A 57,671-nucleotide genomic window follows, 5' to 3' on the forward strand; every position below is an offset into this window, starting at 1 on the left:
CCGTCCCAGCCATATCAATATGAACCCAGCTCATCGATTCTGCTACAAAGCGCCGAATAAATAAGGCTGCTGTAATCGCACCTGCAAAGGGGGAAGTACTTACATTGCGGAGATCAGCGTAATTACTCTGGAGATCTGCTTCATATTCATCCATTAACGGCATGGGCCACAGTCGTTCTCCATTGCGCTCACCGATCTCCACTAGGCTCTGCGTTATATCAACATCACCCCATATGCCCGCGATGCCTAATCCGAGCGCCGCACCGACATTTCCAGTTAGGGTAGCAATATCAATAGCTTGCTTTGCTCCGATATTTGCGGCATGAATAAGCGCATCCGCTATGATAAGTCGACCCTCGCCATCCGTATTCGCAACCTGAACGGTTAGCCCGTTAGGGTAGCGGATAACAGAAGAAGGTAACATCGCCTTAGCATCTGGCACATTATCAACGACTGGAATAAGTGCGGTCACATTTACATTGGCATGCTTCCTTATCAAAATATCCATAGCCCCAATTACAGCAGCCGCACCACCCATATCCATGCGTGCATCGCTGATATCGCTAGCCGTCTTCACATTCATGCCACCTAAGTCAAAGGTTACACCTTTTCCTACCAGTGCTAACATCGGTAAGTCAGGGTTACTCTTGTAACGAATTTCAACAAGGGCTGGAGCGTGCTTACTTCCTGCTCCAACTGCGAGCAACCCATTCATCTGAAGTTCCACAAGCTCCTGTCCTCGATAGATATGGACTTTCAAAGCAGCATCATCACGGTCGAAAAATTCTGCCATCCATTCCGCAAAACGGTCAGGATTCAGTGTACCAGGTACCTCATTCACAAGATCACGAGCAACTACGGCACCTTCTGCGCGTATCTGTGCAGAAACCCGTACAGCTTCCATTTCAATTGATGATAGGTCAGGCCAATCTATCGATTGAAGCTGTAAATCAACAGAGCCTTCCACCTTGGTAGTTCCCCGATAAGTTTGAAAACGGTATAAGCCGAGAATCCAACCTTCTATCCAAGCTTGTAATTCATCAGCAGCAGAAATATCCCTATTCCTATTTATTGCCTCGGATGCTAAGCGAACAAGTGAAGCACTACTTCGTCCTTCCTTCAGAATTGCACGAGCAGCAGATCCACCCGCTCGGCGAATCCTCTCAAGCGTAATATCCTTGCGCTTTCCCATTCCTACCGCTAACACATCAGACTCTTCCTCAGTGCGAGCATGTAACCAAGTCACACTGCTGCACTGTTTGTGGGGCGCTCCCAGCCTAAAAGGAAAAGACTCCTCTTCATAAGCTAAATAGACAATAGTATCCGCCACATTAGCGGAATCGAATAAGATATTCATCGCTGTCCCTTCTTTTCCGTAAAGTGATCTCACAATTTCAGTTACCGCTCTAATTTCAACATTTCTTCATCAAATAAATGACATGCAACCTCATGACCTGGTTCGACTTCTCGAAATATCGGTACATGCTGCTTACAGATTTCCATACAGGAAGGACATCTTGTGTGAAAACGGCATCCCGACGGTGGATCAACCGGACTTGGAAGATCTCCCTTCAGAATAATGCGCTCCTTCTTTAAGGTAGGATCGGGTACAGGTACAGAAGATAGCAGTGCTTGTGTGTATGGATGCATTGGACGATCATACAAGGTATCTTTATCCGCCGTCTCTACGAGGGAACCCAGATACATAACTCCGATTCGATCACTAATATGCTCAACAACACTTAGATCATGTGAAATGAATAAATACGTCAGGCCATACTCTTCCTGCAGATCCTGCAACAGATTTAGCACTTGTGACTGAATCGAAACATCCAGTGCTGACACAGGTTCATCTGCCACGATTAAGCTTGGTCGAACAGACAATGCCCGGGCGATTCCAATCCGTTGTCGCTGTCCACCGCTGAACTCAAAAGCGTAGCGCTCGGCGTGGATACTATTTAATCCCACGGTCTCTAGTAACTCGCATGCTAGTTTATCCCGTTCTTTGGACGAGAGCTTTGTATGAATAAGCAGAGGTTCAGCCACAAGATCCTTCACCTTCATTCGTGGATTAAGCGAAGCATAAGGGTCTTGGAACACCATTTGTATATCTTTACGAATAGGACGCATTTGATTGTCTGAGATATGGCTAATATTTTGACCCTTAAACCACACTTCACCGTCATTCGGCTCCAGCAAGCGAGTCACCAATCTTCCTGTAGTAGATTTACCACAGCCACTTTCACCTACAAGACTGAACGTTTCTCCTTTACGTATAGCGAATGAGATCCCATCAACTGCGTGCAAATATCTAGTAGTTCCGAAAAAGCCCTTCTTCACCGAAAAAAACTTCTTCAGACTTTTAACTTCAATGAGTGGAGTCTCCTTCACAAACCTTCCCCTCCTTCCGTGTTCTCCTGCTGTGTAAGCCAACAACGACTCTTTCGCTCTAGTCCCTCAATCGGAAGTAACTCTGGCTCCTGCGAGAGACAGCGCTCTGTGACATAATCGCAGCGAGGTGCAAACTTACAGCCCGTTGGCATTTGTGAAAGGTCAGGTACATTCCCTTTAATGGAATCCAAGCGACGTACGTTTTGACGCAGCTTTGGAACGGATTGTATTAAACCCTTCGTATACGGATGCTGCGGTCTTGCAAATAGTTCATGAACGGAAGCTTCCTCCACTACACGGCCAGCATACATTACAACTACACGATCACATAGTTCAGCTACAACCCCAAGGTCATGGGTAATGAGCAGCATCCCCATATCCTGTTCTTCTTTCAGGTGCTTCATTAGATCAAGGATTTGAGCTTGAATCGTCACATCAAGCGCCGTTGTTGGTTCATCTGCAATCAGCAGTTTCGGGTGGCAAGACATCGCCATCGCAATCATTACACGCTGCCTCATACCGCCAGAGAGCTGATGCGGATATTCATCCACCAAATCTTCCGCACGTGGTATACCAACTAACCGCAACATATGAATGGCATGTTCACGGGCCTTCTTCCGACCATAACCAAGATGCAACATGATCGGCTCCATCAATTGCAAGCCAATCTTCAGCACAGGATTAAGTGAAGTCATCGGCTCCTGGAAAATCATCGCCATTTCATTTCCCCGTATCTGGCGCATCTCTTTGTCCGTAACCTTTGTTAGATCCGTTCCCTCGAAACGAACAGAACCGCCAGAAATTCTGCCTGGCGTATCCTTAAGAAGCCGCATAATCGACAGTGAGGTAACACTTTTGCCACAGCCGGATTCTCCAACTAGACCCAGCACTTCACCTTTCTTAATCACAAAGTCAACACCTGCAACTGCCGTTATACTTCCATCGCCGCGTTTAAACTCCGTTTTCAGCCCTTGTACTTCCAGCAAATTTTGAGTCATGTCTTGTCCCTCCTTAGTTTTTCATTTTGGGATCAAGAGCATCGCGCAGTCCGTCCCCGACCAGGTTAAATGCAAGTACTGTCAAAAATATAGCTAAACCCGGAAAATAAACGATATGTGGAGCAATACTTAAATAATCGCGCCCCATGCTTAACATTGCCCCCCAATCGGGCTCCGTTGGCTTCGCACCCATTCCAAGAAAGCTTAATGACGCAGCGGCTAAGATTGCCCCGCCAATTTTCATGGATAGATTAACGATAATACTAGGGACCGTTTCAGGAAAAATATGTCGCCAAATGATTCGGCGATTCTTCGCACCCATTGAACGGGCTGCTTCAACAAACAACGTTTCCTTCGCAGACAATGTTACGCTCCGGATAATGCGGGCGAACGAGGGTGTACCGAAGACTGCAACTGCAATCACAACGTTGGATAAACCAGGCCCAAGTATAGCGACGATCCCAATGGCAAGCAGTAAATCAGGGAATGAGAACAATACGTCACTGCCACGCATAATAATCCGATCCAGCCAACCGCCATAATATCCACTGATAAGGCCAAGGATGGTTCCAAGTACACCTGCAATCAATACGGAACTCAGGCTGACCGCCAAAGTCAACCTTGTACCATCAATTAAGCGACTTAGAATATCACGGCCGTATTCATCCGTTCCCGCCCAATGCTTGGCAGACGGGCCCTGCATTAGCGCATCATAGTTCGGTTCATCTGGATTATAAGGGGTCAGAAATGGCCCGAAAATGGCAATTAAAAAAAGCAATATGATAAAAAATGCAGCCACAAGGGGCATCTTTTGTTTGCTGAACTTGCGAATAAAAACAGCCGCGCGGCCTTTTGTTTTCTCCGGGGCTATTACCTCTCCGGGTATAGGGGAATTAGTTCCCATTACCGCCGAATTGTCGCTCATGATATCCCTCCTAATCCTATATTCACCCTCCAGAAAACTATCGTAATTCTGTTTCTCAGTTACTCTAGCTTACTGAGAAAACCTGATTTTCGGATTAAGTACGCCATACAATAAATCTACAATTAAATTGATAAGGATAAATTGTGTTGAAAACAGCAGCAGCAAAGCTTGAATAACTGTATAATCCCGGAACAAAATGGAATCCACCAGCAGTCTTCCAAGACCAGGAATACTGAAAACTGTCTCAACCATTACCGATCCACCAAGCAAGAACCCAAATTGAAGTCCAGCTACAGTAACGACCTGAATAAGAGAATTACGCAACGCATGCCTGCTAATAACAACATACTCGCGTAAGCCTTTCGCACGTCCTGTTCGGATATAATCCTCCCGTAACGTTTCTAGCATCGATGACCGAGAGTAACGAGCCAGCATCGACATAATCCCCATTCCAAGTGTAATGGAAGGAAGAATATAAGACTTCCAGGAATCCACACCACCGGTCGGAAACCAGCCAAGCTCTACCGAGAAAATCTGAATGAGTACCAAACCTAACCAGAATCCAGGGATCGACATCCCCGAAATGGCTGTCAATGTGCCTAAGTGATCAGGCCATCTATTGCGATAAACCGCTGAAATAACACCAATTAGAAGACCAATGACAAGCGCCCAAGCCATACTGAGAAACGTTAACCACAAGGTAGGCATTACTCTACTTTCTAGCATATCGGTTACTGGAATCCCTGATCGAATCGAATTGCCCAGATTACCACTCAGTAGATCGCTCATGTAGTTTATGTATTGATTCCACAGCGGCAGATTGAGACCTAGTTGCTCTTGAATGCCATGAATCTCTTCAAGTGTGGCGTCTTTACCCGCAATAAGCCGGGCCGGATCGCCCGGAATTAAGTGAATAAACAGAAAGACTAATACCGATACAATGAATAGCAACGGAATAACCCCGAGGAGTCTTTGTAAAGCATATCTACCCAACTCATAAGCCCCCTTCAGTATCGACAAATGATTTAACTGAGGCCGCCTCCTACCATTCTTAAGAAGCGGCCTCGTTCAATTCTTGGGAAATTAAATCTTGCGTTTGACTTGAATTATTTCACTTCTGCATTTAGGACATTAATGGAACCATCCGGGAAGACTTTAACACCTTCCAGATTAGATCTTTTGCCTGAGATGATTTGGTCAACGCCCATGAATGCCCAAGGAGCATCTTCCCATACTGTTTTTTGAATATTTGCATAAATAGATTTAGCCGCTTCCGGATCAACAGATTTGTTTGCTTCCGCAATCCATTTATCTACATTTTCATTTTTATAATAAGCTGTATTCGAGCCAGCTGGTGGGAACATTTCACTACTGAACAAACCTCTAGTAGCACCATCTGCATCACCGGAGGATGGAGACCAGCTGACATACCACATTTGAATTTTTGCTTCTTCAGGTGTTTTAGCAGCATTAATTTGGTCAGACAATGTACCGCCTTCCATAGACTTCACTTCTACCTTGATGCCTACAAGTGCTAGCTGTTGTTGAATAAATTGCATACCCTTCATGGTTTCAGATTCGTTTTCTCCCCAAATTTCGGTTTCGAATCCGTCTGGATACCCCGCTTCAGCAAGCAGTTGCTTAGCTTTTTCAATGTCATAGTCATAACCTGTTTGTTGGGAGTAATATTGTGTTTTGGAAGACATCGTGGAATCAAGCTTAGCGCCAAGACCCGATTTCACAACCTTGATATATGCTTCTTTGTTGATAGCATAGTTAATGGCTTGACGTACCTTTACATCATCGAAAGGCTTTTTCATCGTATTTAACGTTACATAACGAACAATGGTAGAATCGATGGTATCTACAGTAATTCCTTCAAGACCTTCAACCTCGGATACTTGCTCGGTTGGCATTGGATAAATGAAATCAGCCTCACCAGTTTTTAGCATCGCAATCCGTGATCCATTCTCTGGTACAGGTCTAAAGGTGATACTGTCCACTTTCGGCAAGTCTTTTTGCCAGTAATCCGCATTCTTCTCAACAACTAGACGATCACCTTGCACCCACTCTTTGAACTTAAATGGGCCAGTACCTACAGGTTTTTTTGAAATATCGGCCCCATTCTCTGTTATAGCTTTAGGGCTAATGATAGGCGCCATTGCAACCTTGTTTAAAAATGCGTTGTATGGCTCGCTGAGTGTAATAACCACGGTTTTGGCATCAGGAGTCTCCACTTTGGCCACCTTGGCGAAGCTTTTGCGCAGTCTCAGATTATTCTTCTCATCCTGAATACGGGCAATATTCACCTTCACTGCTTCGGCATTAAAATCAGTGCCGTCTTGGAATTTAACGTTTTCTTGCAAAGTAAATGTATATACCAATCCGTCTTCACTAATAGTGTGGCTTGAAGCAAGAACAGGAACAACGTTCATATTCTCATCAAAACCCATTAGACCTTCGTACATCGTTCTGGCAGCGCTGATTGAATGTGTATCGCTTGCGTTATGAGGGTCCAGCGTAATAAAGTTAGAATTGATGGCAATTACAATGTCTTTATCATTTTTTGTAGTTGGGGTGCTAGTTTCAGTTCCACCAGCGGTATTGCCGCCTTGTCCCTCGTTGTTTGCTTTGTTGCCGCACCCTGCAGTCACTACTACTGTAATAAGCAGCAGCATGAACATTGACCATACTTTTCCTTTGACTTTCATGTTATACACTCCCCTTTAGAAACGATGTATTAGAAAAGCTCCCAGTCCAATTATTCATGAGACTTGAAGATTATTCCCGATCCTTATAATCAGACTTCCCATTGGAATACAGCACGGCGTTCGCCTACAACTGTGCCGCCATCATTAACAATAGTGTTCGGCACGAGTGCGTATAAACGATCAATCGTATCTTGATTGCTATAGCCTAAACGTTCCAGAATCGATGCGATGATACAAGGCCAGACTTGCTCAGAACCATCGGATACTTTTAGCGAGATACCGATTCGCTCCTTTCGGAGACCAATTCCATATACACCTTTAGCGCCGCCCTTTGCCGTAAGATTATCATCCTTTAGAAGCTCCGAGCAGACGAATTTCGTATCTGCAATCATCACTGGATTATCGTTCATAAGCTTTGCAGTCGCAGCAGCTGCGTTACGTATTTCCGTATTCTCAATCAAATCAGGACAGGCTAGCTTTAAATAGGAATAAGCGATTTTATGAAGAGGGAGTGCGAAGATAGGAAGACCACAGCCATCAATCCCTTGAGGAATGGATTCCTTCGATACTTCTGCGATATAAGCCATAATATCAATGATTTCCTGTTGCACGGGATGGTTAGGATTATAATAAGTATCTATATCCCAACCCATATATTTGCTAAGGCCCATTAACCCTGCATGTTTACCTGAGCAATTATGAAAGATTTTACGAGTCGGCTCATTCGCCCGATGGCGCTCTGCCTTGGCTTCCTCATTCAGCGGGTATGTAGAACAACAATGAAGTCCCTCTTCTTTTAAGCCCATTTTCTGAAAAAGAGATTCAAGTGCTTCAATATGAAAGGCCTCTCCCCGGTGCGAAGCAGTAAAGAGTGAGGCTTCCTTACTTGTCAAACCATAAACTTCATCGATCCGACGCTTCATAACCGGTAAAGCTTGGAATGGTTTAGCTGCTGAACGAAGATAGGTTATATGCTCCGGATTACCTGCTTTATACAAAATATTACCTTTCTCATCGACCACACTAACTGCACCGTAATGTACATTCTCTAGTAAGCCACCGCGATATTCTTCTACTAATGTTGTAAATCCCATCTGTACAGGCCTCCTTCGATGTATTTATTTTTAATCCAATGCGAAAAAACGATTTTGCGATAGTAGTCCAGATCCGATAATTACACCATTCTCGTTCAACATCGAACGATGAATGGTGAAAGACCCACGAAGGGGTTCCCATGTGAAGCGTGAAAGATATAGCTTCTCGACTGCTTCATAAACATCCGGAAATTTGTCAACGAGTTCTCCACTCAGGATCACACTATCGGGGTTATACATGCATACGACATTGTTGATGGTAATCGCCATATACATGAGTGCTCGCTCAATCAAATGAACCGCCCAATGCTCTCCTGCATCTTTTGCTTCAAACAACTCCTCGATTGAGCGAATCGGACGAATCCGATTGGCTTCTGACAACAATGAGCTGATATTAATATAGGTCTGTAAGCAACCCGCCTTACCGCACTCACACATCATTCCGTTAGGATCCACTGTCGTATGCCCTATTTCACCAGCACTGTTCATCACCCCGCGGTAGATCTCTCCCTCAAGGATCATCGCCGAGCCAACGCCTTGCCCGAAGCCCAATAGTGCGGTACGGACAGATCCAACAGCAGCACCTTTGAGATGTTCAGCAAGAGCTCTAACCTTCAGCTCATTATCCACAGCAATTTCAAAACCGGTTAGTTCCTTTAGGCGTTTAGCTAAGGGGACATTCTTCCATCCAAGCTGAACCGAGAAGACGACAATCCCTTCTTCGTTATTCACAATGCCAGGAAGTCCAACGCCAATACCGACGATTCGAGTTCTATCAATCACATGCTGCTGTGTCAGTTGTTCAATTGCTTCTTTGATTCGTTCCAGTGTCTTGTCTGGACTCTCGTCCGGAGTACGCGGATATTGCCTGCTGCAAAGAAGCTTACCTTGCAAATCTACGATACCTACAATCATAAGACTACGATCCAGTTCAACCCCAACCGACAACACAGAAGCGTCAACCATAGCAAGCAACGTTGATTTCCGACCTAATCCTGAAGATACCTGATCAGAATCCAGTAGATACCCTTGTTCAGTTAATTCCCCAACAATCCGACTTACAGTTGTAGGACTCATACCCGTTTGTTTGGCGATGGAAGCGCGAGAAATTGGTTGTTGATTTTTTATGATTTCGAAGACCGTCAAACGATTTTGCCGCTTCATAAAATCCTGATCGTGCTTTTTCACAGACATTCTCCTAATTATTTTCTTCAGTGCATTAATCAAACTAATAAAACTATAAAAATAAGAAAAAATTTGCCAATTAAGCTACGCTAATGTAATATTTGATTAAATTTCAGTTTAGTTTCTCCAGTGATGGGATTAATAATAAAGGCTCATTGATTGTATGTCAATATAAATGACATATTTTTTTATTCGAAATAAATGAAAGCGTTTAATATGTGATTTTTATAACAATCTCCTCAAATACATGACACAAACATAACACTAAAGACCAAAACTCTCTCATAATAGACGAGTGGAAACTATAAATAGGAAAAACTTAATTTAGAAGTGGTGGAAATATCTTAAAAACAAAAAGAGGTTTGGGATCGATGCAGAAGTTTTGTGAATCTGAATATTGGAAAAAGGGTAGAATTGTGCGCGGATTTAGTGAAATGGAGATTGCACCCGCATCAAAAGCAAGTTCTTCATATAGAAACCAACTTTTGATGCGAGTGTTAAAAAATTATTGAAACTCTACTGCCTTAACAGACGCGTCCTCTTGTATCAGTGACAACAATTTCACAGCATTAAACGATTCAGGAAATTTTACGATTATTTCTAAATTCAATTCGGAGGCAAGACTATTATTTTCAGCATGAAAGCTTAAAATGGTAATATTTTTTTCTTCAAGGAGCTGTTGAATTCTACTCACGGCTCCTTCTGAATTAGTCAGACAGATCACAATCTGTTGCGTTTTCGGTGAGGCCAGCCAACTGTATCGGCCATGCAAAATCTTTTGCCCGAGTAAGATAATAATTGTTGCTCCTCCACCCAGAATATATAGGCCCGATCCAATCGCCAGCCCTAGTCCCGCCGTTGCCCAGATCCCCGCTGCAGTTGTCAGGCCCTTCACAGTGTGTCTATGCATGAAAATCATTCCTGCACCAAGAAATCCCACTCCACTTACTACCTGGGCAGCTATACGTGCGGGATCGAGTTTAACATAGGACCAATCCGCTTGATCCTGAAATCCATATTTTGAAATGATCATCATAAGTGCAGCACCTAAAGCAACAATAAAATGCGTTCTAACTCCCGCTTCTTTCATCCGGCTTTTTCGTTCAAAGCCAACTAAAACACCACAAATTCCAGCTCCAACTACACGAAGTAAATATTCAAACTCCATACATAGTCCTTCTCTCCTTTTAATATTGCTATTTATTGTATCATAAACGGATTTCTATATTTTCCCCTCCTATATGATGGACATGATATTTAACATAGTTTGAGCATGCGCACAGTCACATCTGCAAAGATTTAACTGTGATACCTTTATAGCTGTTACTCCAGTAGACATTGTATAACGGTCTACAACTCGTGAAAGAGGTGCGTATATGAAACTGCCAACAATCCAATTTGGGCATATTAAATCCAAGGTTCCTGTAATTCAAGGGGGTATGGGCGTAGGCATATCCTTAAGTGGCTTAGCTGCTGCTGTAGCCAATGCAGGTGGGATCGGCACCATTTCTGGTACAGGAATCACCACTGATGAACTGAGAATGCATATTCGCAAAACAAGAGAGCTCTCAAAAGGGATTGGATATATCGGGGTGAACGTTCTATTCGCGATGAAGGATTTTGCCGAAAAAATGAAGGTCGCTTTGGAAGAAAAAGTGGACTTTATTATTTCTGGAGCCGGGATTTCCAGAGATATTTATGCTTGGGGTAAAGAGTATGGTACTCCTGTGGTGTCTATTGTTTCCTCCGCCAAATTAGCCAGAATATCCGAAAGACTTGGTGCCTCTGCAGTCGTAGTGGAAGGATTTGAAGCTGGGGGCCATTTGGGTACAGAGAGATCCATGTTCGAAATTCTTCCTGAGGTTGTAGAAGCCGTTTCGATTCCAGTAATTGCTGCTGGTGGAATTCTGACAGGAGAAGATATCGCAAAAGCCCTTCGGATTGGAGCTTCTGGTGTTCAGATGGGGACTCGTTTCGTGGCGAGCCATGAATGTGATGCTCCACTGGCCTTTAAGCAAAAATATGTAGATGCCCAGCAGGGTGATACTATTCTAATTAAGTCTACAGTGGGGCTAGATGGCAGAGCAATTCGTAATGAATTCACAGAACGCATTAGTGATGATGCCAAATTAAAAATAGCCAAATGCTCTAATTGTCTAAAGGTTTGTTCTCATCGCTTTTGTACCATGGAATCTCTGCTAACTTCCCTTAGGGGAGATGTTAAGAACGGGTTAGTGTTTGCCGGGTCCAGAGTTCATGAGATTAAAGAGATATTGTCCGTACAGCAGATAATCGACAATTTAATGCATGAGTATCAAGGAGCATTGAACCCCGCAACTTAAGATTATAATACGATGCTTATGCGATAATACAGATAAAATAAGAGCCCTTTGTTGTATGCAACAAAGAGCTCTTTTTAAAAGGCGTTAAATATAAGTTGATTCTACATCAACATCGCCTTACATCATTCCACGAGTATTAGAAATGCCCTCTTGTTGATGACAGCTCTTATACATTTGTTCTAGCTCGGAATCACCTAAGTTAGGATGTCTTTCTTTCATAAAAGGCAACATCTCTTTAAAAGTGCTTGGAGCAAACCCGGCAGCATAAGCTGCTGTTCCAATTCCAAATGACAAAATAACTACACAGATTACTGCAAATACTCCTCTTTTCAAAAAAACCATCTCCTACTTTATAATACGGAAAAAATCAATACGAAAAAAATTTGCTGAAACCAACATGCACATCAGACCCATTCCCATAACTAGAATGGCTATAATCCAATCCGCTTTTTTCATATTCATCCTCCCGTGCCATCGAACATCCTGAATCCAATGAATAGTGGGGTTCAATAATATTAATGATTATAGATAAATATTGTGTGGAAACTATGTGGGACATGCTTAAGAGTTTAATTTTTGTCAATTTCGTGAAATTAATCACTACATATTCATTTGTTCATACTGCGTTCTTATTTGCAAGATATGATTTCAATATAACAATAAACATAAAGGAGTCATGATCATGAAAAAATTGTATTACACTTCTTTTTTCTATGCCATTCTTGGTTTGATAGCGGGTGTTGCTTATCGTGAAATTACCAAAATGAATGATTTTGAAGGAAACACCATCTTAGTTGCACTTCATACTCATATCCTTGTACTGGGCTTCTTCTTCTTTATAATCGCATTGATCCTGGCCAAGTTATTTAATATCCATGAAGCTAAATCCTTTGGTGCATGGTACATTGTATATAACATTGGTCTCCTGATCACGATCGGTACTATGGCCACTCGCGGGATGCTGCAAATTAACGGGACTGATATCAGCTTCTTACCGCATATTGCAGGTCTCGGCCATGCCATAGTAGGTGCTGGTATCATATGGCTACTAATTCTGCTCGGTAAACGAATTAAATCATAGGGAAAGAGCTGCTGGATCTTATTCCAGCGGCTTTTTTGATTAGTCATATTTAAGTTCATACCAAATGAGACTATAAGTATATTTGTTTATACACTGGTAAATGATACAATATGGAAGTCGCGAGATATCTTAAATTTTAACTTTAAACTATGCTTTCGATGCCACCAAAACTTTTAAGGAGTGAAGTAATGTCTATCGATGTTTATCTGAATTTCAACGGGAATTGTCGTCAAGCTGCAGAATTTTACGCGGAGGTGTTTGGTGTTGAACGTCCACAAATCATGACTTTTGGCGAAACACCACCCGATCCCAATTTCACTCTTCCTGAAGAAGCCAAAGATTTAGTTATGCACACTCGCTTGAATATCGAAGGCAGTAATGTAATGTTCTCTGATGTTTTTCCAGGCATGCCTTTCGTGGAAGGAAACAACATAAGTCTTTCGGTAGTAAGTAAGGATTTGGATGGCATAAAAAAATATTTCCATAAGCTTAAAGAAGGCGGCAAAGTAGGCATGGAATTACAAGAAACCTTCTGGAGCTCGTGTTATGGCAGTCTAAAAGATAAATTCGGCATCGATTGGCAATTCAATTATGATGACGGACGAATGAATATGTAATAAAAATAACAACGAGTATGGAGTGGCTGCGAAACCTATTAATACAGGTGCGGCCTACCTCCAACTCGTTGTTTCTTGTTCAAGCGCTTAGTCCATAATCAAATCATATACACTAACCTTCCGAATCCGTCTTGCAACTAGCATGGATACCACATAAGCAACTACTAGAATGACCGCACACAGTAGAAGCACTTGAGGCAAACTAACCGCCAGCTGAACGTTATAGATGCCTAGACTTGAAAGCAATAATACAAACGCCGAATCCGAGAAAATATACCCCACTAAACTCCCCAGCACTACTCCAACTACAATCACCGGAAAAAGACTGAACGTAATCTGTGTCATTAGATTAAAGGTGGTATATCCGATACCTTTAAGAATGCCGAATTCCCGCTTACGTTTCATAATCAACGTCTTAATCACTAAATACAAAATTAGACTGACTACAAAAATCGTAACCACAGTAATCACCGCCGTCATAGAAGATACTGCTGAGGTAAAAGTATTAAGTGTACTATCCATCGCTTCTCGAACGTTAGTAATGCTCCATTGTCCGGGGAAACGCGCTTCCAGATCCTTCGCAAAAGCATTGGAATCTCCCCCGTCTTTCAGATACACATTGATGGACTGAGGGGTGTACTCCGGTTGCAGTCTTTTCATTCCATCACCAGTCATGCTCGCTACCATCCCAAGTTGATTAATCTGCTGGCTTAGACCAGTGACTAAATAATTCACCGTTACACCATTAAAAGTGACCGGAACCTCGTCCCCTACATTTATATTCTCCAATTTTGCAATAACACCGGAAATCGAAATTTCGTTATCATAAATGGGTTGCCTGCCTTTGTATGTTGTTTGCGTCTCCAGCTGGCTAAAATCGTCTGACACTCGAAGCATAAAGTTAGTATCTTTGATCGAAGCGGCCAGGCTATCCAATACAGTCAACTTTTTAACTATTGGCATAGCTTCTAATTCACTAAACATCCCCTGCTGCAGATCTTCGTTCTTTGGCAACAACATGAAATCGCTTCGTTCTATGCCTACCAACTTTATAACGGCGGAGGTATCTCCTTTAAAGTTGAAATTCAGTATAGAGCAAAAAATACTAGAAAAGGTTAATCCGGCAACAATCAATATGATCATCATATTCTGTTTCATCTGTCTTAATAAAGCTTTAAGGCTTAAGCTGAATTGCAGATTCATTCGGGATGTTTCGAGTGGAATAGGGTTCCGCTTGAAATTGTGAGCATGGATTCCGCTCTGCAAAGCAGCAATCGGAGTAATATTCCGAATTCGCCGGCTCGACAAATAAGTAACAATAGCAACCAGTCCAGAGACGACAACCAAACTAAGCGCTGCACTGCCCACTTCAAATGATACAGGCCACAGCAGTCCGATCGAAGACGAAATCATATTCCCTACCAAGGGCATAACTAACCCAGCTACCCCTCCTCCCGGTATAGCTGCGATGATGGAAACCGCGGTGAACTGAAGGAGAAGCGAGTTTTTGATCTGCCATGAGGTATAACCATTCGCCTTTAAAACACCGATGTTAGTCAAGTTATCTTCAATATGTCCTAATATTTGAAACCGGATTACAATAAGCGAAATCAGAACCATAATAAGTGCAAATACGATCAAAATAGCTGCTAAAAGATTAACAAAAACACGGTTCCCTTCGAGTCCGACTTCCGCCCGCATTACTTGAAATGGACTCTTAATTCCTGAGGCAAAAATCCGCTCACTTATCATTTGTTCCAGCTTTACATCCTTTGAAGGATCGGTCACATCTGCTGATAGAAAGCTATACTGAGCTTCAGTTCCAAGACGTTCCTCCAATTGCTTATAGCCTTCATCATTTAGAAATACTTTTAAAGCTCCATTCGTTAACGTCCCTAGTAGTGGCTCCTCAATAAATCCGCCGATGGTATAAGAGAATTGGTTATTATTGTATACAAAAGAAAAGTTATCACCTAGCTCATACCCCGATCCTACATGGAATAAATAAGGCAGATAGATCAAGTTCGGATCCCTAGATTCGAGCGGGGTAATAGTCTTGAATAGTCCCATTGTCCGCGGTGTATCCGCATTGAGAATTATAAAAGCTACAGTAGTATCCGTTTCTCCATACTTCATTTTTGCGTCTGCTAATAGAATCGCTGCTTCATTCTCCCAAGATTCGGTATATGGATAACTATCCACAAGCCCCTCGTACTCTTTTAGATGATCATCTTTTGCAAAATATGCACTTAATTCTGGAGTCTTTAATTCAGTCATTTTTTCTTGCTGAAAAGAATTAAGCTTCAAGCTGACCGTGAGACCAATGTTCAACAGCAGCGCAGCTATCATGATCAATACGAAGAGCGTAATCGTTGCACTTTTTCTTTTGCGAATATTGGACCAAGCAAGTTTCCCTATTAAGCTTCTCATCCCTACCACCCCAATTCGGTCAGAAAGGACTGTAATTGCTGTTGCCGTTCAGGTCCACTATTTTCGCTATAAGGGGAAAGGCGCAAATCTCCAATGACTACTCCATCCTGCAGATACAAGATCCGATTACCACGCAGCGCAGTTTTGAGATCATGTGTTACCATAATTATGCTTTGCCCCTGCTTATTCACCTCGGTTAGGACACGCAGTACCCCTATTCCAGCTGAGCTATTTAGCGCTCCAGTTGGCTCATCAGCAAATACCGCTTTTGGACTGTTGATCAGGGCCCGGATAATTCCGGCACGCTGAGCTTCACCTCCAGAGATTTGCGCCGGAAACTTCCCCCAGATGGAGTCATCCAAGCCTACATCTAAGAGCAGCTTTTTGGCTTTTTCCACAGCCCCGGCCCTATCCTTTTGTACAAGAAAAGCACTTGATAATACATTGTCGAGGACACTCATTGAATCGAGTAGATGGATCTGCTGAAACACAAATCCACAGTTCTTCCGCCGGAATATCGCCAGCTGATCATTACTCATCGCCGTAATATCTTGACCTTCAAACAAAACCTCTCCAAGCGTTGGCTTATCCATTCCCGAAATGGCATACAGCAGTGTTGATTTACCAGAACCAGAGCTGCCCATGATAATCGTGAAATCACCATGATATAAGGTCAGATCTAGATTTTTTAATACATGCTGCTGAGTTCCTCCATGGGAGAAGGTTTTTCCAAGCTTATGGGTCTGCATCAATACTTTATTATTCACTTCGTTCATGTTGAACACTCCATTTACGTTCATGCTCATTAATTGCGTTAACAGTAACCCTTGCTCTCGCACAATATAATGGCTGCAATCACTGGCTGATTCGTAATTGCAACCTAATCGTACGTTAAATGTTCTTAACATGTCTTTGTGCAATCCTTAGCGAATTCTTAATTCTTTCCTGCTAAAGGAATCAGCAGCTTTACAGTAAATCCATCCTCCCGATTGGAGCATACAATATCGCCCTGCATTTTTTGCATCATATAACGAGAAATGTACAGACCTAAGCCTGCACCGTTCTGGCTCACGGCTAAACTGCCCCGAAAAAATTTATTGAATATTAAAGGTAATTCCTCCTCAGGAACACCAGGACCGTAATCCAGAATATCAACCTCCAGATAATGATCCCTAATCTCGAATTTAATATCGATGTGTGTACCGGAGAAGGCATATTTATAGGAATTGTTCACTACATTATCGATGACCTGCTGCAGCCGTAATGGATCCGCCATAATGATGCAGTCTGGCACAGATGCAGCTGAAATTCGTTCGTAGAAGTTCACATTGTTTATAATTTGGGTGAGCAGATGACTATGCTCCTCCGTTAAGCTGACTTTTAGTTCATTCAGCTCCTCCAAGGTGGAATGGAACATGTCTGTGACCAAGCGATCAATCTGATCCGCTTTGGAATATAAGGTGTTTAGCTGTCTGCTTGTCTTCTCATCTCTTGCGCTTAATAACATCAGTTCCGTAATCGCCTTCATCGAAGCGACGGGGGTCTTAATATCATGACTAAGACTGGCAACCAGCTCCTTCTTACTCTTGTTCGCTAAATATTCACTATGCCTAGCCGCCGCAAGCTCTTCCCGCATCATATCGAAGCTTTCGGTAAAGGCACCAAATAGATGATTACGATCCATCGCAAGTGGCACTTCAAGATCACCTCTTGCGATATGGTTCGCAAATAGCTGCATTTTGCGAAATGGACGAAGAATGGATCTATTCAGGAACCAAATATAGAGGATGCCGAGAATTGTAAGCAAAAGCAGCATCGCAACAGAAACTTGTATAAATTGTTGTTTCATATGTATAAAAATCGTACGGTAATCATTATTAATAATTACTTTACCCACCAGCTGATCCTGAACAACAACGTCGACTAAGGTATCCCGATTATTGATAGCTTCGTTAATGCTAATGGAAATCGCATTTTCAGTCTGATATTTTAATTTACCAGACGTATCGATAATGGCGAAATCATAAGGACTTTCCTTGTACAGTTTCGGATCAATTTTATCCCAATGCTGCTCTGTAAGCTTAACGATGGTATTGATCGCCACTCGGTCTGTGGAGGTCTCCACCTTCAAATTGAATATCAGGAATAAGAGAGTTATACTTGCAGCGAGTATAGTGAGCATTAGGGCCAGTAGCAATTTTTTAGTCATCGCTATTTATCCTCAAAAGCATAACCGATACCCCATACGGTACGGATGTACTGTGGATCGTTAGGATTCTGCTCAATCTTCTCACGAAGATGACGGATATGTACATTTAAGGTGCCATCTCCCGCAAAAACATCCCCCCATACCTCTGTAAATAGCTCCTCTTTAGCGATTACCCGATTTTTATGCTGGATCAAAAACTTAAGCAATTTATATTCCATTGTTTTCAGCTTGAGGGGTACGCCGTTAAGACTTGCCCTTCTGAGTTCGGGATCAATCTGGATGGGGCCGGATTCAAGAAAAGAGGACTCGGCTACAACTTCGTTGTTGTACCGTTTAAGCACCGCTTTTACTTTTGCCAGCAACACTCTCAGGGTATACGGCTTATGAATATAATCATCTCCCCCGATATCAAGTGCAATCAATACATCATCCTCACTGGAGCGGGCACTAATAAACAGGATGGGAATCCCGGTCGTCTGACGCAGCTCTTTGCATAACTGAAAGCCGGATTCACCGCCTAAATTAATATCAAGGAGTAACATCGACACCTGATGCTCACACAAAAAGTTCCGGCAGGCATCGGCGCTCGTAACAAATGCGGTTTGAACATCAAACAAATTAAAATATTCGCAGGTGGTCTCCGCAAGCTCAATTTCATCATCAATAATCAAACAATCATATCTCATCGATTTCTCTCCGCTTCAACAGAATTTATTAATATGTTAGAATATGCCTTTAAGGAGGGGTTACCTGTGGATACACAATTCCAGCGTCTGGAGCACTATTTAGATAAATACGAACAAAGCTGGCCATTAAGTGGCACAGTCTTACTAGCTCAGCGTGGAGAAATCAAGTTACATAAAGCGTACGGATATGCCAATCTTGAACATCAGGTCGCGAATACTTTAGATACCAAATTCCGGATCTGGTCACTTACCAAATCATTCACTGGCATGGCTATCCTGATGCTAAAAGAACAAAAACGTATTAGACTGGAGGATCCAATCCTAAAATATCTCCCTCAGCAGCATCAACTAGAGGGGATTACCATCCTTCACCTGCTGGGACATACCTCTGGTATAGCCAACTACACTTCCATACCCGAATATAATCAAAAATTAAATAAGCTAAAGCTGACTCCACAAGAGATGTTACAGTTATTTGTGAGTCAACCCCCTGCATTTATGCCTGGCACTTCATTTGCCTATAACAACTCAGGTTATTATTTGCTGGGGATGATTATTGAGAAGATTACAGGGATGACATTTGAAGATTATATCACTACTTTTATATTACAGCCTCTGGGCATGGTAAATACAGGAGTTTATAACAATCAGCAAATTATTCCAAAATTAGCCTCGCCTTATCATTCTTCTTGGGGAGAGTATACTCAGGGGGAATACATAGATATGAGCTCTATCTTATCCGCTGGCGGGATGTATTCGACGGCTGCCGATCTTTTCCTGTGGGATCAAGCCTTGTACTCCGATCAATTAGTGTCTCATAACACCCTTGAGATGGCTTTTCATTCCAGTAATCTCAAATATCGATTTGGTTGGTTCTTGGACGAACGTTTTGATCGAAAAAGAATGTATCACGGCGGTGCCTACCGCGGCTTCCGAAGTGAACTACATAGATATCCTGAAGATCAAACAAGCGTCATCATGTTGACCAATTACGATTGCGTACCCGTCACCAAATTAACGGAATCTCTAGCTGGATTAATATTTGGTGAACCTGAAAGGGTGCCTGTCTCTCCACAAGCCTTCCCTCTTGATGACAGCATTTATGCTTCATATATGGGAACCTATGAGGGATATGGCTGCAAAGCGAGCGTGGAGCGTAGTGGGCAAGATTACTATTTTGTCTGGAATGATGTAGAAGTCACTCCCTTTTATCCCATCTCGGAAACAAGATTCCATCATACGAAGCATGATTCGGAATATGAATTTAAGCGGAATGCTCAGGGTGAGCTTTCATTTCTGGGGATGCACAAAAAACAAGACAAGTCTTAAATAGACCTGTCTTGTTTTTTGATTCGTGTCTGCCCTAGGCCTTGGCTATAATGATAAACTCAACGAGAAGTACAAGTAAGGCAGTAGTTACACCAAGCGAATTAATTACTGTTAAAGCATCCGGGTAGCTTTCTTTCCGAAATTGGGAGAATAAAGATACCATCCATAATACACTGAAGAATAGCGCGACCAATCCAGAAATCGCCTCACTATCCACTTTTCTGCTCCGCATAAATAATCCTACAAGGCCAACAACGGTAAAAACCATGTATATAACAAGCTCTATGGATGTGATCACAATCGCCTCGCCTGCAGAGAACAAATGCATTAACATGTATTGAATCCCTAAACAAATAAACACAAGCTGGTTAAAAGAAACTTTGCTCACTCTCATAGCTTATCTCCTTTTAATTTAAGTAAACCGCAAATAAAAAGATAACGCTTTCATTATATCGATAATTAAAATAATCCTCTGTGACCATACACACGAAATTTTTTAAGGACAGAAATTTCTCAGTGCTTGGTAAACCAAGGCGTCAAAAAGCTCCCTATAGAAGTCACCAACATAACAATACTGATTATCCAAATGTTTTTACGGTAAGGATGAAATAACTCTTTAATACTGATCCATACTACATTGTATTTCATTTCACATAACTCCCCGCGACATATACTGAGACTAGCCTCATCCCATCTCAATACCAACAAAAAGAACAACAAAAACTACAATAGCTAGCAAAGCACCTACAATAACGATCGTTTTTGGTGATCTATTACCCCTGTCCATTTCAATTCCTCCTTTTATCTACGCGTGTATATCTCTTTTTCCAAACGAAATATAGGTGACAGACAAACTAATAGCTATAATAATCACAGGAATTAGCACCACTTCCATAAAGCTCTTTGCTCCTGTTAGGACTATATTTTGTGAATTAACGACGTAAATTCCGGAAAACTTCATAACTTGGGTCGTTAAAGCATGGTCTGAAATCCCCCTTAACCATGCGGAGGAAGCATCACGGAAATAACCGGATATCATGAAGTCGCCGAATATAATTAGAAAAGTTACAACCACCGCTGAAGCCGTTCTTTTAATAAGAATACCAACCATAATGATTAGAGCAGCATAAGCTGATAAATAAAGGACATTTAATCCCAGTACACGGGAAACCTGAATCAAGTCAGCAGAAAAATTACGATTACCGATGTCAGTCCCGATTATCAATGCAGCTATCATATAAGCGAGATAAAACACTACTGTAAATTGTAAAATCCACCATATAATAATTTTAAAAACAGAAAGGTATTTCCCCGTGATATAGATAAACCTACTTTGTCCGGAAGCCAGAATAACTTTGATAGATCCATATTCAAATCCTTCGGTTGCAAAAAAACATACGTAAACTGGAATAATAAAATAAAAAAATAAAGATAAAGGTGTCACAATCGTTAAGGGTTCCGCAAGATTACCGATTTCAAAACCAGCTTTACCCCCAATCCAGATTGCTAATACCAGACTTGCTATAAGGAACAGAAGAGAAATTCCCTTAAACATGATATCCCTTCTTATAAAGTAAGACTCAGCTTTCAGAAAATCCCTCATTGCTCATTCTCCTATCAGATCCATATAATAATGCTCAAGATTCGCTGTGGACAGGTTGATTCCTTCAAGTGGAATTCCATTTCTAATTAACGTTGACATTAACTGTTCAAGATCTGTCAAATCCTTGGGAACCAATATTTCTCCGGCCTCTGACAATGTGATCGAATGAATATTAAGATCGTTCTTAAGCACGTTTATTGCTGCAGCTATTTCAACGGTCTTAATACAAATTTGCGCTTCGGCTGATTGCAAGAGTTCTTCCACAGAGACTTCCTTAATGAACTGCCCTTTATGAATAAACCCGAATTTGGTAGCTAACAATTGGAGCTCGCTCAAAATATGGCTGGAAATCAAGAGGGTAACCCCTTTTTCATGTGCCAGCTTAGCCAATAATTTCCTCATCTCTACAATCCCTGTAGGATCAAGCCCATTAATCGGTTCATCCAAAACTAAAAATTCCGGTTCGTTGAGAAGGGAGATGGCCAGCCCTAATCGTTGACGCATGCCCAGAGAATATTCCGTAGTATTTTTGTTTTCAACATCCGTTAGTCCCACTAAATTCAGCACATCTTTAATTCTCTTGAAATCCGTAATACCATGAATCTTGCAATAAAAGCTTAAATTCTCTTCAGCATTCATATGGGGGTAGAGGGCAGGTAGCTCTATTAAAACCCCCATTTTTTTTCTGACTCGTGCGAGGTCCTTCTCATTACTTTTACCCATCAATTGGATAGTCCCTTTTGTAGGATAAACTAATCCACTAATTATTTTCATAAGTGTGGTTTTACCTGCTCCATTCTCACCTACAAAGCCATAGATATCACCCTGTTTAATCTTCATATTTATATTTTGAAGCGCATTTGCACTGCCATACTGTTTAGTTAATCCCTCAGCTTCAAAGATTGTTGTATTCATTTTTCAACTCCTCCATACCGTCTGCTACTAATTGATATTAAATTAGCATGTTTACTAGAATTACTAATCGTTATGGTAAAAAACACGGGAATAAATGTAACTTTCGCCACTTCCAAGTGATCCCTAAAAGGATAAAGGTTGATTATACTCCCATATAATGTATTATTATTTATAACACAGGAGGGGAATTTCACATGATACATATTGCTATTTGTGATGATGATTTCAAGGCAACAGAATATATGGAGAGATTGATCCTTAACCATCCCATTCAGCAGACCGTAAAGATAGAGGTATCCATATTCTATTCTGGTGAAAGTTTCACGAAAGCCATACAACATGGTTGTCCATTTGATCTTATTTTTATGGATATAGAAATGAAGGGAATAAGCGGAATAACAGCGGGTCATATATTACGGAGAGATTGTGATAATGATAGGGTTCGGTTGATTTACGTATCGAGCCACGAAGAGTATCATGTTCAACTATTTGACGTTCAACCTTCCGGTTTTATAAAGAAGCCTATACATAACGAGTCTTTTGAAAAAAAACTACTCTCTATGATTCAGCAAATAAAGGTCAAGCGTCAGCAAAATCAACCAAAATTACTACCTGTACACCAAAGTGGAACTAAACTACTGATTCCAATCCGTAATATTATGTACTTGGCAAGTGATCGCCGAAAAATCATTTTGCAAACAACGGAAGATCAAACGGAATATTACAGTACTTTATCTATAGAAGAAGGAAAGCTACCTTCGAAGCAGTTTGTGCGGATTCATCAATCGTATCTTGTGAATTTCGATTACATAAAACAAATTCAGGGCAAAAAAATTGTATTAACGAGTGGGGAAGAACTTCCGATTAGCGATAAGCAAAGCACCGTAGTGAAAAAGAGTTATTTGCAATTCAGGGGGAGTCTGCTTGAATAATATTCTACTGGATGAGCTGTTCTATGCCCTCACACTGGCAGCTCTCCCATTTATCATTCATTATTTCTATGATCATTGTTTCCCACGGCTTTGGGAATCCAAAGTAATCCTTTATTCCGTATACACTGCTTATTATATTTTCGTACTCCTCCTTCATAACAGCCCACTTCCAGGCTTATGGATGCTAGGGCTTAATATAGTGGGGATCGTTCTATTGTCCTTTTTGTATAAAGGAAAAATACAATGGCGTATTGGTGCTGCTTTATTTATAGTCGCACTGATTATTCTTTCAGATGCAGCAACTGCACCTGTGTATACGACAAGCGGATACATCTTTACCTTGTTTTTGTCTAAGATTCTGATGTTTATACTGGTACAGATCACGCTTCGTTTTACCAAAGCTTTTGGAGAGGGCAGTCTAAGCAGTTGGTATTGGATCGGGTTGTTCTGCTTTCCGTTTATCAGTATTCTCAGTATTGCAAAATTATCGGGCGAGCTGTCATTGCGGGAATATCCGGCGTTGTATCCGGCCTTGTCCGGAGGAATGCTGTTGATCAACTTCCTGATCATTCTTTTGTGTGATCGTGTATTAACCATACAATCGGCACAGAATAAAAACTACTTGTTGGAACAGCAGAACACCTACTATATGAACCAGTATCTGCTCACGAAAGAAAGGCAGCAAGAAGTCTTTACGTTTCAACATGATTTCAGGAATATCTTGCTCGGCCTGAGGTCTCAATTACAAGCTGGGGAAAAAGAAGCCGGACTGAATGATGTAGATAAGCTTCTTGAAGTAATAGAACTCTCTTCAGGTGAAAGTAATACCGGCTCCATCCTAATCGACTCTATCATTAATTACAAGTCGCAATTTGCCAAAAAGCTGGGTATCTCCTTTCAAACGGATATTAAGATTCCACCTCAGCTTGACCTAGATGCTTATGCATTTAGCATTATTCTAGGGAACACCCTTGATAATGCTATAGAAGCATGCAAGCATCCAGGTGTGACTCAGCCTTATATTAAGTTCCAACTTCATTATCATAAGGGTACTTTATTTATCAGAATACAGAATCCATATCAGCATTCCATACGTACGAATCATTTCGGAGAATTAGCCACAACAAAACGAGACAAGCATTTTCATGGTATCGGTCTAAAAAGCGTAAAGAATGCGGTAGAAGAAATCGGCGGAATATGGGATATTACCTATGAAAACCAAATTTTCCAAGTGGAAATTTGTCTTTTTAACATTGAGATCTTATCAGTTGCAGAAACTGAGCAAAAATGCACCTCCTAGAAAGACATCGGGCCCAGAAGGTTTTCCAATGTTTATTCTAAGGGGTGCATTTCAGTCACAAGTACATCTATTATTTTACTTACGGTTCGATTGTAAATTTAGACGAAAACGAAATACTGCATCTTCACCGTACCACATAGGGAAATTCGTACCCCAGATATTATGGTCTTATAAGCCCGATGGTAATGATCGTATGCCGTTAGTCTAAATATTTCGAATGGGACATCTTGTTCTCAAAATAGAATGAATAGTGGATTTATTTTGAAACATTTTCAAATAGGAGGCCAACGGTTTGAAAAATAAAGAATCATTTGTATTCGTCACAATCCCACTATCCGAGATCAAGAAATTCATTCTTATTGATTTTGTAGCTGGATCGGTCATTTATTTCGCTATAAAGTTTCCCTTACATTCTTTTATAGCCGCCTATGCTGGCAGCATGTTCGGTCCAATACTTATTCGCCAATCCATGAAAATGGTTCAGAATCGCGCTAAAGCTTAAGCCATAAGGAGACAACAATTCATCTCTACTCGATGCAGTTTAGAAATTGTTCAATCTGTTTTTTATGATGCTTATCATGTGGGATAAAACTTCTCAAATACTTGCGAACACTGAACTTCTTGTGGTCTCCATCCTTATATTCCAATTCGCATTCTTCATCCGTTAATCCAGAGACTGCATCTAAAATTCTAGATCTGTAGAGCACAAATTGTTCAATCAAGGTCTGCTTGGATAACAATTTGGCATACTCCCTCGCGTTAGCATTAAATTCGTTAAAATCCAAATGTTTCGTTGTTAATGGTTCTTTCAAAATAATCTGCTTAATAGCACCTTCATAGAAATATTTATCCCATAGCATGAGGTGACAGAGAATATCCTTCACGGTCCATTTACCAGTAGCTATGGGCTTATCCCAATGTTTATCTGGCACCTCTTCTAATGATTTCACGAATGGAATAAGAGACTTAAATTCGAGTATCATTTGCTCCTTTGATTTTAATGCCATAGAAGCTAACCTCCGTGTGAATATAAAATAGAATAGCAAAAATATTATGCAGCAGCATCATCCTTAGAAGCAGTGATTAAATCAGCCTCAGTAGAGTCTGGGTTCAGCCAAATCTCAATCATATCATGAGTACGCTTTACATCATTTTCATCGAGTATATAATACCATTGATCCGTATGTCTTCCTTCCCCTTGGAGCATATGACTCGTTATTTCAGGGGTTCCACCTTCAAGAATTACCTTCTTAGCCAAATCCAAAATAAAATCTGACTTCATATTCGTTTTAAAGTTACTGCCAGCAATTTCGATAATGTTCTGTATATTAAGAATATTATCTATTCTTTTCATCCGATCAAGCGCTGCTTTCAAGAAAATCCGCTGTCTCTCTGTTCTCTTAAAATCAGAATCTTCCCGATATCTTACATACATTAAAGCTTCCTTACCGGAATAGATCGGTTTGTTCGGCTCAATTCTTAGTTTCTCATGATCGGGACTCTTATTCTCTATCACCTTGGTGATTGGAAGCACCACTCCTCCAAGAGCATCTGTAACACCCACAAGCCCATTAAAATTAATCGTAGCATAGTAATCAATTGGCGCATTCAAAAGATTCTTAACGGTATCCACACTCATTTGAGGACCTCCGTAGGAATGTGCCGCATTAATCTTGGTTTCTTTTCTTGCTCCTTTGATATTTTCTGCTCCAATAATTTCTGTATAGGAATCACGGGGAATGGAGACGAGCAGTGCTTTATGGTCTTCAGGTCGAATAACTGTATAAATAATGGAATCAGAAAGCCCGTTTTCTTTGCCACGCTGATCGGTGCCTAGTAGAAGGAGAGAAAAAGGACGGTCTTTATTTTCTATCGTTGGTTGTAATCCTGGTTCTCCGCTGTCTTCTAATGGCACATAGGAGTCCTTAAGGGTGTGTTCAATCGTTGGGGCTACAACATTATTAAACCCAAAAATCATTAATTCTTTACGGAAAATAAAAGATCCCAGTCCAATAATAAGTACGATAGCCATCGAAAAGTACCAAATTTTCATTTTTTTACTGATTTTATTTTTTTTCACTTTCTTTTTCTCGATTCTGCTTAAAGTAAATGAAGCAGATGGATGAGTGCTCTGTTTATTTTTCATTTGGATGAATTACCCTTTCTGTTTATGCGACTTCTCACCATTAATGAACATCACCTTTTATTCCACACAATTACGTTTAAACTTCTATTACTGTTTATGCCTACCCCATTACCTAAATATCCCATAATTATAGACGATCATTGGATCGATAAGTTTCTTTTTATAAGAAATTTTTGAGGCAAAAAAAAAAAAGACCACATCCTATGAAGGATGGGTCTGCAAAGTTTATTGAGAATACATTAGGTTTTGTTCAGGATCGTATCGATTTCACTTTTCAGTATAAGATACCTGACAACACTTCTCATAATTGGGACTTTGGTTAACTTATGCTGGTCTACATAGCTTTTCATTTGATCTTTAGACAGACCAAGTAAACTACCGGCTTCAGACACAGTCAATACTTCCTTGTTGCTTGTAGCGTTAAAGGTTTTCTTCACTTTTAAATTCCAGTCTTCAAACACCTGCACTTACATCCGCCACCTTTCAACTAAGCGAGAAATATAAGACATATAGTATTGTGTGAAACTTATAATTTCTTATATTTAAAAAAATCCCCAAACTATAAGTTTGGGGATTTTTTTCACAACTTTAGAGTTTTACAACATTCTCAGCTTGTTGACCACGATTGCCTTGAACTACGTTAAATTCTACACGTTGTCCTTCATCCAAAGACTTGAATCCGTCACCAGTGATTGCGCTGAAATGTACGAATACGTCTTCTCCACCTTCAACCTCGATAAAACCAAAGCCTTTGTCCGCGTTAAACCATTTCACTGTTCCTGTTTGCATAATATAATTACCACCTTTTTTTAATTTACATGTTATTCTTATCCCAAAAAAATCTCTTACAAAATCTCTAAAAAAATAAAAATTCACATATGGTACAAGGTTATTGTCATCTTAAGAATAACCCTCTACGCTATGTGAATTAGCAGGTAACTACTTTCGATATATTGATTATAGCACATCCGATGCCATCTAGATACCTTTTAGATTATGTAAGAAATGGAAAAACCCTGATCCTTTAGAAAAGAACCGGGTTTCCCACTTACAATTACAACATCTCAATTATTTTAAATCTTAAAATAAGACAATTTATCCAGCAAATCTTGCACCATTGAGCTGAGGGATTCCGTCGAGGCAGTTATCTCTTCCATAGAAGCAAGCTGCTCCTCTGACGCTGCTGCTACACTTTGTGAATCTGCGGAAGCTTCCGATGCAAGATCGGCTAATACTTTGACACTAGCTGAAATCTCCTCTGTACCAGCGGTCATCTGCTGTGCGGCTGCAGATACCTCCTGAATCTGATCTGTAACCTGTGTCATTTCAGCAAGAATCGATGTAAACAAAAGATCACTGTCAGATACACCCTGCACACCGATACGTACTTGTTCATTACCAACGGCCATAGCCTGTGAGGCTTTATTAGTATCTTGGACAACATGTTCGACTAATTCAGTAACTTGTTCGGCAGCTTGTTTCGTTTGATCCGCCAACATCCGTATTTCCGAAGCTACTACAGCAAATCCACGACCTTGTTCACCCACTCTGGATGCTTCAATCGCTGCGTTTAATGCCAATAGATTAGTCTGTTTACTGATACTCGAGATCAGACCAATAATCCCACTAATCTGTACAGATCTTTCACCTAGTCGTTCAATCGCCAGACTGGTCTCGTCCACGGATTGCTTAAGCTCTGTCATCTGGTTCACCGCCATTTGAAGCTGTGCACTGCCTCTCTTCGTTTGATCGGTTACTTCATCGGCAGATGCAGACACCGCTGATGAAGAGTCAGCGATACGTTGCACTCCAACGCTAAGATCGCTCATGGCCAGAGAAGATTCTCCTGCATAACCATTCTGCAGTTGCGCTCCCTCGGCGACTCGTCCAATAGCCACAGCAATCTGTTCAGCAGCTTTCCCTGTCTGTTCAGCGTTCGCTGTCAACTCTTCAGAAGTAGCACCCACTGACATCGACAAGTCAGCTACAAGTCCAAACATTTCTCGAAGCTTATGTGTCATCTGATTAAAATGCGTAGCCATCTTGCCGAATTCATCATTATTTCGAACCTGCAAGGTTTGGGTTAAATCCCCTTGAGACATAAGCTGCAATTTCTCAGATAACATTCGAAGCGGTTTGATCACCATCAACCATAGTTGAAAGCCTACAACTAGTCCTAAAATCGTCATCCCAACTAACATGATAATAAAAGATTCTGTTTTGGCTTGTTCGAAGTCCGCCATAATTGTAGATTTAGGAATGGCTGTCTGGGTATACCATACCTGTTCACTTTTTGGCATTTGGATTGGAACAAAAATTCGGAGCACAGTTTCTCCTTTGGAATTATTGGTATACCCCTGTACACTCTTCCCGTTCTTCACTTGTCTCCACAATGCAGCTTTCTCTTCCGTATCCCCAAAATCTTTAAGTACACTCTGTGGATCATTAGGATTCGCTACATATTTCCCATCATTTGAAATAAGAGCAACATAACCTCCCATAGGTCTATAATTAACCGCTTTTGCCTGAAGCTCTGCTAGCGAGATATCAAATCCCACAGTCCCAAGAAAAGTACCCGAATTGGTTACAATGGGCTGTATAATCGAAATCATCTGCATAGACCCAACAGTTGTCTCATAAGAATACGGTTCAAGATAGATCGGTTTCTTATTTTTTTTAGGTATAAGGTAGTAATCTCCGGTGCCTTCTACTTCGTAATTTTTCGAAGCTTCAATCGTAATTGAACCCTCATTTTTAACAACATAAGGAACAAAACGCCCTGTGTTGTCGTCGTACGGCATTTTATTTATATTAGCCTGATCCTTTTGATCGAAGGCATTCGGCTCCCATAATGTGCTAATACCCAAAATTTCAGGTCTGTTCTCAAGCATAGCCTTCATTGTAGAGATAACATCCTCACGACTTAAGGTCTGATGTTCTCTTGATTCCAGCAACACTTCTGCGAATACCTTAGTTGTTGACTCCATGTCTATCATAGTATTCTGGATGGATTCCGCATAACTTCGTCCGGCAACCTCCGCTTGAAGTTCACCATTCGAAATACTCACATTACGCAGATTTTGCAGATTTGCAACTAAACTAAAGAAAAAGATAACAATGATAACTAAACTTACTACCAGAACAAATTTAACCGTTAAAGAAAGCCTACGATACAACGCCATCTGAACAACTCCACTCTAGGATAATATACCTTATCTTTAATCGACAAAATGCGACTGTCATTTAATAGGTCTTTTTACCTATAATTAAATAATAAAATTTAAAACACCTATCTCTTCAAAAAGTATGTTTAAATAAAAGTAGCCTAACTAAAAAAATCTCAATACAAAGGAGTTCATGCCGATGGAAATATCCTCTTTTTTGTTGCCTAAAGATCAAGTTGCCTATATCACTAACTCACTATCCATGCTGGAAGCCTTAGAACAATTAGAGCAGCACCATTATACGGCTATCCCTATTATTGATAATGAAGGAAAATATGTAGGAACACTTTCGGAAGGTGATCTATTGTGGAAGCTGAAAAACACAGCAGGTCTAACTTTTGACAATATAGGAGAAGTTCCAGTAAGCGATATCCAGAAGCATGTCCATAACGAGAGCGTTCTCATAAATGCCGAAATGGAGGATATGTTGACGCTCGCCGCAGATCAGAATTTTGTTCCTGTGATTGATAAAGAAGGCGTGTTTGTCGGAATTATTCGTCGAAAAGATATCATTGAATACTATACTCGCAACATTACTGATTAATTGATTAGTTGAACAACAAATAGACCTGATCAGCAACATCATGAGAAGATGAAGCTAATCAGGTCTATTTTCTACCCTAAATTATAGTTCAGTCAGGATAATCGTTCCTTGAGGGGTGATAGCTAATGTATGTTCATACTGTGCTGACAGACCGCCGTCAATGGTACGTGCAGTCCAACCATCGGCATCAATCTTTGTTCTATAGCTGCCTGTGTTCAGCATCGGCTCAATGGTAAATACCATCCCCTCTTTAAGACGGGGTCCTCTGCCAGCCGGACCATAGTGAGGTACCTCTGGTGCTTCATGCATTTCTGAACCAATCCCATGGCCAATAAAATCACGCACAACAGAAAAACCATTAGACTCTGCGTAAACTTGAATAGCATGAGCAACATCCCCGATACGGTTGCCTGCAACTGCCTGCTCGATCCCTCGGAATAAAGATTCTTTTGTGGTGTCTAGTAATTTGGTCGCCTGCTCACTAATGTTGCCAATCCCATATGACCAAGCGGAATCTGCCAACCAGCCCTCTAAGTTAACTACCATGTCTATGGTTACTATATCTCCATCTTTAAGTGGTTCCTTCTTCGGAAAGCCATGGCAGATTACATCATTTACAGATGCACAGGTTGCGTACGGATATCCGTTATATCCCTTTTGCTCAGGAGTCGCTCCTTGAGACAGTATAAATTTTTCTGCAAATTCATCAATCTCCCAGGTGGTAATTCCCGGCTGTAGAATTTGCGCAATTTGACGATGACATTCAGCGAGAATTTTTCCCGCCGCACGCATTTTTTCGATCTCTTCCATCGTTTTCATGATAATCATAATATCGCCTCTTCTGTACAGAACACATCACTCTCGGGCAATGGCTCTTCTTTTGTATTTAGTTTCCCCTTTATATTATGAAAGAAAAACACGAGAAATCCAAATCATTATGCAAAAAAATATATTTTTCATACACATTCTAAAAGGAATCCCTTTTTCTAATGAAAATATTAGATCATCTGAGTCCGATAGCATCTTATCCGTCCCACTCAATCTAACTTAGCTCCAATCCACTCGACAACGAGCAACCGTTAAAGTTTAAAACCAAAAAATCAACTAACAAAGAGGTGCCCCAGCAGCCATAATGTAGGCTCCGGGACACCCCTTCAATCTATATTAGATTAGTCATGAAAATTAAGACCTGAGGTAACCGCCTTTACATAACCTGTACGGATTACGAAATCTCCAAAATGCTCACTATGCAGACGTTCTTTCGAATAATGATGAAGAATCGGCTCCAGTGTCTCCAGAATTTCTTTTTCATCTATGTTTTCTTTATACATTTTGTTCAAGCGATCTCCCGTAAAACCTGCTCCCAAGTACATATTATATCTGCCTGGACCTTTACCAATAAACGAGATTTCGCCTAGTGCCGGTCTTGCACACCCATTAGGACAACCTGTCATCCGGATCACGATTTCCTCCTCACGGAGACCAGCTTCATCAAGGACAAGCTCTAGCTTATCAATCAACGAAGGCAAATAACGTTCCGCTTCAGCCATTGCAAGTCCGCAGGTTGGTAGTGCCACACAAGACATTGAACTGCGTCGTAGCGCAGATAGATGAGCTCCATCTGTAAGTCCATGTTGTTTAGCCAGCTCAGCCACTTTTCGCTTTTTGGCAGTGGTTACGTTAGCAATCGTTAAATTCTGATTCGGCGTAAGCCGGAAATCCCCGGTATGAATCTTGGCAATTTCCCGCAGTCCAGTCATCAATGTGTACCCTTCTTGGTCATGAATCCGTCCGCTTTGGATATAAAGCGTCAAATTCCATTTTCCATTGGTACCCTTCACCCAGCCATAGCGGTCTCCATTGTGATCGAAATGGTAATCACGTGCCGCCTCAAGCTGCCATCCGAGTCTTTCATGCAGCTCACCGACAAACCATTCCAAACCGTGGCGGTCAATCGTATACTTGAACCGTGCATTTTTGCGGACAGAACGATTTCCATAGTCCCGCTGAATCGTTACTGTCTTCTCCGCTACATCGATCAATTGATCAGGACGGCAAAAACCAATGATACGGCCAAGCTGAGGATACGTGCTGGTATCGCCATGCGTCATTCCCATACCGCCGCCTACAGAAACGTTGAACCCTACCAGCTTATCATTCTCAAGAATAGCGATGAAGCCTAGATCCTGCGAGAACACATCTACGTCATTTGAAGGGGGTACCGCAAGACCAATCTTGAATTTACGCGGTAAATATACCGGACCATAGATCGGTTCAACTTCTGCACGATCTCCTAAACTATCCACTACCTTTTCACCGTCTAGCCAAATTTCATGGTAAGCGGGAGTTCGTGGGGATAGATGGTCACTAACTTTGCGCGCCCATTCATAGACTTCTGCATGCACCTCAGATTGATAAGGATTCGGATTGCTCATTACGTTACGGTTAACATCCCCACAAGCTGCAAGGGTCGTCATTAGCGTATCATTGATGCTCCGAATGGTCTTCTTTAAGTTCCATTTAAGCACACCATGCATTTGAAATGCCTGTCTTGTAGTTAGACGTAAGGTTCCGTTACCATACTTCTGTGCCAGATCATCCATCACCAGCCATTGTTCCGGTGTAGCTACACCACCAGGGGCAACTACGCGAAGCATAAACTGGAATGCCGGCTCCAGCTTCTGACGTTCCCGTTCATTGCGTAAATCTCTGTCATCCTGCATATAGCTTCCGTGAAATTTTAGCAGCCGATTATCATCTTCAGGTAGACCACCCGTAATCGGATTGCTTAGTGTCTCAACCAATGCACCCCGCAGATAGTTACTCTCCGACTTAATATGCTCTACATCACTAGGAGGCCCGCCGATCGGCTTAACCTTCTCATTGTTTGCCATTGTTGTTATCTCCCCCCGAAGTCATTCGATAACTCCATCTATCCATTAATAGACATCACGCTGGTAACGCTGCGTCTGTTGCATATCTTCCAGATAAGCCGCTGCCGCTTCAGGGCTCAGTCCACCCTCACTCTGAATCACTGTAAGCAGGGCAGAATGAACATCATGCGCCATGTACTTCTCGTCACCGCAAACGTAGATATGAGCACCTTCTTGCAGCCATTCATAAACCTCACGACTCTTTTGCAAAATACGATGTTGTACATATACTTTCTCTTCGGTATCACGTGAGAAGGCTACATCCAGCTTACTTAGAACGCCATCCTTTAGCATTCTCTGCCAATCAGTCTGATAGAGGAAATCTGTTACAAAATGCCGATCCCCATAGAACAGCCAAGATTTCCCTTCCGCTCCCAGCTCTCCACGTTCCTCTAAGAAAGAGCGGAATGGCGCAACACCTGTGCCCGGTCCAATCATGATGATCGGTGCATCCGGATTAGTAGGCAGCTTAAAGTTAGGATTATGCTGAATGTAAATAGGCAATGTATCCCCCGGTTCTACTCTTTCTGCGCAATGCACTGAGCAGACACCGTAACGTGCTCTACCGTGAGCCTCATAACGTACAGCTCTGACGGTTAGATGAACCTCATCCGGGTTTGCTTTATAACTGCTAGCGATAGAATATAGGCGTGCAGGAAGCTTCCGCAAAATCGTCACAAAACTGCTGGCTGGACCTTCCCACGGTGAGAAGTCCTGGATCAAATCGAGTAGATCGCGTCCTTGAATATACGCTTTAAGCTCCGAAGCACGATCTGGAGCTAATAACTCACTCAGCTTGTTTGAAGCAGACAGCTTTGCCGCTTGCTCCAGCAAAGGTTTGGTCAATACAGTGATTTCATAATGATGCAGAAGTGCCTCACGTAAGGCTCCTTCATCACCTTTCTTATTAAACGGAACCTTATCATTAGGATTCCAGCCCATAGTATGAATAATAGCGTCCACCAGTTCGGGATGATTCTCTGGATATACTCCCAGTGCATCCCCTGGTTCAAACTGTATATTAGAGCCTTCAAGCGATAGTTCCAAATGGCGAGTCTCCCGGTCCGAGCCGCGTCCGTTCAAATCCAGATTCTCCAGTACCTCTGCTTTAAAAGGATTATTCCGAGTATATAGAGGTTCTTGTGACTCTGCGTCCTCTGCGGCTTGAACTGCTTTTGCAGCAATGGCTGGAGCATTTAAATTTACATTTAATGCACCAATCACACCTTCAAACCATTCGGCAACGGAATCGTCATAATCGAGATCACAATCTACACGTGGACTTAGGCGCTTACCACCAAGTTCTTCTAACCTCTGATCGAACTCTTTACCCGTCTGACAGAAAAATTCATAAGAGGTGTCTCCCAGAGCCAGAACTGAAAACCGCAGGTTCTCTAATTGAGGTGCTCTTTTGCTGTAGAGGAACTCATGGAACATCCGTGCATTATCTGGTGGATCACCCTCGCCATGCGTACTGACCAGCAGCAGCAGGTTCTCTACCTTCTTAAGCGCATTAGGCTTAAAGCTGTTCATCGCGGTGAGCGTCACCTGAAATCCTTGCTCTTCCAGCTTGCGGGACAAGCTCCCCGCCAGTCGCTGGCAATTCCCTGTTTGTGAACCAAATAAAATGGTTACTTCACGTGATGCAGCAGGTTGACTCGTAGCGGCAGCGCCGACCTCTGCGGTCCCGACCGTGTTTGATGGCGCTTGAAGTTCAGCACCCACTGGCGCTGCTGCCGCAGTACGCCCAATTGCAGATAAATATCCGCTAAGCCATATTTGCTGTGTCTCCGTTAAGGTTGGTAGAAGACGATTGAGAAGCTCGACTTGGTTCTCGTTAAAGGGACTGTTCGTTACCTGTAGTTGCAACAATATCCACCTCTCCTAAACATGAAATCTGGTTAATATCCGTACCTCTATCTGAGCCTTTTTTAGAACCTCATAAAATCAGGCTATCACAATAATTGTAAACGATCAATCCAGTCATTTTTACCTAATTAATGGTATTTATTGAAAAAGTATCTATAAAGTACATAAAAACCGATCAAAACAGTATGATTTAAGCTGTTTTGATCGGTTTCATTATAAAAAGTGATACTATTTATAAAATATTGTGATAAATAAAAACTATAAATCCTTCTTACTTTCGGGAAATAATACCTCGCCTGCCCCTGTCTTTATCTTCACAATCTCTTCAAGCGTATTCGATAACTCACCAGGCGGATAAGGCTTGGTTAAATACTTCTGTATCACATCATTCAATTGGTTCTTATCGGATTGATCCAGAGCGGAAGAGATTACAATCGGAATATTCTCTGTTCTCGAATCCTCTTTTAGCATTCGGATCAGATCCCATCCGTCCAATTCTTCTCCCAGCATCAAATCAACCACGATCGCAACAAATGGTGTTTTCAAGGCATGGTCAAAAGCTTCCTTCGGATGATAATGATGAGTTACCCTGAAGCCCTTTCCTTTCAACTCCTCGGATAAAAGCAAAGAAAGGCTGTAATCATCTTCAACGATCATTACATTAGGCTTAAGCTCTTTATCTGCATTCCATTTATTTAGCTCATCCTGCTGTCGGCTTGTGTCCCCATGGAGGATGGGGAGGCTAAACCAAACCGTTGTCCCCTCTCCCTCTACGGAATCAATACCGATGGTTCCCTTTTGTTTCTCAATAATTTCTTTACAGATGGCAAGACCAAGACCTGTTCCGCCAATTCTTTTGGAGGCACTATTATCCACTCTTCTGAATTTTTGAAATAGCTGGCCTATTTGATCCTTAGGAATCCCGAGACCGTTATCTTGAATACGCACAATAATCTGGTCTGGCTCATTATGCAACAGCACTTTGACTTCATTGTTAGTAGGCGAGAACTTGATCGCATTACTTAACAGATTCGTTAGAACTTGAACAATCTTATCCTTGTCCACATCTACTTCCGCATTTAGAGCCTCATCCACCAGAAGCACATGATGTGTGCTGCTAAGCTTATATTGATCGATAACCCCTAGTACAATTTCACTGAGATTCACATGCTCCGTAATATACTGCTGCTTTCCTGACTCCATTCTCTGCAGATCCAGAAAATCATTAATGAGCTCAGTCAACCGCTTCGCTTCTTTATGAATCGTCTCCAGATACTTCAGCTGCTTCTCCGGCTTCATGGTTTTGGACAATAGCAATTCCGTGAATCCTAGTACACTCGACAATGGCGTTCTCAGCTCATGGCTTACTGTACTAACAAGATCGGATTTCATAAGATCCAGCTCGTACTCCCTAGTGATATCTCTGTATACGAACAATGTACCAATCCGGAGCTCACGTCGGAATACAGGAATCGCATAAACATCAATATGCTTCTTGGATTCCGTTCCAATGGAGTATTGCATACTGCTTGACTCCAGAGCATCCTCAGAAATTGCTTGTTCAAAAAACGACCCAAGTTCTTGGTTCTCATTCGAGCGTTCGATGAAATAATCCATCCATTCTTGTCTAGGGATCAAGGTACCTTCGTTCCATTCATAATTCACTATGCTGCAGAGCGCCTTATTCATCTGCAGCATCATGCCATCAGTATTCACGAACTGAATGCCTTCATTTACGTTATTGACGATATCTCGATTCAGCTTCCGTCCATGTTCAATCTCTTCATACATAAACAAACGTTCAATCGCCAGAGCTACGCGGTTCATCATCCCTTGAACCTCATTAATCTCTTCTTTGCTGAAGGAATGTCCAATCCGGGTTCCGCAAAATACAGCTAGAATCTCATCTTCTGCATTCACAACAGTCGTGTAGAAGTCATAACAGTAGACCTCATCCGAAGAGATTCCCTGTTCCGATTGCGTAGCTAAACGCTTAATCAGATAGGTCTTTTCAGTCTTTAAACGATATAACATTTCATTGTTCTCACTATCGAGATAACGCTCAACATTTTCCTGAGGAATCCCTTTAACAGCTGCAATCTTATCTTTTACTAGCAAGAAGAAGCTTGAATCAAAGGAATACAGATGATGCATAAATTCAATAAACTTATCTGCAAATTCATGTTTATCTAACGTGTAGGTAATATCATGATTCAGCTGGTTGTTTAGCTCAAGCATCTTTTTAGTCTGTTCCGTATTTTTCAGCGTCTCAGCAAGCTCTTGCTGCACGCTCTTCATAGAGTTAATATCGTTCGCAATAAGGATGTACTGATAAATTACACCCTCTTCATTCAAGTATGGCACAATCGTCAGATGCAGCCAGATCGGCAATCCGTCTTTGGCTACAATCTGAAGCTCATTGCTCCATACTCCGCCCGTACTTAATTTATTGCTGATTTTTTGGAATTCTTCAGGAGACACATTATAAAGTTCAAAAAGTCTATATGTATAGCCGATAATCTCCGATTTCTTATAGCGGGTATATTCACTTAAGTTCTCATTGGCGTAAGTAAACACACCTTTAGCGGTAAGGATACCGACGGCAGATGACTGATCGAGCGCTTTCATCATGCTCTCAATTTCACTGAGTGAACGTTGCAGCCTATACTGCTGATCCTGAAGCTCATCCTGCTGAGCGTGCAGCTCTTCATTCTGCATCATCAACTCTTCTTCTTTGTCCTGAATACTTCTGGCCATATTTAGAAAAGCATTATAAAGTCGGCCAATTTCATCTTGATGCTTAAGCTTGCCCAGAAGAATTTCCTCACCGGCAGCCAGTGAATGCGTTGCCCCTTCCAGCTTCAGAATAGGGTCAATGAGGTTCTTTAGAATCCGCCAGATCATAAAGGTAAAGAACAACAGAATAATCGCGCTTATAAAAAATGCGATAAAGGTAAATTCATTTGCCTGTTTAATATAATCCATAGCCATAGTATTTAAGGCTTCATCCGAGCGTTTTTTGTACTCTTCCGTATAGCCAAGAAAATCATTCACTGATTTAGTGGTACCATCTGCGGACAGAGCACGCAAAGCCACATAGTCATCTGCCTCAACTAGCCGAATCGCTTCAGGTAACGTTTTATTTTTATACTGGACATAAAAGGCCTTTAGACCATCTCTGAACAAAGCTTCTTCGGGAGATAGATTGAGATTGGAATAGGTATCCAGAATCTTATCAAAGTTAATTAGTCCTACATTCAGGAGCTTTAATTCGTTATCACTTTTAAGAGCGCTGAATCCCCTGGCACGGAAAAACACCTCATTTAAAGCACTCGCCAAATCGGTAATCGTATCCGCCTTATTTTGCAGAATTTCTCGGTCTCTACTTAATTTGTTCTGTTCATCGTTAATGAAAAAGAAAAATACCGAGCCCATAAGGATGATTAAAGCGAAAACAAGCGCAATGATACGAAAATACCTATTTCTGATACTGTGATTAGCGTTACTTCTCTTCGTCACTTAGGATCCCCTCCACAATCTGCAAGAGTTCCATCGGACTAAAGGGTTTGGGCATAAAATAACGTGCTCCTGCTTCAACAGCGCGAAGTCGATCCACATCTTGAGCCTTGGCCGTCAACATTAATATAGCTGTAGTTTTCTTCTTCTCCTCATCCAGTTGCTGAAGCACTTCAATCCCTGTCATTTCCGGCATCATATAATCCAGAATCACCAGATCATAAGGATCCGTTGACAGCTTAGATAGCGCCTCCAACCCATTCTCCGCTGTGTGAATCTCAACATTCTCCAAATCTTCCAATGTATCCTCGATTAACATCCGTAATACTTCTTCATCATCCACTACCATTATTTTTTGCATATTCGCACAATTCCCTTCGTGTTAGAACAAGAATCTATGAGCCAACCGTTCCATTCGGGACAACAGCTCAGGCATATGAACAGGTTTTACTACATAATCATCGGCACCCATCTGCAGGGCATGTACAATATCCGCCTGATTATTTCTCCCTGTCAGCATGATCACTAATATATTCACTTCCGGATATATCTTGCGAATTCTTTCCAGAACTTCAACACCATCAAGATCCGGCATCACACCATCCAGTAGAATAATATATTTCTCATCTATGGAATACCAATCCGACTGCAAGAAATCCAGCCCATTCGCAAAACTGCTGATATTCACCTCAGCAATATCCTCCGGCTCCCAAGTATCAATCTGATGAGTCACTATTTTTCGAATTAACGCATCATCATCCACAACAATTACATTTAGAACCGAATGCTTTTTAGTCGACGATAAATGGTCCGTGTAGAGTGTAGTCTGATTCCTTCCGGCATCTTTGCTGGCATAGAGAGCCTGGTCTGCTTCCTCTACAATTTTATCGGCAATATTCTCAGCTTCTGTTACCTCTGATATCCCACTCGAGAAGGTCACATGAAAGACTTCATTCTTCGCAAAAAAGTCGGTGGCAGCAAATCGCTCCTGAATACGGTTTATTACTGTCAATGCAGAACTCGCATCCGTATTTGGCAGGAACACAGCAAACTCTTCTCCACCGAAGCGGCAAAAGGTATCTTCCATACGAATCGAACCCTTTACAAGCTCAGACAAGGACTGTAATACCTCATCTCCGATTAGATGACCGTATGTATCATTAATCTTTTTGAAATAGTCCAGATCAATCAGCGCTAAAGAAAACACCCGTTCCGTACGCTTAAAATCGCAAATCAGCTGTTTCATCACTTGATTAAAGTGTTTTCGATTGAACGCACCCGTCAATTCATCCACAATGATGGATTCCTGCCACTCCCGCTTTAACTCAAAGCGGTTTTTAATTAATGCCAGAAATAAATCAATATCTACAGGCTTCGATAAAAAATCCATCACCCCCAGCCTATACGCATGCAATTGCGTCGCTTTGGAGGACTCCCCACTTATAATGATGATTGGAATACGTTCTTTTTTGGCTTTGCCGATAATTTGATTCAAGACCTCAATCCCGCTGATATCCGGCAAAAGAATATCCAGAAGAATTAGATCCGGTTTACTTTCATAAAAAATCTTGAGACCTCGTTCAGCGGATAAGGCAATGCTTACATAATAGTTCTGCTTCTCCAATGATTCTTTTAAATAAGCCACTAATTCTACATCATCATCAATAAGTAAAATATCATTATGTGGGAGCGCATCATCAGTTCCTTTTTTGTCTAACGTCTTAACTGAACCTAGAGAAACCGATGGATCTTGGTTAAACAGTGGAATAAGCGGATACAAATAATCGCCCCACTCTTCAAAAGACCAGCTCTTAAGGCTACTTTCCATGAAATAGGGCAACGTTGCATCGGCAAACTGTTCAACTTCTTGTAACCCCACTGTTCCTGCCGTACCTTTCAAATTATGCAAAAAACGATAAATGTCCTTCTCGTTAACTTCCGACAGTTCCGACCAGTCCTGGAGGGTTTGTTTGGTCCGCTCTTCAACCATATCTTTATATTTTTGTGTAGTCATATTTACTCCTTCAGAGTATCGTATCAATCTCTCACTTCATCATATTTTTCATATACTGTCAATCGAATTTTCTTTAAATTCACAGGACTTTATATAAAAATGATCAAACTGACAAAAAACCTTTGGTTGAAGCTTGCTTCAGCATTTGTAATAATGATTGGAATGGTTCATTCCGTTTACACGGCGTAATCACCATATACAAAGGGAGGCTGTATTTATGAAGGGGATTATTACTGTATTAGGAAAAGACAAAGTAGGGATTATCGCCAAGGTATGTACATATCTGGCCGAGCACAATTTGAACATTCTGGATATTTCTCAGACGATTGTACAAGATTATTTCAATATGATGATGATTGTAGACATTTCTGGCGCGACTAAAGCATTTGAGGATATTGTTGAGGATTTGCATTTGATCGGAGAAGCGATCGGCGTGGAAATCAAGCTTCAGCATGAGGATATTTTTAATATTATGCACCGCATTTAGGAGGATGACCATGATATCACTGGTGGAAGTACAAGAAACGAATAAAATGATCCGTGAAATGAATCTGGATGTACGTACCATAACGATGGGAATCAGCCTCATGGATTGTGCGCATACAGATATGAGAACTTTTAACCAAAACGTATACGACAAAATCACTAGATCCGCTGAGAAGCTCGTCAAAACAGGTGAAGATCTGGAAAGACAATTCGGTGTACCCATTGTTAATAAACGGATTTCTGTGACCCCTATTGCTATTGCTGCTGGCGCCGTGAAGACGGATACGTATGTGCCTGTAGCGGAAATTTTGGACAAGGCTGCCAAAGAAGTTGGCGTTAACTTTATTGGTGGCTTCTCTGCGCTTGTGCAAAAAGGGTGCACCAAAGGTGACCGTATTCTAATCGACAGCATCCCAGAAGCACTAGCAGTTACTGAAAGAGTCTGTTCATCCGTCAATGTCGGCTCTTCCAGAAGTGGAATCAATATGGATGCTGTGAAATTAATGGGTGATATCATTATTCAAACTGCGGAACGCACCAAGGATCGGGATTCCATCGGCTGTGCTAAGCTGGTTGTCTTCTGTAATGCTGTCGAGGACAATCCTTTTATGGCTGGAGCCTTTCATGGGGTTGGTGAACGGGAATGTGTCATCAACGTTGGTGTCAGTGGCCCAGGTGTAATCAAGCGTGCATTAGAGGAAGTAAAGGGGCAGGACTTCGAAACCTTATGTGAAACGATCAAACGGACTGCGTTTAAAGTTACGCGTGTGGGACAACTAGTTGCGCAGGAAGCATCGAAACGGATGAACGTGCCTTTTGGGATTATCGATTTATCTCTGGCTCCAACACCAGAAATTGGGGATTCCATTGCAGAGATCTTTCAAGTCATGGGTCTGGAAGAAGCTGGCGCACCAGGAACAACAGCCGCTCTGGCGATTCTAAATGACAATGTTAAAAAAGGTGGCGTTATGGCCTCCTCCTATGTTGGCGGACTCAGTGGAGCCTTTATTCCGGTTAGTGAAGATCACGGAATGATTCAAGCCGTACAGCGTGGTGCTCTTACGCTCGAAAAGCTAGAAGCCATGACCTGTGTATGTTCTGTAGGACTGGACATGATTGCTATTCCGGGAAGTACCACCAAAGAGACGATCTCTGGCATCATCGCCGATGAAGCTGCTATCGGAATGGTCAATAACAAAACAACCGCTGTTCGCGTCATTCCTGTTATTGGCAAGGATGTAGGCGAAATTGTAGAATTTGGCGGCCTCCTTGGATATGCGCCTGTCATGGCTGTTAACGGCTTTAATTGCGCCAATTTCGTTAACCGAGGTGGACGAATTCCTGCTCCAATTCACAGCTTTAAGAATTAATAGAAACCTCAAACAGCAAGTCCCTATTTGTACCTAGGCGACTTGCTGTTTTTTTATTGTTCATAGCCTGAAGATGTTAATGTTATCATATTTAAGCCCGCTGGATCCCAATATTAGGTGTTCCCCCGGTCAAATCGATAAATAATACATAGTCATTTCCATCCGTGCCTTTCAGCACGAGTCCTGTCTGACTTGCAACTCCCATAGCGAAATATCTGACTTCTTGAAGGCTCGTAGGGGCTGAAACTGGTGACAAAGCCTGATTCACCGCGATCAAACGGGTCGCAGTTTTGATGGTGCCTGCACCGCTAATTTCACCGGTAACCCCCAAATGACCGAGCAGGGACTGACTGCCGTTCACCTGAAGGCTTCCCATAATGGTCTGACTACCATTTAATTGCAAGTCTAAATCGATAGTCTCATTCCCGTTGACATGCAGATCATTTTGAATGGTCTGACTTCCTGTAACAAGAATATTATCGAAGGTTGGCAAGACGATCATCCCTTTCAGGTTTTATAGTATATCTTATGTTAGACAAGACAATCCGGTCATAGATAGATATACATCTTTTACTAAATCCGCTTTTTCCTTCAAGATTCAGATTAATGGTCTTATACCTAAAGTCAAATGAACCCCCTACACATATAATGATTAGCAAGACTAGGTGCTAGAGCGAACGACTGGCTCCAATGAATACAGGAGGAATTATGAAGAAGACAGCTACTAGGCTCACTCCTCAATTGCCCTCAACTCACGAAGTCTCCATCAGCCAAGTTCATCAATCGCAACACCATAATCTCATTCTCGAGAACTCTTATAGAACGGAATCCATAACACGGGAACTAAAACAATTAAGAGTATTGCTTCTGATCCCCTCAGAGATAAGTGAAAAAATGCCTAATGTACGACTTTTTAAAGATCAGCTAAGGCATCTGGTCAAAGAAGTGCTTGCCATTAAGCTACATCATAATCTGGAAGAATATTTAGCCCAGTATCAGCCTGATCTGATATTGGCCTTGGGATCAGAGTCCCTGTTCCCTGAGGAGAATATTCCTGCCCTCAAAGCTTATAACGCTCCTAAGGCCGTATGGATGGCAGACACGACCTGCCTTACCCGAACAGAACGTAATCTAGCGCTATTATTCGATTATATTTTCACACAGAACATAGCTAATCTAATCTATTATCAAGGTTTACGGGAGAAACATTCTAGCTACCTCCCTTATGCTCCAGATACAGACCTCTATTACCCAAGACGTGTAGAGAAATGTTACCACAGTGACGTACTCATTCTCGGCCATTTTCAAATGAATAATGTTCTGGACACCCTAGCTCATTCAGAACTACTTCATGGCCTCAAGATAATGACCATTGGTAGCGGGTGGGAGCCCACCAAAAATTTCATAGACATCACCTACGATAAAGCAGAAATGTCTAACTATTATAATGGAGCAAGGATCGTCATCAATTGCACAGGTTCTGTGCAGCAAATTATGGAGGTCTCTGCTTGCGGCGTATTTCAGTTCGTGGAAGATCATCCCCATCTTCAAAGTTACCCCATTGCAGAAGAAAGTCTTATTCGTTTCCAGAACTTTAAAGAGCTCTCTGAGAGCTTCAGGTACTATATTGCTCATAGTGATGAAAGGAGAAGTTCGGCCTCTCGTGCTCTAAAGGAAGTAAAGTACAATTATTCCTATCTTCAGCAGGGAAAGCTGCTGCTCAAAAAAATATTCACGGAGCCATAGGGGGTGATCTGACTTGAAATGCATCGCTTTTGTATTGCCTCAATTTCATCAGATAACAGAGAACGATTCCTGGTGGGGAGAGGGATTTACAGAATGGACAAATGTCAGGAAGGCTACAGCCCTTTATCCTGAACATGATCAACCGAAAAAACCATTAAATAATAACTACTACGATTTAACGGACCCTAAAGTGAAACAATGGCAGGCTGAAACTGCAAAAGCTCATGGCATTTACGGGTTTTGTTATTATCACTATTGGTTCAATGGCAGGCGACTTCTGGAACAACCGGTTCAGCAGATTCTTGCCAGCAAAGAGCCTGACTTCCCCTTTTGTCTGTCTTGGGCTAACGAACCTTGGACACGAAGCTGGGATGGCACTGAAGAAGATGTCTTGATGCCACAGGAATATGGAGAAGAACGGGATTGGCGAATGCATTTTTATACTTTACTCGAGGCTTTCCAAGATGAACGATATATTTGCGTAGACGGCAAACCAGTATTTATTATCTATAGATCCTCCAGCATCCCTCGGTGTGATGAAATGCTTCAATGTTGGCGTGATTTAGCTCAGCAAAACGGACTTAAGGGCCTTCATCTTGTCCGGACACTGGGCGGATTCCCCCTAATGACAGAGCACGGGTTCGACGCCAGTCTAGAATTCGAGCCTCACTACACATTCGCACATGGCGGTGTAAAGCACTTATGGAGTTCCAAGCAGGTGGAGGATCAAAAGCATATTGTCATTGATTATGATGAATTATGGGAATCTATGTTAGAACGGACACCTCATAGAGATGGGGAAATTATATATCCGGGAGCATTTGTCAACTGGGATAATACACCACGTAAAGGTGCTGCCGGACAAAGTACTTTAGGTGCAAATCCTCACAAATTCGGTCAATATCTGTCTCGACAAATTGAGAGGACCAAGAAGATGTTCAAAAGTGATTTTATTTATATTAACGCTTGGAACGAGTGGGCTGAGGGTGCCTATTTAGAACCGGATGATCAGTATCGGTATCAATACTTGCAAGCCGTTAAGAAAGCCCTTCAATCTCCTCACAAAGAAGATCCTTCCACGCCGTAGCGTCAGAAGGATCTTCTTCTTTTATTCCTTATGATCTTTCCGAAGTCTGCACTCTGGCGCTCCTTGCACTTATCATTCTCCAACCCGTTAGCAGTGCAGCCACAAAGCATATGGATGCCGAAGTCATGAACACTACATGCATCCCACTGATAAATAACTCTGGTCTACCTGGAACTAAACCTGTTACCCGATAACCAGCTTCACTGCTCATCACATGAAAGAGAATCGTAGTAGCTATCGTAATACCGACGACCATCCCCACATTACGAACTAACGAATTGACGCTGCCCGCAGAACCAAGCTGAGTCCTAGGCACCTTAGACATCACAAGTGAATTGTTCGGCGATTGAAATAGACCACTACCGATTCCTAACATAGCAATCCACACGCCTACCAGCACAACAGAGCTTCCTTCATGAAGCTCTGCTAATCCAAACTGAGCAATAACCATGACTACCAGCCCTGCAAAAGTTAGGAATTCAGACCCGATTTTATCCGATAAAGCTCCGCTTATTGGTGCTACGACAACCATACATATCGGTAACAGCATCAACAGGAATCCCGCTTCAAAGGGCGATAGATTCAGCATATTCTGTGCATAAAATGGCGCGATGATATTAAAGCAGAAGTTCGCTGTAAACACGAGAAACCCACATAAAATACTTAATGAAAACAACGGATTCTTAAATAATGACAATTGTAGTAACGGTTCTTTCCGGCGAAGCTCCGTCCATAAGAAAGCAATGAAGCTGACTATAGCTACGATTAAAGCCGTCACAATTAAGCTATCGCCATAACCGAGCTGCTGTCCCAATAAAAGCCCTGCGAACAAACTTATGATAAAAATAGCGAAGAGTAAACTACCTGGAACGTCTATTGTAGATTTCGTCCTAGTTAAATCCTTAGGCAGTACCTTCCAGCCTAACAGAATAGCGATCACTCCAATAGGAATGTTCACCCAAAAGATATACTCCCAGCCTAATGTCGAAACCATAATCCCACCTAAGCTAGGGCCAGCTATACTTCCCAGAGACACGAATGTACCTATGAAACCAAGCGCTTTACCCCGCTCATTGGCAGGAAAGATATCCGTAACGATTCCCTGGCTATTCGCCATGGTCATCGAAGCTCCAATAGCCTGAATGACGCGTGAAGCAAGTAATGCCGGTAAACTTAAACTGAATCCACACAGCATCGAACCAATAACAAAAACAATCGTCCCTATCTTAAAGATTCGAATCTTCCCAACAATATCTCCAAGCTTCCCGAAGAAAAGAATCGCAGCACATATCGCCATCAAATAACCTGTGGTTACCCATTCGATTTGTGCCATAGGCAGCTTCAATTGTTTCGATAATTCTGGCAGAGCGATGTTGACGATACTGCCATCCAGTGTGGACATGAAGGTGAAAATATTCAGTACAATTAAAATCATCCAGCGTTTCTTCTGAATTTCCTTGTCTTCCTGATAGGTTGCGCTAATAGAACTCATAAACTAACACCTCATTGAATGTATAATCAACGTTTAGTTGCGCACGCAACAAAACTTACTTACATAGTCTACATCAATTTAGTTGCGCGCGCAACGACTTTATTGTACACTTTTTCTCAGAGTAGCAAATAAGCGAACTATATACCCAAAGAGGTGTCTATATTTTGGAAAAAGAGCCTATAGGAAAGTTGATTTCCTATTTTCATCGTCAAAATCAGAAGCAATTGGTAAAAAAGTTCATGCCCTATGGAATAGGTAGTGGTGGGCAACATAGTTTTCTAAAACTGATTACTTCCAGACCAGGGATTACACAAGATCAACTAACTTCTGAACTAAAATTCGATAAAGCCACCACCGCACGCTCCGTGAAGCAATTAGAGAATTCGGGTTATATTGAACGTAAACCAGATCCTAATGATCGACGCTCTCAACTACTATATCCAACGCCTAAAGCAATCGATTTTTCGCCAATTCTTCAGTCTATTTTAGATGATTATAACAAGAGCCTAGTTGGTAAATTAACCACCGCGGAAGTAGAGCAGCTTCGTACCTTACTTCAAAAAATCAGCACTGACGAAGAATAGGACAAAAAAAGAAACTGTCTCAAAAGTAGTAATGGCTACTTAAGGGACAGCTTCTTTTTTTGAGAATTATTAGGGAAAAGCTCCCTGAAAATAGCTGATAAATGTTTTAAATGAATAGAAAGAGGGAAATCCTCCCTAAAAATCAGAGTAATATCGGTATTTACCAACGAATCAGCGAAATTATAGGGAGAAATTCCCTAATTATTAGTCAGATGAACAGAATTCTCAGAATTACAGGGAGGAATTCCCTAATTATCGATCAGTGCTCCCGTTTCCTTGGTGAGGACACTCCACTTTTCCACAATCAGTCCATTCACTCCGCTACTTTTAGCGAAAAAACCTATATCATCCCGTGTTCACTTCAATTTTACGGTCTCAGCAACTTCTTTCGTAATCGCTTCCCCACCTAGACTCTTCCACTTCTCTACAAAAACGTCAAAATCACTAAGTGGTGAATCGCCCACGATGATATTCAAAAATGTCTCGCTCTCCAGATTTTGCAGCTCCGTCCATTTGCTCTTCATTCGTTGGGTGTTTCCGTAAAAGACGCCTCGCACTCCCTCAATAGCGGTAGAGGTTAAGACAGCAACTCCATATTTATAGGCATTCGCTGCTTTCCAGCCTTCCAGATCTTTCTTTGGTTGTTCCGTGTCCTCCACCCATTGATCATAGATGAGACGGGTATCTGGATTTAAGGTATCTGGATCTATTTTGCCATGCAAAGCTTGCTGGATATCTGCATAATGTTTCTCTATTGCATCCGAATAATCAATTAGAAGGTCAAACGGATAATAGGCACGCAACTGAATTCCTGTTTGCGCTGAGAAATCATCAAGCGTCTTAACTTCCTCCGAATTAGGGTCTTGTCTTCTCTCAAGTCTTGTAAACACGTTCAACTGCTTCATAATCGCCTCTGGATGCTCGAAACCTTTACGCACAACAAGGTAACGGTCTGTTACCGGAGCCAAATGTGCAACAAACTTACCAGACTCATCAAGTGGAGCTGCATACGCTCTCCATTCTGCCTTCGTATCGAGGGCAACCGCCTCTGACAAAGGATAATATGGCATCCACCACGGGCCAAAGAACATGCCTGATTTCCCTGTAATAATAGGCTCTTGTGTTTCTTTATAAAGTGCAAAATTAGGGTCCAGCAACCCTCTTTTATACCAATCTGCCAGTTTGGCTAGCGCTTGTTTGGTCTCAGGTGTAATGGATCCATATACAATATTCCCAGCGTTATCCTTGATCCAATTGGTAGGAAAAGCATGCAATGCACTAAACACAGCATCCAGACCATTTACTAATGGCTTTGTCCCATAGACGATATTCTTATAGCCGCTAAGTCCGACGGTATCTCTTTTACCATTGCCATCGGGGTCTTTCTCCATAAAAGCCTTCGCTATGTTCTCAATATCTTCAAAGGTTTGCGGTGCCTGCAGCTCCAGTTTATCCAGCCAATCCTGACGTACCCAGAGCAGAACAGGCGAATCCGCATCAATTGCTACGTTAGGTAATCCATATAACTTACCGTATCGGGAAGCATCAGATAATGCCTCACCCTGAGTAGAATTGTACATATCCTTAATTAAATCAGAGCCATATACATTGTAGGTCTCTGTGAGGTCCTCTATCATATCATTGTCAATGAGTTTCTTTAATTGATCTCGATCTACAACCATCGCATCCGGCAAATCATTGCTATCGATCGCAAGTTGTGCTTTTTGATTAAAGGCATCTTCACCCTTCGCTTCCCAAGAGTGAACTACCTTGATATTCGTAATGCTCTCCAAATAACGGGTGATTGGATTGTTGTCGTTGCTGTCACCTGTATTTAGCCTGGAATCAGGAACCTTAAATCCTACACGAATCACGATCGGATCTTCGTATTTGCTATACGCTACAGAAGCATCTTCGACCTCACCCTGAGGACTTCGAGTAGAATCTACTGTTTTGTTCTGGTCACGGCATGATGTAAGTCCGATCATCATTACAAATAAGAGGATGAATCTCCACAATCTCATCATTGGTCCTTCTCCTCCGCACGATATTCACTCGGCAGTTGACCAATACGTTCTCTGAACAGTCTACTGAAATAGCGGTCATCTTCAAAGCCAGACCTTGAAGCAATCTCACAGACGGGTAATGAAGTCTCCCGCAATAATGATTTAGCCAACTCAAGTCGCATTCCCCGTAAACATTCACCGAATGTCTCCCCGGCAAAACGAGCGAAACATTGACTGAAATAACCACGGCTCATATTAATTTCCGCCGCTACGTCGCTCTGATTGATTTTGTCACCTGCATGGCTCTGCATATAACGAACTGCGCGAATAAGACAAGACATCACTTCTTTAGTCAATCCTAGCTCGAGCATTCTCCGTCCCACATGATCAGAGAATCGGCGCAGCCAGGTCTTCCAGTGACACCAATTCAAGTTCATCGAAATATCGCGTTCCAGTTGAACAGCATCATCAGGTTTTAACAATAAAGCGCTCCAGCTTTGTAAAAGAGAATGTGCGAAAGCTGGAAATCTATCGTATCGAGGCTTCTGCAAGCTTATGTTCATTACAAAATTCTCCCATTCATTCCCATCAATCGTCCACTTGAGACTATGAGCTTGCTCGAATACATCAGCTTCATCCGGTTTTAAATGGGGAATCGCTATTTCCTTCTTTAGTTCCTCATAATTCAGAAAGGTCAGTTCTTCAGCACTAGAATGATAAAATAGCATATGCCGAAGCTTCGTGGTGAGCTGCTCCTCCAATTCCTGTAGTGACTGATCTCTTAACCCACTGATGAGCGCTTTCTGCCATCTCCCAGAAAGCTGGTTCTTAAGCTCACGCTTCCCCTCCTCTTCCGAGAACCGGTGAAGCAAGGGCGACATCCACATCTCATGAAAGGTAATCAGCGGATTATTCTTCACGAAGGATAGGTGAAATAACTCTTCTTCATTACAGTGGCTGCTTAATGGTAAATAGAGCAGTGCCTTGTCTGCAGCTATCCTTTTACCTTCACCATGAACCAGTGCATCCCTTGTATTGTCCTCCCATTTGATGCGATCGACCAGGCGACGTATAGTCTCGTCCGCATTTTCCATCTCCAATAGAGTTTTGACAATATAATCAACGGCTCCTAAACGCATGGCCTCCTGCACATAGTCAAACTCATGATGGCAAGTAAGCACAACACAGCGAACACCTGCGAAACGCTGCCTTACTAGTTTAATTAGCTCAAACCCAGAAATGCCGGGCATAGTCAAATCTACAAATATCAGATCTACATCCTGTTGTTGAAGTAGCTCCAAAGCGGATTTGCCATCTCCCGCCTCACCGACAATCACAACTCCTAAGGATGACCAATCAATTAGAGAGATAAAACCTTTCCGCACAAGTCTCTCATCATCAACCACTACAGCTTTAATCATCGAAGTCCTCCTTACCTTTCCTCGGAATTACGATAGATACAACCGTACCTTCCCCTAGTTTGCTGTACATCTCCAGCTTCATTTGTTCTCCATAGTAGGTTCTGAGCATCCGGTTCACGTATGAGAAGCCGATTCCGAGCCCCCGCTTCTTAGCGCCATCCTCTGACAGCAGCTGATCTAACGTATCTGCATCCATTCCAGCCCCGTTGTCTCTTACACACAGCTGAACTTCTCCTTCACCATGCTTTGTAATCAAGACGTCCACCCTGCCATTATCGCTTAGACCATGATAAATCGAGTTCTCTACAAGGGGTTGAAGTAAGAATCTAGGGACAGCCACAGACAATACATCCTCATCAGCCTCCACGTTAAATTCGAATTCATAGTCATAACGAATACGCTGCAGCTCCATATAATTTCGGATCGCTTCAATTTCCTCTCCAAGGGTAACGATGATGCTTTGCTTGCCCAGATTATAATGCAGCACCTTTACAAGAAGAGTGACCAGCTTGTCGATCTCCTTCTGACCGTTAAGCCTTGCCATCCACTGCACCGTATTCAATGTATTATGCAAAAAGTGAGGGTTAATCTGGCTAAGTAGCTTTTCAATCTCGAATTGGCTTTTCTGCTTCTCATTATAGGCTACCGCAACAATCAGCTCATTCACCTGTTTCTTCATCTGCTGAAAGTTACTAAGCACAAAATCAAACTCTTCCACATTCGTGTAGGCAACGGGAGAAGTAACATTTTCCGCCATTCGATTAATTTCAAGGTTAACCTTCCGCAAAGGGCCATAAATCTTTTTCCAAATCATCAAAGCCAGAACTCCGGCAAAGAGTAGTGTCGAGAACGCGAGCAGGATCATTTTATAGAACCAAGAATAAATTTCACTGTTGAATTCGGACTTTTTAACTACTGCAATAAGCTTCCAGCCCTGTGGACTAGCGTATCGAAACAGATGATATCCGGTAAGTGTTTCATGTGATAGATTAGAGTTGCTTCCAGCAGCTTTGATAATTCCTTGAGGTAATTTACCATCAATGACATAAGTGCTAGTGCCCTGTTGATTCACAAGTAGGTGGTTAACCTTCATCCCGTAAGATTCCTGATTAAATATTTTGCGAAGCAGACTATAATTTGTCTCTAAATAAATATATAGCTTATGTTCACCTGGTACGCGTACAATGCGCTGTTCTGAGAACACGAGATTATCGCCGACGGCATACATCGTAGAATGCGGCCCATAATAATCAGCTCCGTTATATCGCATAAAAGAAGGTAATGTACTGATATCGAAATTTCTGCGCGCACTCATATTTGTGAACAGAACCGGATCATCACTGCTTGGCATAATGTAGGCTGTAAGTCCAATGTAGGGATTCGTGAAATTAACGAGGTTGATCTTCTGGTTGATGGAGTTCATCATTTGCGATTTGCGATAAATTTGTTTTTCCTGAATAAAAGAGGACATTTCTTCCACAATCTGACCATCCAGCGCAAACTGTTTAGAGGCAAAATCCATATTGTCGATGGCATTCTCCAAGCTAGAGGCTTCCTGTTTCAAGCTTGCACTTATACCATTGCCAATTTTCCCTGAAAGGATAGAGTAAATAGAGGTGTAGGTTACGAATCCTACTAAAAGAAGCGGAAGTAACGTTCCGATCACTAGATAGATGAATAAAGTCTTACGTAAGGATTTGACAGCTGGGGTATGATTACGCCGGAATACTCTCACCATCTGAATGATCCTCTTCTTTCTTCTTGTAAGCGTTCTATATATATCAATGTGAGAATACCACATTTATCCTTAATTGAATAGAATAGGGCAGAACAGCCTTCACGCCGCCCCGCCCTATTTGTATTTTTTCTAATTAAACCTTATTTCACGCTTTTGCGAGCCTCAAACAGTTCCTCTGCCTTTTTAATCGAGAAATCCATCACTTCGGCATAACCGAGACCATTCACCTTATCATGCATTTCTTTATTCAATTTGTCATATTCTGCTTGATTCTTAGCAAATACCATTTTCCAAGAAATTTGTTGAATGACCGTACCGATTTGTTTGTTCTTTTGCTCCACTGTTTTGTCCATCATCAATGGCTCTTTACCTGTGAAGCCTTGTGGCGCGACAGCTAATAGATTATTTTTCTCAAAATACTCCTTAGGCGTCAGAACACCCATCTTCGCTCTCCAGTCACTATCAAGCTTAGACGGATTACGCTCTAAGGTTGTCGTCCATAGATTGTGATCGTATGGCTCTTTGTTGTCAGGATTCACCATCGCCGGAACTACAAAAGAGAAGTTCATTTGGTTAGAGCCGTAGTAGTAGTCACCACCACCATATTCTGCAGGCACTTGTGTATTCTGTTGATCGGTATAAGCCTTCCAGCCAAAGTCAGTCACGACAGGTTTACCGCTTGCATCCATATCCCAAGTCAGACCTTTAGGTCCGTTCGGCACCGCTGTTCCGCTTCCTGCAGAGATCATTGCGCCTTCCGGAGTGTACATCCAGTTAATGAATTCCATAATTCTAGCAGGTTCTTTAGCTTTTGCACCGATTGCTATAATACCGTTACCACCGTATACATTGAAGCCAGTGGAATACATCAGCTCATCCTTGAACGGAACTAGTGCAAAACCTTTACCTTCTGCTGTTCTTTCCGGTGTATTGTAGTTAGCTGCTCCAAGCCACGGGAACCAGGAGAACAACAGACGACCATCTTTGTATTTCGCTACCACATCGTCGAATTTTTGCGTCATGGAATCTGGATCAACCAGCCCCATTTGGTTAGCTTCAAAATACAGTTTGAGCGACTTCATATACCAGCTATCTTCGGATAGGAAGTCATAATACTTTTCTTCATCTGCTTTAACATACACAGCAGTGTCAGGAATTTCGTCATAACCCATCATGTTGGCGAACTGTTTAGCCAGTGTCATTTTATAGTTGCCGTCCCAGTCAGACCACATCGAGAAGGCATAGGTTTTCTTTCCTTGCTCATTTTTTGGTTCAAGCTCTTGCATTTTTTTCAGCACGGGAAGATAATCTTCTATCTTTGAAATTTCAGGTGCTCCGATTTGTTGGTAAAGATCCCAGCGTAGGTCGGGTCCCCAAGTCATGTCTTTTCCTTCAGAAGGTCCAGATGGATTAGAAGCTACACTGTTTCCGATGCCAAAAACGGATGATCCACTACCAAAAGCGATCTTTGCTTTCTCAATAGCTTTTGGAAACGTGCTGGCAATGTCTTTTCCGTATTTATCTAGGAGCCCGTCTTGAGTCCAGTCTAAGAGAAGTTTTCCTTTGATCGCGTTTGGATAATGGTTCTTATCATCACCGAAAATGATAATATCGCCAAGATCGCCGGATGCCATCATTGCAGAGATTTTGGTATCTCCACCCGTCAGGTTTGAGGCTACAATGTCCATCTCAATATTGAACTTATCTTTGATGATTTTGGCAAACCAACCGGTTTGTGGACCCGCATAGTTAGCCGTTGTAGAGAATACGGTCAGCTTCAGCGGCTTGGAATGATCTAGTGTTCCGTCATCTGGTGCTGCTGTCTCTTCCGCCGGCGCATTCGTGGCAGCGGACGTAGGTTTCTCTGTGCTCGTGTTTTTGCCCGAGTTAGCCGTATTATTTCCCCCGCCACATGCTGCCAGAACGAAAACTAGGATTACGGATAGCATGACAAGCGATGCTCTTCTTAGTCTCATTGCTTTATACCCTCCCTTTCGTATCTTTTCTTATAGTCCAACTCTGCTCCTAGCAGAGGAAAACCCCATTTCATTACCGATCCGGTAGCTCATTAGCCCTTAACCGCACCGATCATAATCCCTTTGACGAAAAAGCGCTGGAAGAATGGGTACACGATTAGAATCGGCAATACGACGATCATCGTTACGGTCATCCGTACAGAGGTTGGAGTCTGCATATTCGCTACACTAGCGGCCATATCTGGTGAATTACGAATTAAAGCCGCGAGCGAGCTGGACTCGTTCAAATAACGCCATAACAAGAATTGGAGCGTAAAATATTTCGTATCTGTCATCAGAAACGCCGTATCAATAAATGAGTTCCATTGATTCACTGCGGAAAAAATCGTAATTGTAGCCAAAATGGGCGTAGTAAGCGGTACAATAATGCTCCAAAACACTCTCATGTAACCAGCACCATCCATAGACGCTGACTCCTCAAGGGATGGAGGAATGGCCTCAACGAAGGTCTTAACCAGAATGATGTTGAATGGCGTAATAATCGTAGGCAAAATATAAGCCAGATAATTATTAGTCAGATGCAAATTATGCATCGTGATGTACCAAGGGATCAGCCCTGCGCTAAAATACATCGTAACCACGACACTCCGATACCAAATACTCCGGCCCCACATTTCCTTTTTGGTGAACAAGTATCCTAAAAAAGCTGACGACCCCACAGTAAGCAATGTCCCCACAACCGTTCTATACACAGAGACTGTCGCCGCATGTCCTAGACCACTGATTCTTAGCACCTTACTATAGTTATCAAAATGGATCTGTCTTGGATAAAATTTGATATCACCCGCTGCGCTAAGATCATTCGAGCTGATCGTATTGATGAACAAATAATAGAATGGGTAGATGCATGACAGGGTGAACAATCCAAAGAGCGTATAGATCATAATCTGGAAGATAAGTTCTCCAGCCGTTAGTTTTTTCTTTCTCAAATGGGATCACCCCTGACTTAAATGATAGATTCGTCACGCACCATCTTAGACAATGTGTTCGCTGCGAACAGTAGAATTACACTGACAACCGACTTCAACATGCTGACAGCCGTGGCAAAAGGAAAGTTGTTGGCGAACGCAATGTTATATACATAAAGATCCAGTACTTCTATAGAGTCCTTATTCATCGCATTTTGAAAGGCAAAGTACTGCTCCATCCCGTTATTGACCAGATTACCTATAGAGAGTAGCAGCAGTACAAAAAAGGTCGGGATCAGACCTGGAATGGTGATATGCCAAATTTTTCGGAACCGATTTGCTCCATCCACCTCAACAGCTTCGTACAATTCCTGATCAATGCCTGCAATTGCAGCAAGATAGAGAATGGCACCCCAGCCTAACGACTTCCACCAGTACCAAACGATCATCGTGACCCAGATATTTGAGCTGGAAGCGAGGAAATTATAGCCTTCATCCACTATTCCAAGCTGCACCAGAATGTGGGTGATGACACCGTTATCTACAGAGAACAACGAGAATGCCAAGGCATAAACTAGAATCCAGCTTATAAAGTTTGGAATCGTGGTTAGTGTCTGCACCAGCTTGCGATACCAGCCTGACTTCACCTCAGTCAACATAACGGCAAAGATCACTGGAAAGATGGATGTAATTAATCCGAGTGAACTCATAGCAAGCGTGTTCTTCAGCACGCGCAGAACCTCTGCGGTCTGCGTCGGATTAGATACAATCGTCTTGAACCATTTCAATCCAACGTAAGGCGTGTCTGACAACGGTATTCCGGGAATGAAATCATAAAAGGCATAAATCCATCCGCTGATCGGCAGATAATAGAAAATAAAGGTGACAACAAGAAATGGAAAAGCCATGAAGAACAATTTATGTTTGTTCTTCATCTTCCAGCGGGATCGATGAACCGGATCAACGCTGGGAAGCCGTTTGCCAGCAGGTACCCCCATATCGGAATCTCCTATACCCAGATTTTGATTACGTTTTCAGAGTATCAGAATCTGAGCTTCTGGCGAGATAGAGAGCAGAACGCCTTCTCAGGGAAACCGTCAGATACTTGTGAACCAAATTCGCAGTACAATCGACCATTTTCTACCTAGTCGCTTTGGGCGTAATGGAGCACACATATCCCTTTAGACAAAAACGACCACCACTTAGGAAGTACCCGAAGTGGTGGTCGTTTTTTTATATGTCTATTTTCACTGAATCATAATCAAACGAATATTATCTAGACTACATGCTAATGTCCAGACGCCTGAACATTCCCCTCCGCAGAGGCATCCATCTTCTGACGTCCCATATAAAACGAAGCCAATAATGCTAAAGCTGCAGGAATCACCGCCCAAGCAAAGGTATTTACAATGGATGAGGATAACCCAGCGGTAATTTTACCCAGAATTTCAGGTGGAATGAGCGCCCTAGTCTCCGGTGAGAGCAAAGCATGTGGGTCTTTAAAATCCATAGCTCCCGCAGGAGCCGCTCCACCACCATTAGCCGAGAGTAGCTTGGTAAGACTGCCTGAGAAATAGTGACTTTGAATGATACCGAAGGTGGTAATGCCTATCGTCATGCCCAGTGAACGAATGAAATTCAGCGTTGCGCTGGCAGAGCCACGTTGCTGTGCGGTCAATCCATGAATAGATGCCGTACTTAGCACTGAGAATGAAGCACCAATCCCTAGCCCAATCAAAATCATATACAAAGTAACAAGCAGTCGTGAAGCATCCGGCGTGAGTGTCGCTACAAGTCCAGTAC

At 42.1% G+C, this 57,671-nt stretch carries 51 protein-coding genes (1 of these 51 running past the window's edge); 13 read left to right on the plus strand and 38 right to left on the minus strand.

What is annotated here, in order from left to right:
* The 9 genes from CA600_RS10760 to CA600_RS10800 form a co-directional block, all read right to left on the minus strand.
* The coding region (locus CA600_RS10760) for a leucyl aminopeptidase family protein (protein WP_094870188.1) at positions 1 to 1,357 on the minus strand (1,357 nt) is incomplete at its 3' end.
* A 41-nt stretch (positions 1,358 to 1,398) separates the two neighbouring features.
* Entirely contained in the window at positions 1,399 to 2,391 is a 993-nt protein-coding gene (locus CA600_RS10765) for an ABC transporter ATP-binding protein (protein ID WP_042189914.1), read from the minus strand.
* Positions 2,388 to 3,389, minus strand: a complete 1,002-nt coding sequence (locus CA600_RS10770) for an ABC transporter ATP-binding protein (protein WP_094870189.1) — start codon at positions 3,387 to 3,389, stop codon at positions 2,388 to 2,390. The genes CA600_RS10765 and CA600_RS10770 overlap by 4 nt, the downstream gene beginning before the upstream one ends.
* Before the next feature lie 13 nt (positions 3,390 to 3,402).
* Complete coding sequence (locus tag CA600_RS10775; protein WP_094870190.1) at positions 3,403 to 4,314, minus strand: ABC transporter permease; 912 nt, start codon at positions 4,312 to 4,314, stop codon at positions 3,403 to 3,405.
* A 69-nt stretch (positions 4,315 to 4,383) separates the two neighbouring features.
* A complete protein-coding gene (locus CA600_RS10780; RefSeq protein WP_094870191.1) occupies positions 4,384 to 5,307 on the minus strand; it encodes an ABC transporter permease subunit in 924 nt (307 codons plus the stop codon).
* Between the two features lie 113 nt (positions 5,308 to 5,420).
* Entirely contained in the window at positions 5,421 to 7,025 is a 1,605-nt protein-coding gene (locus CA600_RS10785; protein ID WP_094870192.1) for a glutathione ABC transporter substrate-binding protein, read from the minus strand.
* Between the two features lie 89 nt (positions 7,026 to 7,114).
* Entirely contained in the window at positions 7,115 to 8,119 is a 1,005-nt protein-coding gene (locus CA600_RS10790; protein ID WP_094870193.1) for an asparaginase, read from the minus strand.
* Positions 8,120 to 8,149: 30 nt separating this feature from the next.
* Positions 8,150 to 9,307, minus strand: a complete 1,158-nt coding sequence (locus CA600_RS10795; protein WP_094870194.1) for an ROK family transcriptional regulator — start codon at positions 9,305 to 9,307, stop codon at positions 8,150 to 8,152.
* Positions 9,308 to 9,809: 502 nt separating this feature from the next.
* Positions 9,810 to 10,472 (minus strand): MgtC/SapB family protein, encoded by a 663-nt coding sequence (locus CA600_RS10800; protein ID WP_042189928.1) that lies wholly within the window; start codon positions 10,470 to 10,472, stop codon positions 9,810 to 9,812.
* A 208-nt stretch (positions 10,473 to 10,680) separates the two neighbouring features.
* Between CA600_RS10800 and CA600_RS10805 the strand changes: the two genes are divergently transcribed.
* A complete protein-coding gene (locus tag CA600_RS10805) occupies positions 10,681 to 11,646 on the plus strand; it encodes an NAD(P)H-dependent flavin oxidoreductase (RefSeq protein ID WP_094870195.1) in 966 nt (321 codons plus the stop codon).
* Between the two features lie 117 nt (positions 11,647 to 11,763).
* On the opposite strand, the gene CA600_RS10810 is transcribed toward CA600_RS10805, so the two are convergent.
* Positions 11,764 to 11,979 (minus strand): hypothetical protein, encoded by a 216-nt coding sequence (locus CA600_RS10810; protein ID WP_234532155.1) that lies wholly within the window; start codon positions 11,977 to 11,979, stop codon positions 11,764 to 11,766.
* A gap of 349 nt (positions 11,980 to 12,328) precedes the next feature.
* Here CA600_RS10810 and CA600_RS10815 point away from each other — a divergent pair, with 349 nt between their 5' ends.
* Entirely contained in the window at positions 12,329 to 12,727 is a 399-nt protein-coding gene (locus tag CA600_RS10815) for a DUF2871 domain-containing protein (protein ID WP_094870196.1), read from the plus strand.
* A gap of 188 nt (positions 12,728 to 12,915) precedes the next feature.
* Positions 12,916 to 13,344: a VOC family protein gene (locus CA600_RS10820; protein WP_042189935.1), complete on the plus strand. Its 429-nt coding sequence runs from the start codon at positions 12,916 to 12,918 to the stop codon at positions 13,342 to 13,344.
* A gap of 87 nt (positions 13,345 to 13,431) precedes the next feature.
* Here the strand turns inward: CA600_RS10820 and CA600_RS10825 are convergent, their stop codons facing one another.
* From CA600_RS10825 to CA600_RS10840, 4 genes are read right to left on the minus strand one after another with little or no spacing between them, the layout of a single operon-like run.
* Positions 13,432 to 15,774, minus strand: coding sequence for an ABC transporter permease (locus CA600_RS10825; RefSeq protein WP_094870197.1), 2,343 nt, complete (start codon positions 15,772 to 15,774; stop codon positions 13,432 to 13,434).
* A 2-nt stretch (positions 15,775 to 15,776) separates the two neighbouring features.
* Positions 15,777 to 16,682, minus strand: coding sequence for an ABC transporter ATP-binding protein (locus tag CA600_RS10830; RefSeq protein WP_256989809.1), 906 nt, complete (start codon positions 16,680 to 16,682; stop codon positions 15,777 to 15,779).
* Positions 16,683 to 16,708: 26 nt separating this feature from the next.
* Positions 16,709 to 17,983, minus strand: coding sequence for a HAMP domain-containing sensor histidine kinase (locus tag CA600_RS10835; protein WP_094870199.1), 1,275 nt, complete (start codon positions 17,981 to 17,983; stop codon positions 16,709 to 16,711).
* Between the two features lie 2 nt (positions 17,984 to 17,985).
* Complete coding sequence (locus CA600_RS10840; protein WP_094870200.1) at positions 17,986 to 18,669, minus strand: response regulator transcription factor; 684 nt, start codon at positions 18,667 to 18,669, stop codon at positions 17,986 to 17,988.
* 66 nt (positions 18,670 to 18,735) lie between these two features.
* Between CA600_RS10840 and CA600_RS10845 the strand changes: the two genes are divergently transcribed.
* The gene (locus CA600_RS10845) at positions 18,736 to 19,998 is read left to right on the plus strand and encodes a serine hydrolase domain-containing protein (RefSeq protein WP_179281588.1); all 1,263 of its coding nucleotides are present in this window, start codon (positions 18,736 to 18,738) and stop codon (positions 19,996 to 19,998) included.
* A gap of 34 nt (positions 19,999 to 20,032) precedes the next feature.
* Here CA600_RS10845 and CA600_RS10850 read toward each other — a convergent pair whose 3' ends face one another.
* From CA600_RS10850 to CA600_RS10860, 4 genes are all read right to left on the minus strand, one after another.
* Entirely contained in the window at positions 20,033 to 20,392 is a 360-nt protein-coding gene (locus CA600_RS10850) for a hypothetical protein (RefSeq protein WP_094870202.1), read from the minus strand.
* Positions 20,393 to 20,511: 119 nt separating this feature from the next.
* Positions 20,512 to 20,646 (minus strand): hypothetical protein, encoded by a 135-nt coding sequence (locus CA600_RS31780; protein WP_256989810.1) that lies wholly within the window; start codon positions 20,644 to 20,646, stop codon positions 20,512 to 20,514.
* A 157-nt stretch (positions 20,647 to 20,803) separates the two neighbouring features.
* Positions 20,804 to 21,601 carry an ABC transporter permease gene (locus CA600_RS10855; RefSeq protein WP_094870203.1) on the minus strand — a complete coding sequence of 266 codons (798 nt, stop codon included), beginning with the start codon at positions 21,599 to 21,601 and terminating at the stop codon, positions 20,804 to 20,806.
* A gap of 3 nt (positions 21,602 to 21,604) precedes the next feature.
* The gene (locus tag CA600_RS10860; RefSeq protein WP_094870204.1) at positions 21,605 to 22,516 is read right to left on the minus strand and encodes an ABC transporter ATP-binding protein; all 912 of its coding nucleotides are present in this window, start codon (positions 22,514 to 22,516) and stop codon (positions 21,605 to 21,607) included.
* A gap of 194 nt (positions 22,517 to 22,710) precedes the next feature.
* On the opposite strand from CA600_RS10860, the gene CA600_RS10865 reads away from it, so the two are divergent.
* The 3 genes from CA600_RS10865 (at position 22,711) to CA600_RS10875 (ending at position 25,250) form a co-directional block, all read left to right on the plus strand.
* On the plus strand, positions 22,711 to 23,448 hold the full coding sequence (locus CA600_RS10865) for a LytR/AlgR family response regulator transcription factor (protein WP_094870205.1): 738 nt from the start codon (positions 22,711 to 22,713) through the stop codon (positions 23,446 to 23,448).
* Positions 23,441 to 24,748, plus strand: a complete 1,308-nt coding sequence (locus tag CA600_RS10870) for an ATP-binding protein (RefSeq protein WP_094870206.1) — start codon at positions 23,441 to 23,443, stop codon at positions 24,746 to 24,748. Before CA600_RS10865 ends, CA600_RS10870 begins: the two co-directional genes overlap by 8 nt.
* 292 nt (positions 24,749 to 25,040) lie before the next feature.
* On the plus strand, positions 25,041 to 25,250 hold the full coding sequence (locus CA600_RS10875) for a hypothetical protein (protein ID WP_094870207.1): 210 nt from the start codon (positions 25,041 to 25,043) through the stop codon (positions 25,248 to 25,250).
* Between the two features lie 25 nt (positions 25,251 to 25,275).
* Here the strand turns inward: CA600_RS10875 and CA600_RS10880 are convergent, their stop codons facing one another.
* From CA600_RS10880 to CA600_RS10900, 5 genes are all read right to left on the minus strand, one after another.
* Complete coding sequence (locus CA600_RS10880) at positions 25,276 to 25,755, minus strand: DinB family protein (RefSeq protein WP_094870208.1); 480 nt, start codon at positions 25,753 to 25,755, stop codon at positions 25,276 to 25,278.
* A 44-nt stretch (positions 25,756 to 25,799) separates the two neighbouring features.
* Positions 25,800 to 26,894, minus strand: a complete 1,095-nt coding sequence (locus tag CA600_RS10885) for an LCP family protein (RefSeq protein ID WP_094870209.1) — start codon at positions 26,892 to 26,894, stop codon at positions 25,800 to 25,802.
* A gap of 239 nt (positions 26,895 to 27,133) precedes the next feature.
* Positions 27,134 to 27,361 carry a helix-turn-helix domain-containing protein gene (locus tag CA600_RS10890; RefSeq protein ID WP_094870210.1) on the minus strand — a complete coding sequence of 76 codons (228 nt, stop codon included), beginning with the start codon at positions 27,359 to 27,361 and terminating at the stop codon, positions 27,134 to 27,136.
* A 121-nt stretch (positions 27,362 to 27,482) separates the two neighbouring features.
* Positions 27,483 to 27,683: a cold-shock protein gene (locus CA600_RS10895; protein ID WP_036685790.1), complete on the minus strand. Its 201-nt coding sequence runs from the start codon at positions 27,681 to 27,683 to the stop codon at positions 27,483 to 27,485.
* 284 nt (positions 27,684 to 27,967) lie between these two features.
* Positions 27,968 to 30,076 carry a methyl-accepting chemotaxis protein gene (locus CA600_RS10900; RefSeq protein ID WP_094870211.1) on the minus strand — a complete coding sequence of 703 codons (2,109 nt, stop codon included), beginning with the start codon at positions 30,074 to 30,076 and terminating at the stop codon, positions 27,968 to 27,970.
* Between the two features lie 181 nt (positions 30,077 to 30,257).
* Here CA600_RS10900 and CA600_RS10905 point away from each other — a divergent pair, with 181 nt between their 5' ends.
* Positions 30,258 to 30,662, plus strand: coding sequence for a CBS domain-containing protein (locus CA600_RS10905; protein WP_042189973.1), 405 nt, complete (start codon positions 30,258 to 30,260; stop codon positions 30,660 to 30,662).
* An 81-nt stretch (positions 30,663 to 30,743) separates the two neighbouring features.
* On the opposite strand, the gene map is transcribed toward CA600_RS10905, so the two are convergent.
* From map to CA600_RS10935, 6 genes are all read right to left on the minus strand, one after another.
* Entirely contained in the window at positions 30,744 to 31,490 is a 747-nt protein-coding gene (gene map, locus CA600_RS10910) for a type I methionyl aminopeptidase (protein ID WP_094870212.1), read from the minus strand.
* A gap of 341 nt (positions 31,491 to 31,831) precedes the next feature.
* Complete coding sequence (gene cysI / locus CA600_RS10915) at positions 31,832 to 33,556, minus strand: assimilatory sulfite reductase (NADPH) hemoprotein subunit (protein WP_094870213.1); 1,725 nt, start codon at positions 33,554 to 33,556, stop codon at positions 31,832 to 31,834.
* A gap of 45 nt (positions 33,557 to 33,601) precedes the next feature.
* Positions 33,602 to 35,464: an assimilatory sulfite reductase (NADPH) flavoprotein subunit gene (locus CA600_RS10920; RefSeq protein ID WP_094870247.1), complete on the minus strand. Its 1,863-nt coding sequence runs from the start codon at positions 35,462 to 35,464 to the stop codon at positions 33,602 to 33,604.
* A gap of 258 nt (positions 35,465 to 35,722) precedes the next feature.
* Positions 35,723 to 38,983 carry an ATP-binding protein gene (locus CA600_RS10925; RefSeq protein WP_094870214.1) on the minus strand — a complete coding sequence of 1,087 codons (3,261 nt, stop codon included), beginning with the start codon at positions 38,981 to 38,983 and terminating at the stop codon, positions 35,723 to 35,725.
* The gene (locus tag CA600_RS10930) at positions 38,967 to 39,341 is read right to left on the minus strand and encodes a response regulator transcription factor (RefSeq protein ID WP_094870215.1); all 375 of its coding nucleotides are present in this window, start codon (positions 39,339 to 39,341) and stop codon (positions 38,967 to 38,969) included. The genes CA600_RS10925 and CA600_RS10930 overlap by 17 nt, the downstream gene beginning before the upstream one ends.
* Before the next feature lie 21 nt (positions 39,342 to 39,362).
* On the minus strand, positions 39,363 to 40,994 hold the full coding sequence (locus tag CA600_RS10935) for a diguanylate cyclase (protein ID WP_094870216.1): 1,632 nt from the start codon (positions 40,992 to 40,994) through the stop codon (positions 39,363 to 39,365).
* A 217-nt stretch (positions 40,995 to 41,211) separates the two neighbouring features.
* On the opposite strand from CA600_RS10935, the gene CA600_RS10940 reads away from it, so the two are divergent.
* Together CA600_RS10940 and CA600_RS10945 are read left to right on the plus strand one after the other, a co-directional pair.
* A complete protein-coding gene (locus tag CA600_RS10940; protein ID WP_042189980.1) occupies positions 41,212 to 41,481 on the plus strand; it encodes an ACT domain-containing protein in 270 nt (89 codons plus the stop codon).
* A 13-nt stretch (positions 41,482 to 41,494) separates the two neighbouring features.
* On the plus strand, positions 41,495 to 42,850 hold the full coding sequence (locus CA600_RS10945; protein WP_256989813.1) for a PFL family protein: 1,356 nt from the start codon (positions 41,495 to 41,497) through the stop codon (positions 42,848 to 42,850).
* A gap of 91 nt (positions 42,851 to 42,941) precedes the next feature.
* On the opposite strand, the gene CA600_RS10950 is transcribed toward CA600_RS10945, so the two are convergent.
* Entirely contained in the window at positions 42,942 to 43,352 is a 411-nt protein-coding gene (locus tag CA600_RS10950; protein ID WP_256989811.1) for a hypothetical protein, read from the minus strand.
* A gap of 206 nt (positions 43,353 to 43,558) precedes the next feature.
* Here CA600_RS10950 and CA600_RS10955 point away from each other — a divergent pair, with 206 nt between their 5' ends.
* Together CA600_RS10955 and CA600_RS10960 are read left to right on the plus strand one after the other, a co-directional pair.
* The gene (locus tag CA600_RS10955; RefSeq protein ID WP_179281589.1) at positions 43,559 to 44,596 is read left to right on the plus strand and encodes a glycosyltransferase family protein; all 1,038 of its coding nucleotides are present in this window, start codon (positions 43,559 to 43,561) and stop codon (positions 44,594 to 44,596) included.
* Positions 44,597 to 44,609: 13 nt separating this feature from the next.
* Complete coding sequence (locus tag CA600_RS10960; protein WP_094870220.1) at positions 44,610 to 45,683, plus strand: glycosyltransferase WbsX family protein; 1,074 nt, start codon at positions 44,610 to 44,612, stop codon at positions 45,681 to 45,683.
* 28 nt (positions 45,684 to 45,711) lie between these two features.
* On the opposite strand, the gene CA600_RS10965 is transcribed toward CA600_RS10960, so the two are convergent.
* Positions 45,712 to 47,175, minus strand: coding sequence for an MFS transporter (locus tag CA600_RS10965; RefSeq protein WP_094870221.1), 1,464 nt, complete (start codon positions 47,173 to 47,175; stop codon positions 45,712 to 45,714).
* Between the two features lie 164 nt (positions 47,176 to 47,339).
* Here CA600_RS10965 and CA600_RS10970 point away from each other — a divergent pair, with 164 nt between their 5' ends.
* Positions 47,340 to 47,759, plus strand: a complete 420-nt coding sequence (locus tag CA600_RS10970; protein WP_094870222.1) for a MarR family winged helix-turn-helix transcriptional regulator — start codon at positions 47,340 to 47,342, stop codon at positions 47,757 to 47,759.
* 356 nt (positions 47,760 to 48,115) lie between these two features.
* Here the strand turns inward: CA600_RS10970 and CA600_RS10975 are convergent, their stop codons facing one another.
* The 7 genes from CA600_RS10975 to CA600_RS11005 form a co-directional block, all read right to left on the minus strand.
* Entirely contained in the window at positions 48,116 to 49,786 is a 1,671-nt protein-coding gene (locus CA600_RS10975; protein ID WP_094870223.1) for an extracellular solute-binding protein, read from the minus strand.
* Entirely contained in the window at positions 49,783 to 51,186 is a 1,404-nt protein-coding gene (locus CA600_RS10980) for a response regulator (RefSeq protein ID WP_094870224.1), read from the minus strand. Before CA600_RS10980 ends, CA600_RS10975 begins: the two co-directional genes overlap by 4 nt.
* On the minus strand, positions 51,179 to 52,924 hold the full coding sequence (locus tag CA600_RS10985; protein ID WP_179281590.1) for a sensor histidine kinase: 1,746 nt from the start codon (positions 52,922 to 52,924) through the stop codon (positions 51,179 to 51,181). Before CA600_RS10985 ends, CA600_RS10980 begins: the two co-directional genes overlap by 8 nt.
* 140 nt (positions 52,925 to 53,064) lie before the next feature.
* A complete protein-coding gene (locus tag CA600_RS10990) occupies positions 53,065 to 54,900 on the minus strand; it encodes an ABC transporter substrate-binding protein (RefSeq protein WP_094870226.1) in 1,836 nt (611 codons plus the stop codon).
* Between the two features lie 92 nt (positions 54,901 to 54,992).
* On the minus strand, positions 54,993 to 55,889 hold the full coding sequence (locus tag CA600_RS10995; RefSeq protein ID WP_042190000.1) for a carbohydrate ABC transporter permease: 897 nt from the start codon (positions 55,887 to 55,889) through the stop codon (positions 54,993 to 54,995).
* A gap of 17 nt (positions 55,890 to 55,906) precedes the next feature.
* A complete protein-coding gene (locus tag CA600_RS11000) occupies positions 55,907 to 56,866 on the minus strand; it encodes an ABC transporter permease (RefSeq protein WP_094870227.1) in 960 nt (319 codons plus the stop codon).
* A 290-nt stretch (positions 56,867 to 57,156) separates the two neighbouring features.
* On the minus strand, positions 57,157 to 57,671 hold the final stretch of the coding sequence (locus CA600_RS11005; RefSeq protein WP_094870228.1) for an MDR family MFS transporter. It continues 1,024 nt past the right edge of the window; the window shows 515 of its 1,539 coding nt (coding positions 1,025-1,539); the start codon falls outside the window, past its right edge; its stop codon occupies positions 57,157 to 57,159.

This window comes from Paenibacillus sp. VTT E-133280, from assembly GCF_002264385.1.
GTDB classification, from domain to species: domain Bacteria; phylum Bacillota; class Bacilli; order Paenibacillales; family Paenibacillaceae; genus Paenibacillus_AQ; species Paenibacillus_AQ nitricinens.

Coding starts and splice junctions, on each gene's coding strand:
- CA600_RS10940 (WP_042189980.1), top strand. CDS start 41,212: ATGAAGGGGATTATTACTGTATTAGGAAAAGACAAAGTAGGGATTATC.
- CA600_RS10885 (WP_094870209.1), bottom strand. CDS start 26,894: ATGAAAAATAAACAGAGCACTCATCCATCTGCTTCATTTACTTTAAGC.
- CA600_RS10855 (WP_094870203.1), bottom strand. CDS start 21,601: ATGAGGGATTTTCTGAAAGCTGAGTCTTACTTTATAAGAAGGGATATC.
- CA600_RS10805 (WP_094870195.1), top strand. CDS start 10,681: ATGAAACTGCCAACAATCCAATTTGGGCATATTAAATCCAAGGTTCCT.
- CA600_RS10825 (WP_094870197.1), bottom strand. CDS start 15,774: ATGAGAAGCTTAATAGGGAAACTTGCTTGGTCCAATATTCGCAAAAGA.
- CA600_RS10770 (WP_094870189.1), bottom strand. CDS start 3,389: ATGACTCAAAATTTGCTGGAAGTACAAGGGCTGAAAACGGAGTTTAAA.
- CA600_RS10990 (WP_094870226.1), bottom strand. CDS start 54,900: ATGAGACTAAGAAGAGCATCGCTTGTCATGCTATCCGTAATCCTAGTT.
- CA600_RS10800 (WP_042189928.1), bottom strand. CDS start 10,472: ATGGAGTTTGAATATTTACTTCGTGTAGTTGGAGCTGGAATTTGTGGT.
- CA600_RS10935 (WP_094870216.1), bottom strand. CDS start 40,994: ATGACTACACAAAAATATAAAGATATGGTTGAAGAGCGGACCAAACAA.
- CA600_RS10895 (WP_036685790.1), bottom strand. CDS start 27,683: ATGCAAACAGGAACAGTGAAATGGTTTAACGCGGACAAAGGCTTTGGT.
- CA600_RS10930 (WP_094870215.1), bottom strand. CDS start 39,341: ATGCAAAAAATAATGGTAGTGGATGATGAAGAAGTATTACGGATGTTA.
- CA600_RS10790 (WP_094870193.1), bottom strand. CDS start 8,119: ATGGGATTTACAACATTAGTAGAAGAATATCGCGGTGGCTTACTAGAG.
- CA600_RS10985 (WP_179281590.1), bottom strand. CDS start 52,924: ATGGTGAGAGTATTCCGGCGTAATCATACCCCAGCTGTCAAATCCTTA.
- CA600_RS10905 (WP_042189973.1), top strand. CDS start 30,258: ATGGAAATATCCTCTTTTTTGTTGCCTAAAGATCAAGTTGCCTATATC.
- CA600_RS10955 (WP_179281589.1), top strand. CDS start 43,559: ATGAAGAAGACAGCTACTAGGCTCACTCCTCAATTGCCCTCAACTCAC.
- CA600_RS10880 (WP_094870208.1), bottom strand. CDS start 25,755: ATGGCATTAAAATCAAAGGAGCAAATGATACTCGAATTTAAGTCTCTT.
- CA600_RS10830 (WP_256989809.1), bottom strand. CDS start 16,682: ATGTTAAGAACATTTAACGTACGATTAGGTTGCAATTACGAATCAGCC.
- CA600_RS10835 (WP_094870199.1), bottom strand. CDS start 17,983: ATGACTAAAAAATTGCTACTGGCCCTAATGCTCACTATACTCGCTGCA.
- CA600_RS10865 (WP_094870205.1), top strand. CDS start 22,711: ATGATACATATTGCTATTTGTGATGATGATTTCAAGGCAACAGAATAT.
- CA600_RS10980 (WP_094870224.1), bottom strand. CDS start 51,186: ATGATTAAAGCTGTAGTGGTTGATGATGAGAGACTTGTGCGGAAAGGT.
- CA600_RS31780 (WP_256989810.1), bottom strand. CDS start 20,646: ATGAAATACAATGTAGTATGGATCAGTATTAAAGAGTTATTTCATCCT.
- CA600_RS10785 (WP_094870192.1), bottom strand. CDS start 7,025: ATGAAAGTCAAAGGAAAAGTATGGTCAATGTTCATGCTGCTGCTTATT.
- CA600_RS11000 (WP_094870227.1), bottom strand. CDS start 56,866: ATGGGGGTACCTGCTGGCAAACGGCTTCCCAGCGTTGATCCGGTTCAT.
- CA600_RS10775 (WP_094870190.1), bottom strand. CDS start 4,314: ATGAGCGACAATTCGGCGGTAATGGGAACTAATTCCCCTATACCCGGA.
- CA600_RS10840 (WP_094870200.1), bottom strand. CDS start 18,669: ATGAGATATGATTGTTTGATTATTGATGATGAAATTGAGCTTGCGGAG.
- CA600_RS10860 (WP_094870204.1), bottom strand. CDS start 22,516: ATGAATACAACAATCTTTGAAGCTGAGGGATTAACTAAACAGTATGGC.
- CA600_RS10900 (WP_094870211.1), bottom strand. CDS start 30,076: ATGGCGTTGTATCGTAGGCTTTCTTTAACGGTTAAATTTGTTCTGGTA.
- CA600_RS10820 (WP_042189935.1), top strand. CDS start 12,916: ATGTCTATCGATGTTTATCTGAATTTCAACGGGAATTGTCGTCAAGCT.
- cysI (WP_094870213.1), bottom strand. CDS start 33,556: ATGGCAAACAATGAGAAGGTTAAGCCGATCGGCGGGCCTCCTAGTGAT.
- CA600_RS10815 (WP_094870196.1), top strand. CDS start 12,329: ATGAAAAAATTGTATTACACTTCTTTTTTCTATGCCATTCTTGGTTTG.
- CA600_RS10975 (WP_094870223.1), bottom strand. CDS start 49,786: ATGATGAGATTGTGGAGATTCATCCTCTTATTTGTAATGATGATCGGA.
- CA600_RS10950 (WP_256989811.1), bottom strand. CDS start 43,352: ATGATCGTCTTGCCAACCTTCGATAATATTCTTGTTACAGGAAGTCAG.
- CA600_RS10965 (WP_094870221.1), bottom strand. CDS start 47,175: ATGAGTTCTATTAGCGCAACCTATCAGGAAGACAAGGAAATTCAGAAG.
- map (WP_094870212.1), bottom strand. CDS start 31,490: ATGATTATCATGAAAACGATGGAAGAGATCGAAAAAATGCGTGCGGCG.
- CA600_RS10850 (WP_094870202.1), bottom strand. CDS start 20,392: ATGAGAGTGAGCAAAGTTTCTTTTAACCAGCTTGTGTTTATTTGTTTA.